This window comes from Salibacterium lacus (assembly GCF_042684865.1).
GTDB classification, from domain to species: Bacteria; Bacillota; Bacilli; order Bacillales; family Marinococcaceae; genus Salibacterium; species Salibacterium lacus.
Genome location: NZ_JBHUML010000002.1, coordinates 1378902 through 1433997 on the forward strand (window position 1 = coordinate 1378902; position 55096 = coordinate 1433997).

Genomic DNA, 55096 nt, shown 5'->3' on the forward strand with positions numbered 1-55096 from the left:
CCGCTTTGCCAACATACTTTGCTTTTACGTATTTGGGGCGTTCAGGTTGGGTGGACGGACATTCGCCGGGAATGTGTCTAAGGCACTTTGGGGGATCATGCAGCCTCTTAAACGTCGCTGGACATGACTCATGATGACGTTTTGAGGGTCCGGCTCCCCTCAAAACGTCGTTATGAATGATTCATAAAGCACTTTAGAGGGGGGTCGTCCCCCGTAAACGTCATCAGGGACGAATCTACGTTGCGTTCAGCGGGACAACGAACGGGACAACGCAGCAAAAAGCCCGTGCCTCGTGCTGTTCGGAGCAGGAGCCAAAGCGTTTTGGATCCGCTGCTATGCGGCTCTTGAACAACGCCGCAGGACATTCGTGTTTTCCTTCGCCTGTTTTATTTTTGCCCCAGACTCTTTTATTGTTTTCGTAACAGCGGCGCACGCGTACCGGGCCTCTGTCATAAGCTGTACTACGAGAAACGGGAGGAGGGCCCGAAACATGAAAAAAGGTATCTACGTTCTACTGTGTACGATGCTGACTGCCGGCAGTGTGCTTGCAGGCTGTTCATCCCAGCAGGATAAGACGACAGTGGAGCTTGCTGAAGTGACCCGTTCTATTTTCTATGCGCCGTTATATGCAGCAATGGAAAAAGGTTTTTTTGAAGAAGAAAACATAAATATAGATCTTACAACAACATGGGGCGGCGACAAAACGATGACGGCTCTGCTCTCAGAAGGAGCCGATATCGCCCTTGTCGGAGCGGAAACCTCCATCTATGTCAATTCCCAGGACCCCGCGGAGCCCATCATTAATTTCGCGATGCTCACCCGGACCGACGGCACCTTTTTAATGGCACGGGACGAACCGGACAATTTTCAGTGGGAGGACCTGAAGGATTCGGTCTTTCTCGGACAACGTAAAGGTGGGATGCCGCAGATGACTGGAGAGTATGTACTCAAGGACAATGGAATCGACCCCCATGAAGATCTGGAACTGATCCAGAACGTGGATTTTGCCAATATCGCGAACTCTTTTGCATCCGGCACCGGCGATTATGTCCAGCTGTTTGAACCGCAGGCCACGACATTTGAACAGGAAGGCATTGCTCATATCGCAGCGTCGTTTGGGGAAGAATCCGGACCCATACCTTACACCGTATTCATGGCTGAACAGAGTTTCTTTGAAAACGAAGAGGACACAGCACTTCGTTTCACCCGCGCACTGTACCGGGCACAGCAGTGGATCTATGAAGCGTCCCCGGAAGAAATAGGTACCGTGCTCGCCCCGTACTTTGATGACACGCCGGAATCCACCATTGCCGATGCCGCTGTCAGATACCGCAACCAGCGTTCTTATGCCGAAACCCCGCTGCTTCCGGAAGAGGCATGGGATAATCTGCAGAATATTATGGAAGAAGCCGGTGAACTGCCTGAACGGTCGGATTATGATAAATATGTAGACACAACGATCGCTGAAACGGTTACGGAAAAGTAAAAGGAGGGCGCCATATGCTTGCCCTGCAGGACATTGAGAAGACTTACTTCACAGATGAACATGCGGTGAGGGCGGTTACTGACATCACCCTTACCGTCAAAAACGGGGAATTTGTTTCTTTTATTGGACCCAGCGGATGTGGTAAAACGACTTTGTTATCTATAATTGCGGGACTGCTCGAGCCCACTTCCGGAACTATTTTTATGAACAACCGGAAGATGGAAGGGTATTCAAAAGAAACCGGATATATGCTGCAGCAGGATTATCTGTTTCCGTGGCTGACCATCCGCCAGAATGTGGAACTCGGCCTTGTCATTACGGGAGTCCACACACCGGAGACCTCATCCAAAACGATGAAACTTCTCGAGCAGCTTGGACTTGGAGACAAAGCAGACGCCTTTCCTTCCGAACTGTCCGGAGGGATGCGGCAACGGGCGGCTTTGGTACGTATGCTTGCCCCTGAGCCGTCTCTGCTCCTTTTGGATGAACCATTTTCTGCGCTTGATTACCAGACGAAGCTAAAACTTGAAGACCTTGTCTCCATCACATTGAAAAACCAGCACAAAACCGCGGTCCTTGTCACCCATGATTTAAGCGAGGCTATCGCCATGTCGGATCGGGTCATTTTATTTAAATCCAATCCCGGCACCATTCATCATACGTTTGACGTACCGGAAATGCTCAGAACCCTGTCCCCTTTTGAGACTAGAAACCATCCCTCGTTTCACTCTTACTTCCAGAAAATATGGGGGGAGTTGGAAAATGTTGAATCACAGTATCAAGACTCAACATAGGCTGTACCTGCAGCAAAAAACAAAAGAAAAACGCCGTGTATTAAGCACCCAGTTGATGCTTGCCGTCACATTCTTTGTTTTATGGGAAACAGCGTCGCGGCTTGCCTGGATTGATCCGCTCATTTTCAGTATGCCGAGTCAAATCGGTCTTCTTTTTCTGGAGAAAGTGGGCGACGGCTCCCTGCTCGTCCATACTTCCATCACCCTGGCCGAAACAGCAGCCGGCTTCCTTCTCGGGAGTGCCGGCGGGGCATTGGCCGCTTTTCTGCTTTGGTGGTCTACCTTTTTTTCCAGGGTGTTCGACCCTTACCTCGTGATTTTGAATGCCATGCCGAAAGTAGCCCTCGGGCCCATTATTATTGTCATTTTCGGACCGGGCATCTTTTCGGTTATTGCGATGGCCACCCTGCTTTCCATTGTGATAACAACCATTGTTGTATATCACGCTTTTCAGCGGGTGGATGACAATTACAAAAAAGTACTGCTTACGTTTGGGGCCACCAAAAAGCAGCTGTTTCAATACGCTGTTCTTCCAGCCTGCTATCCGACCATCATTTCCACTATGAAAGTGAATGTCGGATTGGCCTGGGTAGGGGTGGTTGTAGGAGAGTTTCTGGTAGCCAAACAAGGGCTTGGTTACATGATCATATACGGTTTTCAGGTATTTCAGTTCCGCCAGGTTATGCTCAGTCTGATTGTCATTGCCATACTGGCTGCCGTTATGTACAAAAGCATTGAAGCCCTGGAGCGGTTTTTAATCAGTCGGAGAGGACGGTAAGTTTTCTTTTTTTTATCTGCTGCAGTGCTCTTGGGAGAACGTCGTCTTTCATAATAAAACTGTAGTTCTTATCCGGCTCGCGGGGAAGATATTCAAGCTGAACCGGACCCATCGTTTCCAGGTAATCTTCTCTAATCTGTATTTGCTGCACGTCAGCAAAGTAAACATTCTTCACGATCGTTTCGGCACGGCCTTTCACTTTGTACTGTCCAAGCTGGGTAATACGGTTGACGATGCCGCCCGTTTCTTCCCACACTTCCCGTTTGGCTGCTTCTTCAGGGGCTTCCCCTGCTTCCACCTTACCTCCCGGAAATTCAAGACCTCTTCGTGGATGGCGGGTGAGAAGCCACTGTTTTGCATAGCGGCAGATAACCCAGACGTGTCCCGGCCGGTCGGAAAACGGTTCTTTGCTGAACGACAGCTCTACTTCATTGTTGTAATAATCCCGAAACGTAAAAGTTTTCATTTCAGATCGTCCCTATTCATTTAATTGCCTTCATATACTGCTTGTTTATTTTTCACTGTGGTTACCCGTGGATCCCAGCTGTTCATAGATACGACCGGCGGCCTGTTTGGACCACTTTCCCTGGTCCTGTTTTCGTTCGTAGAATTCTGACAGCATGTCATGACCGGAATATCCTTCTTCAATCAGTCCTTCCAGAATCAAATTGGATACATCATCTTTGCCGGCAGCCATGACAGCATCAAACAAGACACTTATTCGACTTTCAAGCGCTACAATACTTCTCACGCGGCCTGTCATCAGGGCGGGATCATTGTGTGTATCGGTGATAACCACTTCTAGAACCATCTGCATTTTTGCTTCCATTTTCGGACGAAACGTTTCCTCCTCCGACTGCGGGAGAACCGCTTCAATCAACCACGATTTATCACGTTCTTCCCTGTTTATAATCAACCCTTCCTGCAAAGGAACACGATAGGAAACAACATCTTTTTCCCCTTCAAGCAGCAAAGACAGGGAGACGAGACGGAACGTTTTCATTTGTGCGTTCCTCCTTTCAGGGCTTAGTGAAAAAAGCTGTTTTCCAAAAGAGAAACTTTGGAAACAGCTTTTTTGCACTTCCGCTTTATTCAGCTAACTTTCCGTCTTCATCATTAAGGTCTTTTCTATGCCGGCCTTATTTAACTGCTGCTGTCTTTCTGCCATCCAATGAATCATTTCTTTTTCATCGACTGTCAGTGCACGTCCGAGCTTACATTCGAATTCTCTCTGAAGCTCTTTCGCAGCATCATTTTGCATTATGAACGGCCCCTTTTCCTACGCACAGAATGTTGGACGAATCATTCGTATACTTAAGCATTCTATTCGATACAACCTTCCGTCATTCCTGCCGGCAGAAAAAACTTATGCTGAGATTTTCCAGATGAAAAGCAGCTGGAAGGAGGCAGAGAGGAAACCGGTTTGTTACGCCATCAAGCGGTCATAAGCTTCTTTCAGGCGGCGCAGTCCTTCTTCCAGTGTTTCACGCGGGCAGGCTGCGTTCATACGGACGAAACCTCCCCCTTCTTTTCCAAAGTTCGGACCATCGCTGAGCGCGAGTTTCGCATCGCTGCGAAGCCACTGTTCCAGTTCCTTGTTCCCCATATTCAACCCGCGCATATCTATCCAGATTAAATATGTACCTTCCGGCTTTATCACTTTTACTTCCGGCATTGCATGTTCTACGTATTGTTTTACATACTGCACGTTGGCTCTCACATACTCAAGCATCTGTTCGAGCCATTCTTCCCCGTGACGGTACGCAGCTTCAGCAGCAGCACTTGCGAGCGGATTATTAATACCAACGAATTCCTGCTGAAGATGATTTTCGTAGGTTTTTTTGGATTCCCTGTTTTCAAACACCACGTAAGAAAGCTGCAGAGAAGCCAGATTGAACGTTTTACTCGGTGCCAGGCAGGTCATCGTTTCGACATCTTTCCCTGCTGCTGCTTTGGAAAACGGTGTATGTTTACCTTCAAGGATAATATCTGCATGAATTTCGTCGGAAACGACCAGCACACCGTGTTTTTCAGCCAACTCAGCGAGTTTTGTTAATTCCTCTTCCGTCCAGACCCGTCCGATCGGATTGTGTGGACTGCAGAGAATCATCATTTCGGCTTCTTTCATTTTTTCTTCCAGATCCTCAAAGTCCATCGTGAACCCATCTTCTGTTTCCTGGAGAGGGTTACGGAGGAGATTACGCTCATTGTTATTGACAAGCGCATAGAAAGGAAAATATACAGGCGGCTGAATAATAACGCCGTCTCCCTTTTCAGTGAATGTCTGTATTATGTGACTTATCGCTGGCACGACGCCCGGTGTGAAAGCAATCTGTTCCGTGGAAACGCTCCAGTCAAATCTATGTTTCAGCCAGGATGCGGCGGCATCAAACAACGAATTCGGACGGCGGTGGTAGCCGAACACCCCGTGGTCGATAATCTCGTGCATGGCATCCAGCACCGGTTTCGGGGCCTGAAAATCCATATCCGCCACCCACATCGGCCAAAGATCATCAGCTCCATAAACATCCGGGTAAAAGTCCCATTTCATCGAATTCGTCTGCTCTCTATCGATCACGTTCTGAAAATCCATCATACTTCCTCCTTGTCTCTCGGTCGGCTTTCCAACTTTATTGCTCTTTTGTTTAGTGTGCCTTTTTTCGTCTTTTTTTTCAAGCTATCCACACCGAAGAAGAATAAGAAAAGCGGCGGGCGCTTCATCGCTGAACGCAGCCTTCCTTTACCGGTTATTTTTTGATCATTTCAGGGATGGGAACATAAATGACTATCATATATAATACGACTATGGTCTCTTATGAGCATCAGTTACCGTCTGCCCCTGGTTACGCCGGCTTATTCACGCTCCCTGCAGCAGTACCGTTTTAGATCGAGCGATTTAGAAATGGAGGGAAACCCCATGACAGAGAAAAAAGGAATTCAACGACACGAATCATTATATTCTTTGTCCCATCATCACCATGAAGGGTTGTTTTTAGCATTAAACTTAAAACGGGTGGAAACAAAAAAGGCCCGTTACTCCCTGAAACAAGTAGCAGCCGATGTTAAAAATTTCTGGATACCCAGTGGAAAACAGCACTTCCGCGAAGAAGAGGAAATCTTACTGCCGGCTTATGCAGAATATGGCCCGGTGGATCTCCCGGAAATTAAAACGATGCTGGTCGACCATATCCGGATCCGGGCTTTGATGGAATCCATTATCCATAACGACACTCCTTCCCCCGAAACGATGCATGAACTGGGAGAACGACTCGAAACACATATCCGATTGGAAGAACGGGTTATTTTTCCATATATTGAAGAATCACTTCCCGAAAAAAAACTTCAGGAACTGGCCCGCCGCCTTGAAGGGTAAAAAAGCAGAAATGCCCCGCCCCTTCCCAAAATCCCTTCATTCCGGGATTTTCATAAAAATGGAGCTGCCCTCTTTTTGGAGGACAGCTCCTTTTGTTCTTCCGGATTATTTACTGCTGTCGTTGTTGACTTCCTCACTTGCTTCATCAGTGAAGACATCTTCATCAATTTTCCTCTCACGCTGCAGGTCTTCAAGTGCAGCAAATATACGCTGTCTCTCCGTCGGCAGCGAACCTTCACGGAGTTCCTTGCGTAGTGCCTTGATCAGGCAGTACACCATGAGAACCATGATGAGCATAAACGGAAATCCGCCGAGAAATGATGCTGTCTGCAGGGAACTGAGCCCGCCTGCAAGAAGAAGAACAATCGCAAACAGTCCTTCAATGGACCCCCAGGTGATACGGATCGCGATTGGGGGATTCGGGTTCCCTTTTGACGTCAGCATACCGATGACGTACGTACCCGAGTCCGAAGACGTCACAAAGAAGACGGCAACCGAAACCATGGCTACTGAAATTAACAAACCAGAGAGCGGGAAGTTGGACAGAAGCGCAAAAAATCCCTGTGCTTCATCCTGCATCACCGCATCGAGAATATTCATGCCGCCAAAGTGCTGGTTGTAAAGGGCCGCTCCACCGAATACGCTGAGCCAGAACATACTGAGTCCAGTCGGAACGAGAAGAACTCCGATAGCAAAGCTGCGGATGGTGCGTCCTCTGGACACACGGGCAATGAAAGAACCAACAAATGGGGACCATGCTATCCACCAGGCCCAGTAGAAAATCGTCCAGGATTCATACCAAGCATTTCTTGAACCGTCCGTGGCGTCCATACCAAACGACATAAAGATCAGATTCTGAAGATATGAACCTGTGGAATGAGTAAACGCGTTCAGGATAAACAGTGTAGGCCCTATGATAAATATAATCAGCATCAACAGGCCGGCCACACTCAGGTTGATTTGACTCAGCCATTTAATCCCTTTATCAATTCCTGTCGTAGTGGACAAGATAGCAAGAATGGTAACGACAATCACGATGCCGACCCATGTCGCATTATTGTTCGGCAGACCAAAAAGTGTTTCCAGGCCTCCGCCGATCTGCATGACTCCAAGACCAAGAGAGGTCGAAATACCAAGAAGTGTAGCAAGTACACCGATAATGTTGACTGTATTGCCCCAGAATCCATTTAGATTGTCTCTGCCAAGAATCGGTTCCAATGTGGAACTGAGAAGCATCGGCAGGTTTTTACGATAAGAAAAGTATGCCAGCGCACAAGCAACAACAGCATAGACAGCCCATGGATGAAAGCCCCAGTGGAAGAAGGAATACTGGAGTGCTGTATGTATGGCTTCTGCTGTTTCTCCCTGCCCGGAGGGTGGAGAGCTGTAGTGGTTAATCGGTTCGGAAACACCCCAGAACAACAGCCCGATTCCCATTCCGGCACTAAACAGCATGGAGAACCAGGATAGTGTAGAATATTCCGGTTTTTCCCCGTCCTCACCGAGTTTAATTTCACCAAGAGGACTGAAAATAAGATAAATCGTGACAATGACAAAGAAAGTCGCTCCCAGAATGAATCCCCAGCCGAGTGTGCTGGTCATCCAGGCGAAGGCGTTATCCATGTACGTGCCGAAATCAGGTAATAACGTACCAACAAGTACAAAAGCAGCGGCAAGTATAAATGAAGTGATAAATACGGGGTTTTTCAACACCTCACCGGTTGTTTTCAACCCTTTTCCATAATTATTATCCACGTTTCTCCTCCTTTTAAAAGTAATGTGTTATATTCACTATCCCCTATATACTAGGAAAAATGAAGCAAATATACAAACCGTTCATGCAGGCATACAGTTATATATATATGCACATGCCCTCAATAAACGAGACATGTTCTTAATATTTGCATATATATCGTGCTTATTCGTTATATCTCGCAAATGAGTTCATTCATTTCTCTTGATTTTGACATTTAAGTAAAATAAACGACAAATATTATGGGTGAATACCTCCAGCACCATATCAAAACAAATTTATATGATAGTAGGGAAAGGAGGGAATAAGTATGGGAAACCGAAGACGAAAAGAAGAAGAAATGGAAGAAGACGTGCGCATGGAAATCCGGAAAACAAAAGACCACTGTGTATGCGATACACTTTTTCGTATAAAGAAAGCTCAGGACGAAGCAGAAGAGAGAAATAACCCCAACTGCAGAAACAACTGTTACAGCAGCTTGTTAAGCGGTAACAATAATAATAATGGAAGAGATACGGTGCCTTTTCTGCTTCAGGGAAAGGACGGCAATTATTTTCATGCGGCTGGATCCATCGGCAGAAGAGACTGCTTTCAGACCGTCTTCTTCCGGGTGGAAAAAGTGTCAAAAGAGGACTGTTGTGCTGTATTATCCCTTCTGCGTCCAGACTGTCCTCTTGATTTTAATAAATGCTGTACAGACCCATGGTCGCTGTGCGACGTAGATGAACTAACCCGGACGAGAGACTGCATCCATGTCGACTTAAATTGTTTCTGCACGGTGCAGTGTCTTGACCCGGAACTGATCGAAGAATAAAAAATACGAGTCTGGGACAGAAGAACATGAGGCGGTAGATAACACGAATGTTCCGGGTCACTGATCAAAAGCCGTATAGAAGCGGAGCCAACATGCTTTGACTCCTGCTCAGAACAGCACGAGTCACGGGGACCCCGCAGGAAGCGGTTTTCTTCCGAGGGCCCGCAGGATGCGGGTCAGGTCGGCGCCCGCCAGGAGGTGCCGATCTTAGCCGATCTTCCTCCTTTTGAGCCGTGCCCGCGGCATAGAAGACACGATGAGCCCCAGCGAATCGATGTCGCCCTTGTGCTCTGGAGTAAAAGCGAAGCATTTTGGCGCAGCGGCTTGTCTCAGCAACGAAAAATACCGAACGATTTCAAAAAATCGTTCGGTATTTTTCTATCTTATAGAAGTTTTGTCCCAGACTCGCTTTATTAAACAACGATTCTCTCTAGAAATCGTACGCTGCATCCTGTTCTTCCTGGATTTTGACCTGCACATCGATGCGGAATTTCGTGTCTTCTACAAGCCGGTCGATCCGGAAAAGTACATCATCGTCTGTGATCTGCTTTTGATAGAAATTCTTTTCTTCGATAAACACGTACCCCTGCACGATTTCTGCTTTCATGTAACCGAGAATTGGTTTTAACTGCTGCTCGGCAATAAGGTAGTGTTTTGCCGAACCGGCGGTAACAAGCATGCTTACGACTTTTCCGCTGAAAGCGTCGCCGGGAAGCAGATCAAACAGATTTTTCAGTGTGCCTGGTATGGAAGCCTGAAATACAGGCGTTCCAATAATTACCGCATCCGCTTCCATCATGGTGCGCACGACGTATCCGGTATCTCCGTCATAATCGAGATAATGCCGGCCATCGCTGAACTGCACGTCGTATTCCGCGAGATCAAGCAGCGTAACGTCCGCATCCGGCAGCTGTTTCTGCAGCGAGGCTGCGGTGTAATTCATCGCTGTCCGTGTTTTAGAACCTGCTGTCGATCCGGATAATGCCACAATATTCATGTCTCATTCCTCCTCTTATTTTGCCGTATGTTTCCGAACTTCCGGCAGAATCTCGGTCGCAATGATTTCAATATTCTTTCTCAGCTTATCAAACGGCACACCACCGAAATCGATTTGGGCGATGTAGCGCTGATGCCCGTATACTTCATGCTGATAGAGTATTTTTTCGATAATTTCCTGCGGACTGCCGATATTCATCACACTTCGTGTATCAGCCCCTTGCGCAAACATCTGTTTTGCGAAACCACGTCCGTTCGTCCGTTTCATCCCTTCGTTCACGTGGGGGTACATCTCCTGAAGCGCCTGTTGCGTCGTTTCCGCTGCATAGAAAAAACCCGCCGTCGCAACGGGTAGTTCCGCCGGATCAAACCCGCCGGCAGTTGCTGCTTCGCGGTAGGCGTCTACGGTTTGTTTGAATGCATCGACCGGACCGCCAAGATGAGCCATAAACATCGGAACTCCCGCATATCCAGCTTTCATGGCGCTCTGCGGAGTCCCGCCGACCGCCCGCCATATCGGAAGTTTTGCTTTACTTGGTCTTGGCAGCACTTCTGCATTACGCAGGGATGCCCGGTAGTCACCACTCCACGTCACTTTCTCCTGCTCGTTGATCTGACGAAGCAGAGCAAACTTTTCTTCATACAGCGCTTCATAATCACGGATATCATATCCTAGTAAATCAAACAGGCCGATCCGGGAAGCGCGGCCTGCCACGAGTTCGGCCCTTCCTCCTGAAATCAGGTCAACCGTTGAAAAGTTTTCATACACCCGCACCGGATCTGAGGTGCTGATGATCGTGGAAGAACTCCCCAGTTTTATGTTTTCTGTTGCCTGGGCAATGCCTGCAAGCACGACCGCATGCGCCTGCGTGGCAAAGTATTCCTGATGGCTTTCTCCTACACTGAAAAAATCGAGCCCTGCTTCATCGGCAAGTTTGGCGAATTCGATAATTTCGTGTATGCGCTGCTCTGCGGATATTCTTTCTCCTGTATGAGGGTCCGGCAGATGATCCCCTAACGTATATATCCCGAATTCCAGTCCTTTGGTTTTATCTATTCCGTATTGCTGCATCATTTTACCCACCTTTCTTTTGCCATGTTATTATAGAAGATAGAACGTCAAAAAAGAAGTACGCACTTTGAAGTGGTGTGGTATCCTTTATGAAACCAAGGAGGCTGATCCTATGGAAAAAGTACCGGAACAATGCCAGGTTGAAGACGCTCTCAGCATTATCACCGGGAAATGGAAACCTATTATTCTCCTTCACCTGCTTCAGGAAGGCACCCAGCGTTTCAACGAATTGAAACGAAAAATGCCCGGTGTCACCCAGAAAATGCTCACCAAACAGCTTCGTGAACTGGAAGAAGAAGATATTATTGAACGCACGATTTATCCCGAGGTCCCTCCCAGAGTGGAGTATGCAATGACCGATTACGGCCGGAGCCTGGAACCAATTCTTGAAGCCATGCACGAATGGGGGCAGCAGCACACTCTCCATAAGAGGGAAAGACAAAAACAGTCAACGTCTTAAAAAAACGCCGGCGCACTCTGCTGCACCGGCGTTTTTATCATGTACCAGCATGTTCCCGGCCGTCAGCTGGATACGACGTCTTTCAGAATTTCATACGACCGTTTCTGCTTTTCCGGGTCGTAGATGTAGGAAACGGCCATAAGCTCGTCCACATCATACTTTTCCTGAAACCGTGTCAGCTGTTCCCGGATGGACTCCCTGCTTCCAAGAAACGTCATTCTCGACATCGACGCTGATGCCTCTTTTTCACGGGAATTCCATATTTCATCCATGTCATCCACCGGCGGGCTGAGCGGCTGCCCGCTGCCACGGACGACATTCAGGAAAAACTGCTGCATCGTCGTCTGCTCCCGGCGCGCTTCTTCGTCCGTATCTGCTGCAATAACATTCGCACAAACCATCATGTACGGCTCAGCCAAATAGTCAGACGGCTGGAACCGGCTCCTGTAAATCGATATTGCCTCTTCCATATGAGTCGGAGCGAAGTGTGCGGCAAACACGTACGGAAGGCCGAGTTTCGCAGCCAGTATGGCCGAATCAGGCGAAGAACCGAGAATGTAGATTGGAATATTCGTGCCTATTCCAAGGTCCGCTTTCACGTAGCCCTGTTCTTCCTGCGGCCCGAAATACGTAAGCAGCTGCTGCACGTCTTCGGGGAATGAATAAACCGGCTGATCGGTATTGGAACGGCGGAGCGCGGAGGCGGTCAGCATATCTGTCCCAGGCGCGCGCCCCAGACCAAGATCAAGACGATCAGGGTACATTGTCGCCATCGTCCCGAACTGCTCTGCCACAACAAGCGGGGCATGGTTGGGCAGCATGATGCCGCCGGATCCGACCTTTATCTGATCGGTGTGCTCAAGAACATGCTTCATCAGAATAGATGTCGCAGAGCTTACGAGTGTCGATGTGTTATGATGTTCTGCAATCCAGTAGCGCGCGTATCCCATTTTCTCCAGATTCTGTGCCAGATCGACCATGGAATCAATGGCGCCTTTTTTGGATTCTCCCTGCCGCACTGGTGCCAGATTCAAGGCGGACACTGGAATATTTATATCTGCCATATCGCATATCTCCTTTATGATTGAACATTTCCTTACGTATTATAACACCGCGGCTTTCCATTTATGGCAATTCTGCTCACGTCTCTTTAAGGAGGTATCTTTTTTACATCTACACTCTGTAGTTCCTGCTTTGAGATCTTTTTTATAGTGCTTTACCAGCGGTTCCGCAGGTATTACGAGCCTTATCAGGTCATTTACCGTCCAAACCACTGCATTTACCTGCCAACCCGCTCCCGTTACAAGCGCAATCCTACCAATTACCCGCCGAAACCTGCTTTCCGGTATTGAAACAAAATATCAATAAAAAAGGAACTGTCCCTTTTAAGAACAGTTCCCCTCGTGTTTTCAGCAGTGGCTGACTATTGATGCGCTGGCGCTCGCTCCCAGCCGGTCGGCTCCGGCTTCTATCATGGCATCCGCTGTTTCCCGGTCCCGGATGCCTCCTGAAGCTTTTACGCCGATACCCGGTCCTACAGCTTCGCGCATCAAAGCGATATCTGCTGCCTTTGCTCCGCCTCCTGCAAAACCGGTCGACGTTTTCACATAATCGGCTCCAGCATTTACTGCCAGACGGCAGGCTGTTTTCTTTTCGTCATCCGTCAACAGCGCTGTTTCAAGAATCACTTTCACAAGCGCTTTTCCTTTTGCTTCCGTGACCACAGCACGTATGTCGTTTTCCACCGCGGTCTCCTGTCCGTCTTTCAAAAGGCCGATCGACAGCACCATATCGATTTCTTCGGCGCCTTTCTCTATAGCATCTTTTGTTTCAAACGTCTTCGTTTCTGTCGTGGAGGCTCCAAGTGGAAATCCGATGACCGTACACACCTTCACGCCTGTGTCCTGAAGCATCCGGTTCGCTTCTGTTACATAAACGGGATGGATACAGACCGAATAAAATCCATTTTCACCGGCTTCTTCGCAGAGATTTTTAATCTGTTCTCCGCTCGTTTCCGGTTTCAGCATCGTATGATCAATCATTTTTGCTAATTCTGTTTGCATGGATCATCTCTTCCTTCCATTTATTATAATGAGGCCGTAATACTCTGAACAAGGTTTTTGAAAACAGGTTTCGTGCGTGCTGCCACCGCCACCACATCTTCATGCGTTAACGGTTCCAGTTCTTCCCCGATGGCCATATCCGTAATGCAGGATAGTCCGAGAACCTGCATCCCCATCTGATTGGCCGCAATGACTTCCGGCACGGTGGACATGCCGACTGCATCGGCCCCGCATTGACGCAGCATTGTCAGTTCCGCCGGTGTCATGTAAGTCGGACCTGTAATGCCTGCATACACTCCGTGCTGCACGCTGATATCCAGTTCTGCCGCTTTTTCCTCCGCCACCGAACGCAAGGCCGGGGAGTAGGCCCGGCTCATATCAGGAAAGCGCGGTCCCATGTCCGGATCGTTGGGGCCCATTAATGGATTGTCTCCGGTCATATTTAGATGATCGTCAATCACCATAATGTCTCCCGGCGCAAATGCTGGATTCATTCCTCCACAGGCATTTGTAATAAGAAGAGTCTCCACACCGATACCCTTCATCACCCGGACTGGAAACGTCACATCCTGCATGGAGTGCCCTTCATAATAATGAAATCTTCCTTTCATTGCTGCCACATTTTTTCCCTGCCAGGTTCCAACAACCAATGTGCCGGCATGACCTTCCACCGTCGATTCCGGAAAATGCGGAATGTCTTCATAATCGACAACGACGGGATTTTCTATATGGTCCGCCAGTTCTCCAAGACCCGAACCCAATATAAGCCCGATCTCCGGTTTGATATGAATCTTCTGCTCCAGTGCCTGAACAGCTTCTTTCTGCTTTGCTCCTATGTCCTTCATTTGTCTGTTATGCTCCTTTCTCTATTCGTTTCACCCATTCGCGGACCAATGCCAGGAACTGCTTCTGCACCTTTTGAGTCGTCTCGATCACTTCTTCGTGAGAAAGAGGATGGTCGAGAATCCCCGCTGCCATATTGGAAATGCATGAAATGCCCGCTGCATCCATTCCGGCATGACGGGCAGCAATGACTTCCGGTACGGTGGACATGCCCACCGCGTCTCCTCCGAGATGCTGGAGCATTCGGACTTCTGCCGGTGTTTCATAAGAAGGGCCGCTGTTCCATACATACACGCCTTCCCGCAGGGTGAACCCAAGTTCCGCCGCTGCAGCCTTTGCTTCCTCGCGCAGATGAGATGGGTATGCCTCAGACATATCCGGAAAACGAACCCCGAGTTCCGGATTGTTCCTCCCCCGCAGTGGATTGGCCCCGGCATGATTGATATGGTCCCGGATTAACATCAGATCCCCCGGATTCAAAGCAGGATCCACACCCCCGGCAGCATTGGTGGCAATCAATTTCCCAATTCCCAGTTCCTTCATCACCCGGACAGGAAATGTCACATCCTCAAGTTCCCAGCCTTCATAAAAGTGAAAGCGCCCCTGCATCGCAAGGACCGGAACTCCGTGCAGTTCGCCAAGCACGAGCTGCCCCTTATGACCTTCCACCGTGGAAACAGGAAAATGTGGAATGTCTCCATACGGGATGGTTACGGCATCGGTTATTTCATCGGCGAGCACACCAAGTCCGGACCCTAAAATCAATCCTGTTTTCGGCTGTACTTTCTGCAGTTCTTTTATTGTATTGGCTGCTTCTTGAATAGCTTGTTGATTCATCATTGTCCCCCCTGCTTCTGCACATCTTTCAGGAAACTTACACCAAATGAGGGCATCTTAACCTGGAAGTTCTCTGCCACAGCCGCTCCAACATCAGCAAACGTCTCACGGAGCGGAAGCGGCATTCCTTTTTTCACCGCCGGATGATGGACGAGCAGCGGCACATATTCTCTCGTATGGTCCGATCCGTGATGCACCGGATCATTGCCGTGATCGGCCGTGATAATGAGCAGATCGTCGTCCTGCACTTTTTCCAGCACTTCCGGAAGACGTTCATCAAAGGCTTCCAGTGCTTCCCCGTAACCGTCCGGATCGCGGCGGTGGCCGTATTCCGCATCAAAATCCACCAGGTTCAGAAAGCTCAGCCCGGTAAAGTCTGCGTCCATCGTCTCCAGAAGTTTATCCATTCCGTCCATGTTGGAAGTTGTTTTCAACGTAGTTGTTACACCTTCACCGTCATAAATGTCCGTGATTTTACCTATCGCCGTCACTTCAAAATCTTCATCTTTCAGTTCGTTCATCACCGTACGGCCGAATGGTTTCAGTGCATAATCACGACGGTTCGGTGTCCGTTCAAACGAACCCGTTTCTCCGGTGAAGGGCCTTGCAATTACGCGGCCGACCATATACTTTTCATCTTTGGTAAGCTCGCGGGCAGTCTCACATATACGGTACAACTCTTCGACCGACACGATATTCTCGTGGGCGGCAATCTGCAGTACGGAATCAGCGGAGGTATATACAATCAAGTCCCCAGTCCGGAGGTGGTGCTCTCCCAGTTCATCAAGGATACCGGTACCGGAGGCCGGTTTGTTGCCGACGATATTGCGTCCCGATGCTGCTTTGAGTTCTGTGATTAATTCATCCGGAAAGCCGTCTGGAAACGTGCGGAACGGCGCATTGATGCGCAGCCCCATCAGTTCCCAGTGCCCCGTCATGGTGTCTTTGCCGGCGGAAGCTTCCTGCATTTTCGCAAAATGCGCAAGCGGTGTCTCTGCTTCTTCGATTCCCGGGAGCTTCCTGATATTACTCAACCCGAGCCTGCCCATATTCGGCATCTGCAGGGAACCGCGATGTCCGGCAATATGTCCGAGTGTATCCGCGTTTTCATCCCCGTACTGAACAGCGTCCGGAGAAGCACCGATGCCCACAGAATCCATGACAATTAAAAAAATACGTTTAAATGAAGTATTCATCCTTCATTCCCCTTTCTTATCCCAGCGTTTTATAGAACCAGTCCACGATCACTCCGCCAAAATACACCCCTGCAACCCCTATCACCCCGGCAAGAACCGGTGGAGCAGGGAGCGGAAGCCTGAGAAATTTAAACACAATGCCGATGATCGTACCGGCAAGCAGGCTCAGCAGTAATTCTTTCATTTTTTCCCCTCCTGCTCTTTCAATTTGTAGGACGTCCAACCTCTAAATCGGTAAAGAAAGGGCCGTCCATGACGGACCCTTTCCCTTTTCTTGTTTAAAAAATAACATCGTACAAGAGCTGCGGCGGCTTGGTTTGTTGTTTTTCTATCATGTAGGAGGAAACAATTTTCTCTTCGGCTTCGCTGGTATTGTCGGTATTGCAGTGCATGACAGCGAGCACATCCCCTCTTTGCACCGCATCACCGATTTTCTTGTGTAAGACGATGCCGGCAGCAAGATCAATCGAGGACTCTTTTGTCGTACGTCCCGCTCCGAGCATACTGGCGGCGGTTCCGATATCTTCCGCTTCGATGGAGGCAATATAACCGTCCTGCGCTGCTTTTACCTCCTTTTGATAAGAAGCGGACGGGAGATTCTCCAGATCATCTACAACAGCCGGGTTCCCGCCCTGTCCAGAGATAAACGTTTTCATTGTTTCCAGGGCTTTTCCGGAATGCACCGTTTCACGCAGATGTTCTTTTGCTTCTTCTGTTGTTTCCGTCAGGCCGGCTGCTGTCACCATGTGGCTGCCAAGAGCAAGACACAGCTCAAAAATGTCATCCGGACCTTCCCCTTTTAATGTTTCAATCGCCTCTTTCACTTCAAGCGCATTGCCGACGGCGTAACCGAGCGGCTGGTTCATATCTGAAATGACCGCGGTCGTATGCCTGCCGGCGCCATTGCCGATATCGACCATGGCTTCAGCGAGCTCCCGGGCTTGCTCTGTTTCTTTCATGAAGGCGCCCGTTCCTGTTTTCACGTCCAGCACGACAGCGTCTGCGCCGGATGCCAGCTTCTTACTCATGATAGAACTGGCAATAAGTGGAATAGAATCCACCGTCGCGGTTACATCGCGAAGGCCGTACAGTTTTTTGTCCGCCGGCGTTAAATTGCCGCTCTGGCCTGTCACAGCCGCTTTATTCTCATTTACGAGCCTGTTGAACGTATCTCCGTTCAGCTCGACATCGAAACCGTCAATGGCTTCCAGCTTATCAATGGTACCACCGGTATGCCCCAGACCGCGTCCGGACATTTTGGCAACCGGTACTCCAACAGAGGCAGCAAGTGGCGCCAGAATCAGGGTTGTTGTATCCCCAACCCCTCCTGTACTGTGTTTATCCACTTTGACACCTTCAATGCCGGAGAGATCCACCTGATCACCCGAAGCTGCCATGGCCTGCGTGAGATGCACCCTTTCACCCGTAGTCATCCCCTGGAAGTAGACCGCCATGGAAAAGGCTGACATCTGATAATCCGGGATCCCGCCTGCCGTGTACTGCTCGATCATTTCATCTATCTCCGTTTTCGTTAATTCGCCGCCGTTTCGTTTTCTCTCCATCAAATCGACCATTCTCATTTTTATCACCTTTCTTTAAACAAACATGCCTGCAATAGCGGCACTCAGCATCGAAGCAAGAGCTCCCGCAATGACAGCGCGAACGCCGAGCTGCGCAATTTCGGAGCGTCGTTCGGGCGCAAGACTTCCGATACCGCCGAGAAGAATCGCCAGAGAACTGATGTTGGCAAAACCACACAGCGCAAACGTAATAACAGTAATGGCCTTATCCGATAGATCACCAGCTTCAATCTCCGGTGCAAAATTGGCATAAGCCACAAATTCATTCAACACCAGTTTCTGCCCGACAAACGACCCAGCCCGCACAGCTTCCTCCCAAGGTACGCCGACCATAAAGGCAACAGGTGCGAAAATAACACCGAGAATCCGTTCAAGCGTCAATTCTTCTGCGCCGAACCAGGCCCCTACGCCGCTGATGATACCGTTTACCATGGCAATGAGAGCAATAAAAGCAAGAAGCATAGCCCCGACGTTCAACGCCAGACGAAGTCCTGTCGATGCCCCATTGGCAGCTGCATCAATAATATTCTGGGATTCTGCGTCTTTTTCCAGCTTGATATGGTCCGTTGTCTCTGAAACTTCTGTTTCCGGCATGATCATCTTTGCCATAATCAAACCGGCTGGAGCAGCCATAAAGCTTGCAGCAAGCAGATAATTCAGCGGAATCCCTAGTGCCGCATATCCAAACAGAACCGATCCTGCCACCGAAGCAAGTCCTCCGGTCATAACAGCAAACAGTTCAGACTTTGTCATATTGGAAAGAAACGGTTTCACGACAAGCGGTGCTTCGGTCTGCCCAACGAAAATGTTGGCAGCCGCCGACATTGATTCCGCCTTACTCGTTCCAAGAATATAAGAAAGAAAGCCGCCGATAATTTTAATAAACCATTGCATAACGCCAATATAGTATAATATCGCTATCAAAGAAGAGAAGAAAATAATGACGGGAAGCGTCTGCAGCGCAAATACACTTTCTACACTTTCAATCGCAAGCAGATCACCGAATAAGAAATTAATTCCTTCGTCCGTATAACCGATGATGTTGGAAACGTATTCAGTAAACCATTCCAGTGCCTTCCTCCCTAACTCCCACTCCAGCACGATAAAAGCAAAGAATAGCTGTATCGCCAGTCCGCCAAGAATCGTCCTGGGACGAATCGATTTTTTTCTGGCTGATACGAGAAACGCAAGAAACAGCACAAATACAATCCCCATCAATCCCCAAAGAAAATTCATCATAAAACCTCCTGTTTTGTATTTGGTAAGCGCTTTCTAAAAATGGATATAAAATAGGATGTTGTCAGACATCCAACCTCTTCATCTAAAAAAAGAAACCCTTTTCAATTAATGTTGATATCCTCCTCTCTTTCAAAGTGAAGTGATGTGTTTATTGTAAAGGTTAGACGTCCAACAACACAACCCTTTTTTATAAAAGAAAAGTGATCGTCTTCCAAAGATCGGAGCAGCGGGACTGAGCGTTTCTAAAATGGCACCATCCTCTTTTCGTACTATATTTTCGATATCCTTCCCCTGCTTTGCAGCCGCATGACGAAAAAAAGACAGCTTCTACAGCTGCCTTCTTCGGAACACATTGAAACTGATCTGATCGGATTTAAAAAAGTTAATCGAATACAGTACAGGCTCATCCTCCATATCATAATGAACCTGTTTCAATACAAGGAGCGGGGCGCCTTTTTCACATTTCAGGATATCACTGATTTCCTCGTGATACCCCATCGTTTCGATGTTTGCTTTCGCGTAACTAATCGTTACTCCGGCTTTTTTCTCAAGCGAAAGAAGCATCGATTCCTCGTCCAGGTTATAATCGTTCTCCAGCAGTTCACCGGGGATTTTATCAACACAGTAGACGAGCGGTTCTTCGTCCGCAGTCCGGATCCGTTTTATAAGATACACCTGCTCCTGTTCATCCAGCACCAGCTCTTTTTTGTCATCGCCGTGCGGTTCTACAAAGCCGGTAAACAGAATTTCCGTGCCTGGTACTTTGCCTTCCCGTTCAATCATATCTGTAATACTGAACAATTCTTCAATACCACCGGAAAATACCGGCTTTTTGTTCACAAACGTTCCGATGCCGTGTTTGCGGACCATAATGTGCTCTTCTTCCAGAATCCGGAGTGCTTCCCGGAGGGTGTTCCGGGAAACATGGAGCTGCTTTGCGTATTCGTTTTCCGAAGGCAGACGCTCCCCGGGTTCCAGCTCCCCGTTTCTTATTTTCTCTTTTATTTCTTCAATAACCGTCACGTAGCGGGGATGTTGAAATTGATTTGTCATGATAAGCCTCCAGCATTCTTCTATCTATTATAGTATCAGACAACTTCAACACCCGTCTATCAGATATCAGTACGCATTGATGTTTCTTACATTGCATGCTTCACTCCCTTTTTCACGAGCAGCCAGTTGGCCGGGTAACTGGTAAGAAAGCCAAGCATCATCGCGATCTGCATCATAAACCAGAACACAGCGCCTGTTGGTTCCGGAGGCTGGGCAAACAGTAGATAATGAGACACAGCCATCCAGCCGAACATCCCGACTTCAAAAGCAATGAGAGACCATGTATCTGCTCTGATTGCATTTTTCAATTTTTGTCGTGGAGTGCCGCCACCGTGGGCCCCCATACCATAGTACTGAAACGCGATTCCGAAAATATAGGCCAGTACAAATTCCACCGCATATTCTGCAAACAGTGTGCTTCCTGCAATTGTAACCCCAGTGAGCACAACAATCGGCACGCCGATCATATCACCGAGCGAACAGCCACTGCTGCAGTGCGTCGTAGACACGAACACACTTTGCCAGAACGGCTTATTCTGGTGGTCGTGGTGTTCATGATGATGGTCGTGCTCATGGTGATGAGGATGTTTATTCTGTCCCAGCTTCCAGTACGCCCATAAGCCTATTACCGGAAAATAAAGTCCAGTCAGCGGCCAGACGACGTTCATGATCGGCATCATCTGCTGCGGCTTCCGTGCAACATCTATCGTCATGTAGACCGCCTGCAGCATACCCAGAAGAATAAATATCCAGGATATAAATTCCAACGTGTTCATGTTCAAAACTCCTTCGTCATCCGTAGATATAAAATTCTTTGTCCATAGGATACCCGGAGAAGTGGGAAGACAAACAGATTACAGAAAAGGGAGAGTTCTCGTTTCCTGTCCACTTGCTATTGTCTGATTGAATCCCTCATAAAAAAGAGATTTTTGTCACTTGCACTTACAAGCACCTGCAGCATAAGGCCGCATGCGCCCCTTGCTTCCCGGCTGAAAAATATGCAGCCAAAATGAGTTATACCGGATTTTTTTCATACCAATGCTTTGGAATTATATCTTTTTCCAATTCAAGAAGGTCTTCAATAATCTGATCGGCATCGGCAATCGAATGCACAAGCGGATCTGTCAGCATAGCCCTGCGAAGTTTAGCGCGATCGCCTTCCATCACGGCCTCCACCGTCAACTCATGCGTATCGAGCACCTCCTCCTGCATACCGCGGATGCCACGAGGCATATCTCCGACGCGGAAAGGCTGTATGCCGTCCAAGGTGACATCACATAACAACTCGAGGAAGGAATCACCACTCATGTTCGTCACAGCACCCTTATTCCCCGTGTTAAGGTAAAACGGCTTTCCCAGCCCCCTGCCATGTTTTCGATCACATCGGTGGCGTGGTCCGGACCAAAGCTGGTCATAAACTCGCTGATCGGTGTTTCACCGTTTAAGAAACGATCAATCTGATCCCACATCTCCTCGTGGCGTTTATAGCGGTCTTCGGTTTCCCAGATGGACAACGGCGGGATTGTCTCTTCCAGCGTACCAAGGCCCTGCCAGTAAGAAACATATTCTTTGGTATGAGCGGTGCAGGTTGGAACATACCCGAAAATATCATACAGCTGATAACTTATGGAGTCATTATGAAGCGCTTTGGCGCCTGTGTCCCCGCCTGCCGTTTCCGTCTGGGCCGAATGTTTCAATGATTCAGCAATCGAGGGGAGAACATTCTTTCCTTCATACTCCGCTTTTAACAGCCAGGTAAAGTGATTGACTCCGGCAATGCGGAGATCAAAGGCACGATTGATGTCTTCGGTATACTCATCCGGATTCTGAATAATGCCCGCGCGCTCGGCGTACATGATCTTTTTATGAAGCATATGATGCGAATCGCACAAAGCAAATGTCTTTAAATTCGGCGCGTACCTTTCTAAAGCCATGCCGTGAACGGTCGATGGATTAATATAATTGATGACCCAGGCTTCGAAACACATTTCATCCATGTCCTTGACACATTCCATGATCTCAGGAAGTTCACGCATAGCCCGGAAGATGCCTCCCGGACCGATTGTGTCTCCGGAACACATTCTTATCCCGTACTTTTCGGAAATTTCACAATCTATTCCTCTGTATTTCACCGTATCCACAGCAAAACTAAGGACGACGAAATCCCCCTCAAACTAAAAATAACACCGGGCCGAGGAAATCCCTCAAACCGGCGTCATTTACAGAATTATGTATGATGTACTTTTGGAAGTACAACAAAGAGTGTCTGCCGCGGCGTTTTATAACAAAGCAGCATATAAAATGAATTGGTGGAGCATATCGGGACCCGCACCGATGATCTCTTGGATGCCAGCCAAGCACTCTCCCACCGTTATCGGTTACACTGCCCCATTCTTTATTGAAGTTCTCTAATCATTTGTTCTATCAATGGTTTTGTATTCTTAAAATCAACAGTGACGACTTCCCATACAATCTGCTCATCAATGCCAAAGTATTCATGTATAAGAATATTTCTTAAGCCTATTATGTTTTCCAGGGTATGAGCGAATACTTTTGACGAATCTCTGGTGTAACATGTTTAGCGGCTTCCCCTATCACTTCGAGGTTACGAAGCACTGCATCAATTATAAGCTGGTTTTGGTCAAATTCTTCAAAACTTAGGTCTAAGGTGTATTTCTCAATTTTATTAATGCAATCTAATATATCTTCCAGATATAAGGTAACCTTACGCGTCATTTATAAATAACCTCTCTCAAAATTGATTCCTTGAGCTGTGGTTTCAGTGCTTTTACGGTAACAAGATCAACATTTCGATCCAGTTCCTGTTCCAAATACTCCTTCAGAGAAACAAATTCTAATCCAATCGGTTTTGAAAATTCAACCAATATATCGATATCGCTTTCCTCTGTCTGCTCCTCTCTCGCGAAGGATCCGAAATAACCAATCTTACTAACATGGTATTTTTCTTGCAGAACAGGTTTAATACGTTTCAGACGCTGATCCATGTTTTCTTCTATAGCCATACACTTATCACGCCTTTCGTAGAAACTTCTTTCTGTCATTATACATTATTTATCGCATAATTATATCCTTCAATCCGTGAACTTACATAAACGTCTCCATTCCTTATCTATGCCTGGCTTAACATCGTCGGCCGCCATTTCCCACGGCGATGTAGTATACAGCTATCTCGGACTTCTCTGTGAGGGGAAACATGATTTTGACTGGATCGAAGAAGCCTTTTTCAACAATCCCTTGGTCTTCAAGGAGTCCCGTCTCCCCGACATTACGGCAGCGTTTCAATCAGCTGGCGCAGCATCCGGAAACCCTGCCAATAATATGGGAGGAGAACACCCGGTTTTTACAACAACGGTCGTCTTCGCTCATCCCGACGGTTGTATCAATCGATACAACGCAGAAGACGGACGATATGTCTCTTCTTCCTCTTGATGTGGACCATTCTCCCTTTGATAACAGCGGCACCAAAAAAGAAGGTGTTCGTTTCATGTATAAAAAGGTCGAAGGCTATAACCCTGCTTTTGCTTACTTAGGAGAAGAAAGACACCTGGTCTATGCGCAGCTGCATGAAGGGAACGAACATGTGCAGAAAAATATGCCGGAGGTCCTTCAACAGGCCCTGGCTTCTGCCGGACAGATTACATCGGAACAGCTTTGTGTCCGCATGGATGGAGGAAATGACGCCAAAGAAAACTTGAAGCTGTGTGACGACCATGGCGCCGATTTCATTATCAAACGGAACCCGCGCCGGGAATCTCCTGAAGCATGGCTGGCGCATGCTGAACAACGTGGAACAGCTTCACCCCCCGCGAAGGAAAGACCATTTATACCGGCCGTGTTCCGGTCGGCGTCCGGTCTATCAAGTCTACCGATGGTTCAGCATGCACGTGAACAACGTCTTTCCCTGTTTCGCGGCCACCCCTGGAAAGACTGTTTTATCCGTTTATTCCATCGGTATACCCCTGCATAAAAAGACAACGCGCCCTCTTTTGCTTCAACTTGTCCTATCGATTAGCGAACCTATAGAAACCCTGTAGGTTTCTTTGTGTTGCCGCAGAAGCATCCTTTTCTAAAGAGAAGACAATAAAGGCAGGAGAGCGGAAGGCGGCGGAACTTGAAGTTCGTCGAAGCAGCAGTCTAAGATCCTATCAAACGGAGGCGCTTGTGTTGGGAGTCAGATCGGTGCCCGCCAGGACGTTGCCGAACGTAACCGATCTTCCTTCAGGGAAGAAGCTTAAGGCGCTGCCCACGGCATAGAAGACACGGGGAGCCTCAGCGAACCGATGCCCGCCCTTGTGCTTTGTAGTGAAAACGTCCGCCTGCAGCGGATGCCTCTTTACCTCCAGCGTATTCCTAAATTAGAAACGAGTTATAGATATAGAGAGAAACTTCACTCAAACATTAACCCTCTTCATCACGGATTCAGGAATAATTAAAAACACCCTCGGAACCGAGAGTGTTTATGGTAAAATATAACTTGTACGGCAGAACGGCTGTAAGGGCGGTCGGCTAATCTCCCGGAAGGGAGGTGACGCCTATGGACACGTATCAAACATTATCGCTAATGTTGATGTTTGGCACGTTAATCGTGCTAATCATGTCCAATAAACGAAAATAGACCGCCCCCACCAAGGATAACGGTCTATTTCTGACGACCTGACTTGAAGCCGTCCGCTCTTAAAGCGGCTGTTGTACAGGACCGTAGGTGTTGGAAGCACCTGCGGTCTTTTTTAGTTCTATGCTTCTTAGAGCAAAGTATACATGTTTACTTACATTGTAACACAATGACCTCACACTGAAACACTTAATTATATTTTATTGTAAATAGTTCAGTAGTAGTCATCATAAGCTTTTTTAAAAGTCGTTAACATTTCATCCGCGCGCTCGATACCAAAATGAGTCTCCACGCCTTTTCCTCTATCGCTTTCACGGGCTCCTGTAATCCCAAGATATCTTCCTGAAAGTCTTCGGCTCTACAATAAATGTTGGGGGTTTAAAACAATTTCGTGCTTAAAAAAACACGCAAACTCCTTTATCCTTTATACTTGAATTGTCGAGAAACAAGAAAGGATAGGAGTTGCGTGTCTATACATTTTACCATGAATTCACCCGGTTTAGAAGAATTCAACGTGACGAAAACGAAGACGGTAGGCTCTACGTATTATATTTATGTGGAAAAGGAACGAAAAGCGCACAGATGCCCGGCATGCGGGAAAAGGACCAACCGTGTTCATGATCACCTTATACAGAAGATTCAACATCTGAAAATGTTTGAACGGACCTCGTACTTCATGTATCGCAAGCAGCATTATGCCTGTTAAGGAGATACAGATCAAAGGAAGTATCAAGTCCTCATCGCGGACCGCTTTCATTTCTGCTGTTATATCTACTGGGCCCTGGATCTGGCTCGCCGGAACGTCCAGAAAGACTTTCATGACTACGACCGCAGGAATTGCAAACGCATAAAACATATTTTTCACAAATCTCTCGAAACCCTGAGTGAGAAGCAGTACTGGTATTTAGAGCGGTATCTGAACGTATCCCATGAGCTGACCCATGCTTATCAGCTGAAAGAAATGTTCCGCTCCTGGTTTGACCGGACTGAACAGGAAAACGAAAACCTGGGACAAGGCATCAAAGAAGGATTATATGCTTTTTATCAAGAGGTGGAAGCCAGTGGCCTTGCGGAACTGAAAAAGGCAGCCCAAACCCTGAAGAACTGGCAGACGGAGATTTTAAACAGCTTCACCTTTGGTTATACCAACGGTTCTATCGAAGGGAGGAATAACCAAACCAAAGTTATGAAACGAAACCCTTTTGGATTCCAACGATATGATCGATTACGGAGCAAAATTCTATTACGGACGTTCAAGTAGGATAAAGGGGCGGAAGCTGATAGCCTCCACCCCGACAATTGACTTAGAACCGTAAGTTTTGTTTGCAACTGACCTTTTATCATAAAAATAACGCCGGGCCGAGGAAATCCCTCAAACCGGCGTCATTGGCGTAATTATGTATGGTGGAGCATATCGGGCTCGAACCGATGACCTCTTGGCTGCCAGCCAAGCGCTCTCCCGACTGAGCTAATGCCCCGTATCAAAACGACAATTTTCATTATAAGTACATTTGAGAGAACTGTCAATACAAAATCAATATAAAAGAAGCAAATCGAAAACGCCCCATCCGATGGCTCCGACAACACCGACGATAAAGGATTCTCCGATTTTTTCTTTCCGCCATTGTTTTTCTTTGGAATAGTCAAAAAGAAGCCATCCGATAAAAACAGCCAGGCCGAAACTGATCGATTCCAGCAGTATCATGAAGCATCCCCCTCCGGCGCATCTTTTTTCTACAATACCAGACCATGAATGAAACGGCAATAACATGGCTATATTGGTACCAACACGATTTTTTTCGGGGGAGGGGTACGTTCATGCTGCATGCTGCTGTCCGCTTTTACGACCGGATCCCGGTACTGGTCCGTCTGCTTTTCATTATTCTATTGATTCTCACCAGCTTTTCTTTCATTCTGCATGTATTGGAACCGGGAGCATTCCCAACGTTTTTTGATGCGGTCTGGTGGGCCGTTGTCACGTCTACGACTGTCGGATACGGGGATTTTGTTCCGAAAACGATGACAGGCAGGATTTTTGCGATGATTTTAATTCTTTTCGGTATTGGCTTTGTGCTGTTTTTCGTTACGAATCTGGCATCCAGTACCGTAACAGAACAACACCGCTGGCAGAAAGGAACGCTTCCATCAAGCTTTTGCGGCCACTATATCATCGCGAACTGGAATGAACGCAGCCGTCAGTTTATAGAGCAGATCCAGCGCGCGTATCCGAATCGTTCGGTATTACTGATTGATGATCAGCTGGTGGAGTCCCCTTTTCATAACAGCCGGCGTCTTCAGTTCATAAAAGGCAGTCCCACCCTGCAGTCTGTTCTTCGTCATGCCAATATCAGACAGGCCCGGGCGCTTGTGATTACATCGGGACTGGAGGGCACAGAACAGCAGGCGGATGCCCAGACGATTCTTACCCTGCTTACGGCAAAGCATTACAGCGGCGACATTTATACCGCCGCTGAAATTCTGACGTCTGATCAGCTTCCCAATGCCCGTCATGCCGGAGCAGATGAAATTATTGCATCCAACATGATTTCCAGTCTTCTGATGACGGAAAGTCTCGAACAACAGGGTATCGCAGAAACGATTACACTGCTGCTGGACGTGGAGGCTTCCCCTTATCTCCGCTCTATCCCCTGCCCGGAAGAGTGGATCGGTAAAACATTCAAAGAAATCGGCTGTCTTGCCCCTTCCCGGGGGATTCTTCCAATCGGAATCAGCGGTGAAAACAAGACAACCTTACATCCGGACAAAGAAAACGTACTGCAGGAGGATCAGTCGCTTCTCGTGCTGGAATCTTCACGATAGAAGCATGTCCTCAAGTTCTTTGTTCAGCCTCTTTCCCTGCTCCACCCAGGGATCGGTTACTTCCGCATCTTTGTCCTGCGGGGTCTGAAACTGATTCACGACGGCATTGTACGGCTCTTCAATATGATCCGGACCTACCTTGTACTCATGGGACAAGACAAACGGACGTCCGACAGCGACTTTCACCCCTTTTTTGTCCAGTTCTCCATCTACCGCCTCAAACGGCACACGAAAAAAAAGATACTCCCCTTCATCCGACATTTTATAATCAAAACAGCCGTGATCATATTCCCAGCCGCCTCCGATATCATAGCCGAGCGGTTTCAGCTTTTTCTCCAGATCATGAAGAACAAAGCGGTGTCCTTCCACTTTTGAAGGTATTTCGATCATGACATTCCCTGCCTTCTTTTTGTTCTTACTTTTTCCCGCCTTCCCCTTTTCATACAAAAATCCCGGAGAAAATTTCTCCGGGATCCGCACTTACTGATTCAGTCGCTTTTCCAGTTCCTGCTGCTGCTCTTCAAAGCCGGGCTTTCCAAGAAGCGCGAACATGTTCTTTTTATAGGCTTCCACGCCCGGCTGGTCAAACGGATTGACCCCGAGCAGGTAGCCGCTGACGGCGCATGCTTTTTCGAAAAAGTACACAAGATATCCGAAATAATATTCATTCATTTCCGGTATACGAAGTACCAGATTCGGAACATCGCCGTCCGTATGAGCCAGGAGCGTGCCCTGGAACGCTTTTTCGTTGACGAAATCCATAGACTGTCCTGCGAGGTAGTTCAGGCCGTCGAGGTCATCCTCCGTTTCAGGAATCGTGACATCCTCTCCGGCGTTGTCAACCTGAAGCACGGTTTCAAACAAATGGCGGCGTCCTTCCTGCACGTACTGCCCCATGGAATGAAGATCTGTTGAAAAGTTCACTGAAGCCGGAAAAATGCCTTTGTGGTCTTTCCCTTCACTTTCACCGAACAGCTGCTTCCACCATTCGGAAACGTAAGAAAGGCTCGGCTCGTAATTCACGAGCAGCTCAATGGCTTTTCCTTTTTGATAAAGGGCATGGCGGATGGCCGCGTATTGATACGCTTCATTTTTCATGACGTCTGGCTCGGCGTATGTACGGCGGGCGGCATCAGCACCCTGCATCATCTGTTCAATATCCAGTCCGGCCGCTGCAATGGGAAGAAGACCGACAGCGGTGAGAACAGAATAACGGCCGCCGACATCATCCGGCACAGTAAAGGTTTCGTAACCCTGTTCATCGGCGAGCGTCTTCAATGCTCCTTTTTCCTTGTCGGTCGTCGCGTAAATACGTTCCGCCGCTTCTTCTTTCCCGTATTTCTTCTCCAGAAAGTCACGGAAAATCCGGAAGGCAATGGCCGGCTCGGTTGTCGTGCCGGATTTGGAAATGACGTTGATCGAGACGTCTTTGCCTTCCAGTATATCCATCAAGTCACGGATGTAGGACTGGCTGATGTGGTGGCCGGCGAAATAAATTTCCGGACCCCCGCGCTCCTTATCAAACGTGTGGGTGAGGCTTTCAATGGCGGCTTTCGCTCCAAGATACGATCCGCCGATTCCAAGTACAAGCAGAACGTCGGAATCACTTTTGATTTTCGCCGCCGCCTGCTGAATACGGGCGAATTCCTCTTTATCATATTGCTGCGGCAGGTCGACCCAGCCTAGAAAATCACTTCCCGCCCCTGTCTGCTCATGAATAGCCGTATGGGCAGTATGTACCTGGCTCTTCAGCTGTTCCAGTTCCTGTTCATCAAAAAACGGGAGAGCACTACTGTAATCAAATTGAATGTCTTTTGGCATAAAGGTCCCTCCAAGGTGTAAAGTCTCTTCTTCCAATGTATAGAACGATGCCTATAAATTCAAGCTATTTTTATGAGGGACCACCTGACGTACTGAAAGGATTTCTTTTTCATGTATCATGAATAAAGCATGCGCTATTTTCTCATGATAAGTCGTAAGCGCGACACAGGTGAAGGGGGGTGAAGGAGTATGAGCGGCATACAGCGTACTGCTCTTGTTCTGACCATTATAGGTGCTGTAAACTGGGGTCTCATTGGATTTTTTGGATTTGATCTTATTGCGGCGGTTTTTGGAAGCCAGGCAGAAGCGATGTCCCGTGTTATCTATGCCCTGGTGGGGATCGCCGGCCTTTACAGCATCTCGGTTCTGTTCAAACCGGATGAAGAACTGGAACGAAGCCCCGAACCTCAGCGGTAATCCGACATTTCACGTAAAAAAGAAGGGGCGTTTCCCGTTTGTCACGGAATGCCCCTTCTTTTCATTATTTACGGATGCGCTTATTTAAATCAGCCTGAATTTCGTTCGACTGCTTCAACCAGTCTTTAAGCTTATCTTCGAGGGTATTGAACCCTTGATTTTTCTGCTGACTGCCTTTATTGGGTCCGCCTTTGGGACCTCCGCCGCTGTTACTGGGTTTCTTTTCTTCTCTTTCCGGTGCTTCCTGTGTATCACGGATGGAAAGTGAGATCTTGCCGCTGTCCGCATCCACGGACTTGATTTTTACTTTCACTTGGTCACCGACTGCAAGTTCATCATTGATATCCTTTACATACCCATGAGCGACTTCAGAGATATGAACGAGTCCCTGTTTATTTTCATCAAGAGCGACAAAAGCCCCGAATGGTTTAATTCCTGTAACTTTGCCCTCAACGTAACTGCCAACCTCGTATTGCTCTACCGACATTCAAACATCTCCTAAATATTTATTAGCCATCAAATTATATCACATCCCTGCCCTGTTCAGCAATTTATTTATTAAAAATGAATCAGGAAACCATATCAAATTTGATTTTCTTTTTCCTTCAGATAGTTCTCATAAGCTTCTTTTGCCTTATCCTGCTTCGGCGCTGTTTTTTCCAGCCGTTTACTGATGTCATGCAGCAGAGAGAGGGCGCGGAACAGAGAACCTGCAATGATGCCGAAAGCGAGAATACCGCCGATGACATACCCCATCGTGAGCAGGACACAGCCCAGTACTATAGATAATAGAATAGACACGATCACATACAACCTATATCACCTTTTTTCCGCTTCGAATGAAATACTCTTAACTATTAATTTTAACATGCTTTTCCAGAAGCAATGAAAGGAAGAACATACTTTCATGTGTTTCATATAGAATGATGGCAGTGCGCTTGGATCCAGTTCCCGATTTCTTCTGGAAATGTCCCGGTTTTCATTGACAGTACTCCTTGTTTTCCGATATGGTTTTTGAGATGTTTACATCGTTTGATGAAAGGAAGGCGCACGCATGAATAGAGATCAGTGGCATTCTAAATTAGGCTTTATACTGGCTGCAGCCGGGTCGGCCATCGGACTCGGGGCGGTCTGGAAACTTCCATATGTGACCGGAACAAGCGGTGGCGGGGCATTTTTCCTCGTTTTTCTTTTGTTTACGATTCTTCTTGGAACGTCCCTGCTTCTGGCGGAGTTCGTCATCGGCCGCCGAACGCAGAAACCACCAATTGAGGCATACAAAGAACTGGCACCCAGGAGTTCCTGGCACCTGGTTGGGATACTCGGGATTGTCTCCTCCTGTCTGATTCTTTCGTTTTACGCTGTTGTAGGCGGCTGGATTCTTACCTATTTTATCCGCAGTTTAACGGGCGGCCTGACCAACCCTCCCGACGGAGATTACAGCACCTTATTTCAGTCGATTATCTCCAACCACTGGGAAGTCGGCGCTGCTCATCTGGTATTTATTCTTCTTACCATTCTTGTTGTGCAAAAAGGGATACAAAAAGGAATTGAACGGGCAAGCACGATTATGATGCCGGCATTGTTTCTCATCTTTGCCGTTCTCGTCGTACGTTCTGTCACCCTGGAGGGAGCAATGGAAGGCATACGCTTCTTTCTTCAGCCGGACCTTTCCAGTCTGGACGGCGGAACGGTTCTGTTTGCTCTCGGTCAGGCTTTCTTCTCATTGAGCCTTGGTGTTTCCATCATGGTGACCTACAGTTCTTATCTGTCCAAAAAAGAAAGCCTGGTCCGGTCGGCGTTTTCAATCGTCGGTTTAAGCATTCTTATTGCGTTTCTTGCCGGCCTCGCGATTTTTCCAGGCGTGTTTGCATTCGGGCTGGAACCGAGTCAGGGGCCTGGTCTTATTTTCGCCGTCCTTCCGGCTGTGTTCAGTGAAATTGCGTTTGGGTCCGTGTTTTTCTCTTTGTTTTTACTTCTCCTGCTGTTTGCCACGTTAACATCGGCATTTTCCCTGCTTGAAATCGTCGTCTCCTCCGCCTCGTACCAACGTCCGGAGAGGCGCAGAAAAGCAGCATGGCTCGGCGGGGCCTCCATCTTTCTGCTCGGCATTCCGTCGAACCTCTCGTACGGCGTGTTGTCCGACTGGCTGATACTGGGCGATACCTTTTTCAACCAGGTGGATTTTCTCGTCAGCAACATTCTGCTTCCGCTCGGCGCCTTTTTGATTGCGGTTTTTGTTTCGTGGCGCCTGAAACCAAGCATGCTGCAGGATGAACTGCTTCTCGGATCCAGCCTATCCGTCGGGTTCTTCCGGGTATGGCTCTTCTTTCTACGCTACATCACACCAGCTGCCATTCTGGCCGCTTTCCTGGACGTCCTCGGCGTCTGGTAACAACGCATGAGGGGAATAAACAGGCTGTCCCGGTAGATCTTCCGGGGCAGCCCTTTCTGTATCTGTACCTTCTGTTGTTTTAGGAAGAGTGCCTCTCCAGGAAACGCCCCATCCGTTCAATCGCTGTCTCCAGGGATTCCATGGAAGTGGCATAGGAACAGCGGACATGCCCTTCGCCGCCTTCACCGAAGACATTGCCGGGCACAACGGCCACGCGCTCTTCTTTCAACAATCCTTCCGCAAACTGATCGGAACTCATACCGGTGTCCTCTATCGAAGGAAAGGCATAAAATGCCCCGCCCGGAACATGACAGGACAGACCGATTTCGGCAAAAGATTTTACAATGTAATTGCGCCGCTGCTTATAGCTTATTATCATACGATCCACATCATCCCGGCCGCTTCGCAGCGCTTCCAGGGCCCCGAACTGAGCAGGTGTGGAAGCACACATCAGAATGTACTGATGAATTTTCAGCATCGCAGCTGTGATGTCGGCCGGGGCACATACAAACCCGAGGCGCCAGCCTGTCATCGCAAACGCTTTGGAGAACCCTGAAATAAGGATCGTCCGGTCTTTCATCCCCGGGAGAGCGGCGAAACTGCAATGATTGTCATCGTAGCTGAGCTCCGCATAAATTTCATCGGAAAACACAAGCATATCGTTACGTTCGATAACATCGACAAGCGGAGCTAGTTCTTCTTTTGTCATTACGGCTCCTGTGGGGTTATTCGGAAAACTGATCATGACAGCTTTGGTATTGGGGGTAACCGCCGCTTCCAGTTCTTCTTTTGTCAATTTGAATTCATTTTCTTTTCTCGTTCCAATCGAAACCGGAACTCCCCCAGCCAGGGAAACAACCGGCGCGTAGGATACAAAACCGGGCTCGACGATAATGACTTCCTCCCCGGGGTTCACGGTGGAACGGACAGCGATATCTATCGCTTCGCTCGCTCCTGCCGTGACGATGATTTCCTTTTCCGGATCATACGGGGTGGTAAATCGTTCATCGAGATACTTCGAAATTTCCTGCCGGAGTTCGGGGAGGCCGGGATTGGCTGTATAGGCGGTGTAACCTCTTTCCATCGAGTCAATGCTTGCTTCCCTGACATTCCAAGGGGTAACAAAATCCGGTTCTCCGACGCCGAGCGAAATGACATCCTCCATCGTAGACGCCATATCAAAGAAACGCCGGATACCCGATGGCTGGATATGCTGCACCGCCTCCGACAACCGATTGGTTTTTCTTACAAACGGGGTGCTCATGGCGACACCACAATCCTTTTATCATCGTCTTCCCCGTCTTCAAATACCACGCCGTCATGCTTATAGGTTTTCAGACGGAAATGGGTGGTGGTGGAAATAACTGATTCGAGCGTAGACAGTTTTTCTGAAACAAAGCCGGCGATTTCAGACATTGTTTTTCCGTCAATAACGACAGATAAATCGTAAGCACCGGAGACGAGATAAAGCGCTTTGACTTCCGGAAAGCGGTAGATCCGTTCGGCCACTTCATCAAAACCAACCCCGCGCTGCGGCGTTACTTTCACATCAATCATGGCCGTCACGCCTTCCTGCTCTTCCACTTTGCTCCAGTTTACAACGGCAGCATAACTTACGATCACATTTTCTTTTTCCAATTTATCCAATACCGCCTGTACTTCCTTTTCTTCCCGGTCCACCATTTTGGCGATTGCAGGGACACCGAGGCGGCCGTTATCTTCCACAAGTTTCAGTATTTCCAGTTCATGCTTTTCCATCTCTGCCTCTCCTTTCAAACGTACCATGCTACTTTAACTTTTCTCATTACCGTCTATCTTATCATATGAACAACCAGGGTGACATTGTATTTCAGATTTAACATGGAGGGATTGGGGAAAGATGACAAAGAGAGTATTGGAGGGATAAACATGGCAGAAGCAACGCCTCATATCGTAGAGAAATCCTCTACTGCTTTGATCGTACTGGATATGATTAATGACATGGAGTTTGAGGACAGAGATTATCTATTCCCGCATGCGCTTGCTGCGGCGGAAAATATTGCAGCTCTAAAAAAGAGAGTCAAAGCTTACGGGATCCCCGTTCTATACGTGAATGATAATTACGGCCGCTGGCAGAGTGATTTTCAGGAGCTGGTCGCCCACTGCAAACGCGATGATGTAAAAGGAAAACCTGTCACGGAACTGGTTGAACCCGACGATGACGATTATTTTGTACTGAAACCGCAGTTCTCCGGCTTTTTTGCGACACCGCTTGATATTCTGCTTGATTACCTGGAAGTGAAAACATTGATTATCACGGGGGTGGCCGGTAATATGTGTGTCCATTTCACGGCCAACGATGCCTACATGAGACACTATCAACTGTTTGTCCCCGGGGACTGCACGGCCTCCAACAGTTCAGAAGATAATACACTGGCACTGAATTTGATGAATCATGTGCTGAAAGCCGATATTACGAACAGCAGAGACTACAATATAGAAAATCTCATAGACCGCGCCCTCGAGTACGACCAACAAAATTCATAAACCGCTCCAAAAAGAAATGCTCCCGGTTATCAATGTTGATTGATAACCGGGAGCATTTTAATGGTATCCCAGGCTTACAGTTTCCTTAAAACACCTTTTTCAGTTCTTCTTTATCCTGGTTGAGCCAGTAGTTCATCCATTCTTTGGCGTTATCGAGATGATGAAGTTTCGCCTGGCCGCACTGCTCTTCCGTGGCAGCAGGAACCTCTTCATACGTCAGCGAATCCTCCATTGTCTTCTCCAGAATATCAATTAACTCCGCAATTTCCGGTTCACCGTTCATAATGAGATAAAAACCGGTCTGGCACCCCATCGGTGACAAATCAATCACTTCGAAATGGGAGTATTCTTCTGCGTACTTGCGGATATTGATCGCAAGAAGATGTTCCAGCGTGTGAATGACCGGCGGTGTCATGTTTTCTTTGTTAGGCTGGGCGAACCGGATATCGAATTTATTGACGATCCCGTCTGTACCGACCCGCTGAAATCCGGCGTGTCTGACGTACGGTGCTTTTACTTTGGTATGATCCAGTTCAAAACTTTCTACACGTGCCATCTAAAAACACTCCTTTTTGTTACCTTTCTTCCATCATACAACGACAGCGCTTCATTTAGCAATTCAGACCGGTCGTTAAATCATTCGTTCTGCCTCTCCTACGTTATCCGTAAAAACACCGTCTGCCCCGTATGTTTTTAATTTTTTCAGACGTCCCGGGTGATTGACCGTCCAGACATAAACTTTATATCCTTTCTGATGCATCCGTTCAATAAAACAGCGTCCGGCGAGGCGGAAATGCGGACAAACGATATCAGCCTTCGCTTCTTTTAATCTTCTTTCGGGAAAATAATCCCTCCACCATTGAAACGGTCTTCTGCGTTCCTGACTCAGATCAAATCTTCCAATGAGCAGCGCCGTTTGGCAGGAAGGTTCGATCTGTTTGATATATTGAATGATCTTTTCATCAAAGGACGAGAACAAAAGATTGGTATAATCGGGAATTTCACTGAGCACTTGTTTTTCCAGACCTTTTTCTTTTAATTCCAAATTAAATGTATATCCTTCGTGAAACATGGGCAGCAGATCCTGCAGTAATGCCGGCGTCCAGCCCTCTCTTTTTTGTGTCATGGCTCTCCATTCACTGTAGGACATATGTTGAATCGCCTTCCCTCTCCAGGAGCGGTAATGGGCACAGACCAGCTGTCCATCTTTTGTCCGTCGTATATCGGTTTCCATCATATCGGCTCCAAGCGCTGCGGCGCGCTGAAAGGACTTGACCGTATTTTCTTTTGCGCCGGGAGCCGGACTGCCCCGGTGAGCAATTATTGTCATGCTGTCATTACGGACCATAACCGACATCCTCCGAATCATATAGGTTGGTTGTATACTATACAAACACCCCTGCGCTTAGTCAAGTAATACATTGTTAACTTAAAAACAAAATACGTTGACAAATAGCAGCCGGTCCTTTACGCTGGTTACACAGAAGAACGAATGTAAGGGGGATGTAGTATGAATTTTAAACCTTTGGACATTGTTTCGGCAGCTCTTTTCGCTGCATTGATGGGAATCGGGGCCAATATCGCCGCGTTTCTCGTGATTGGCGGGGTGCCTATCACCCTGCAGCCCATCATTGCGATTGCAGCCGGCGCTTTGCTTGGCAGCCGCCTCGGCGCTTTTTCCATGGTAGTGTACATGCTGATCGGTCTGGTGGGAGTGCCGGTATTTTCGGAATTTTCCGGAGGTATACGCGCGCTCCTCAGCCCAACTTTTGGATTTATACTATCTTTTATCGTCATGGCTTTTGTAACAGGAAAAATGGTAGAAATGAAATCAAAACCTGGTCTACCCACATTTTTTACAGGTGCTTTTCTCAGTCTTATCATTAACTACGCATTGGGGACAACGTACATGTATTATGCGTACCTGTGGATCGCAGATGCACCGGATGGGTTCAGTTATGGACTATTATGGACATGGATGGCGTTACCGCTTGTGAAAGATGTCATTCTTACCGCTTTGACCGCAGCAGCCGTACCGAAACTGCACCACCGGCTGGGTCGCTCTGCTGCCTCTCATCCGTCAAAACAATCAGCTTAAATAGAACAAAGGCTGTGGAGTATCTGCCAGCCAGCCATCAAAAAAGCCCGATCAGGCAGCGTTCTGCACCTGATCGGGCTTTTTAGTTAAGATCCAGTAATGTCTTCGATTTCAGATTCCAGCTTATCGAGAATAGCACCTGCTTCCGCGCCTCCGTTTTCCCGGTAAAATTCACGCATCGGGAGAGCGAGTTCGCGGAACGCATCCCGTTGTTCGGACGTTAACTCCGTTATTTCGGTCGGCGTATCTTCGTTATTTTCAATGTCGGAAAGGAGCTCGCTGTTCAGATTATCCTGAAGCTCAAAACCGACGTCCCGCATTTCTTCCACTGTTTCATCGAACATACTCTGGATATCTTCCGGAAGATCGTTGTAGAAAGTTGGATTCACCGTCATCATCGCAACATATGAGTTATGGTTGGAAATGGTCATGTGGTCCTGCACTTCATGATACGAGGAATCGGCGATGAAGAAAATCGGATTTTCCTGTCCGTCCACCGCGCCATTCTGAAGACTGGTATACAGGTCACCGGCACTCATAACGGTTGAATCCGCCCCGTACTGTTCATAAGACTGACGGATCAGCGGAGAATCCTGGGTTCTCATCGTAAACCCTTCAAAATCGGATGGCTCCGCTAATTTCCTGCTCCCTGTCCATTGCATAAAACCTTCCGTAAAAAAGGAAAGCGGCATGATATTTTGTTCTTCATACAAACCCGCAAGATCCTCATTCAGCGCCTCGCTTGATTCCAGCAGTTCATGGACATCTTCCTGGTTGTCCGGAAGCAGGAACTGCAGCGCAAAAACCTGTCCTTCCTCTACCATCGTACCGGTGAATCCAGGTGAAATGATAGCCATTTCCACTGCACCGCTCTGAAGCTGGGCAACCTGGTCCACTTCGGTTCCCAATCCGCCGAATTCAAGTACTTCTATTGAAATCTGCCCATCGGATTTTTCAGCAAGACGATCGGCAAACTCCTGCGCATACTCATACTGCATCTGCCCTTTACTTTCTTCTGTGATGAAGCGCCATTCATAGCTTTCTTCTCCTCCGGCAGCCTCTTCTCCTCCACCGGAATCAGAACTTCCTCCTGACTCTCCACCGCTGTCACCCGTTTCTTCTTGTGTGCCTCCGCCTCCGCAGGCAGCAAGGATGAGTGACGAAGACAACATCGTGCCAAACAGCCATTTCAATCTCCCTTTTTTCATATGTGTTTCCCCCTTCTAGAATAATTAATCTATATTTCAATCTTCTGCTTATTCCGGAAGCAGGAAGAGAGAAATCTCAGGAAATGCAATCAACAAAACACAAACAATCAGCATCATAACAATAAACGGCGGTGTACCACGTATTGTATCAAGATAAGAACGATTGAAGACGGCGCTTGCCGTAAATATATCCACTCCAAACGGCGGCGTCGCCGATCCAAGAGCCGCCTGAAATGTAACAATCACCCCGAGATGCACCGGGTCCACTCCCGCGGCATTTGCCGCCGGCAGGAATATAGGCGTCAGAACCAGAATAACGACGATTGGATCGACGAACATACATCCAACAAAGAAAAAAATCGATACAATAATCAGCACTTCTATCGGTCCCGGACTTCCGGAGAGGAACGTATCTGCAATCATTCCGGGAATACCGGTAATGCTCATGGTAAACGCAAAAGCCTGCCCGCCTGCCACGAGAATAAAAACAGCGGAGGTGACAAGTCCGGTCGAAAGAGCAATGCCCGGCACCTTTTTAATACTGAAGGAACGAAAAACCACCAGTTCCAGCAGCAATGCATACAGTACAGATATGCCGGCTGCTTCGGTCGGGGAGAAAAATCCCTGGTAAATCCCGCCAATGATAATCACCGGAAACATCAGCGGAAACACAGCTTTCCACGTAAACTGGAAACGTTCTTTCCAGGTAGCTTTCACTGCCAGTGGAATCTTAAATATCCTGGCATGAAGCCATGCATACAATGCAAAAAATGCGAAAATCAAAAGTCCCGGCAGAATACCGGCAATAAACAGATCACCGACTGATGTCTGCGATATAAGCCCGTAAATAATCATGCCGATACTCGGCGGCACAAGCAGTGCAACATCACTTGCATTAATAATCAGTGCAATGGCGGTGGAATCTTTGTAACCCACTTTCAGCAGACGCTCCCGCATCGGGGTGCCAATTGCAACGACCGTTCCCTGCGTGGAACCGGAAATGGAACCAAACAATGTGCAGGCTGCTGCCGTGGTGATGGCATAACCGCCACGCAGATGTCCAACGAACGAACCAACAAAATCAAGCAGGCGGTTGGATGTTTTCCCCATAGACATAATGTCAGCTGCAAAAATAAACAGCGGAACGGCCAGCAGTATCGGTTCTGATATGCCGCTCATCATCTGCTGTATCATCAAAAATGGCTGAACCTGCGGCAGGAAAAACAGCACAATCACAAGCGGCGCCAGTATAAGCGGAATCATCATCGGAAAACCCAGTATTAAAAATACGATCATAATGAGCAACAATGTCGTAACCATCTGCCATTCCCCGCTATTCTCTGTAGTTTACGTCGTACTCTGTGGTTGTTCTGCTTCCTCACCGGACTGATAATCCTTGCGTTCCTCCGCCAGGAAAACCTCTTTGTTTCTAACATTCACCCAAAAATTACGGAGGAATTGAATCCCGCCGAGGAGAAAGCCGATTGGCGCCCAGATATTCATCCAGTAATACGGGAGGCGCAGAGCAGAGGTAACACGCCCAGACGTGGACTGAACATATTCATAGGAGAAATAAGCCATGATAAACAGAACAACGGCTGTAACGAAGGGAATCAAAACAGCCAGTGTTTTACGGAAGAGAAAAGGGACATTATCAAAAAGAGCTGACATCGTGATATGCCTTCCTTTTCTTGCTGCATAGCTTATCCCCATAAATGTCGCCGTATAGAGAGCAAGTTCACTGATTTCCGAGGCGAAAGACCAGCTCTGTCCGAAAAAATTCCGGCTGACCGCATTACCGGCAACCATCACGGTAATCGTTAAGATAGAAAGACTTAAAATGCTTTCTTCTATACGGGTTAAAGCTTTATCCATCATTTTCAGTACATTCTTCATCATCAGCACACCTTTATTCATTGCAAATACTTCAAAAAATCAGTATTTTCATTATCTTACCTGTGTTCTTTTATATATTCAAACACCTCCACTAAGCATACAGCGCCGTATACGCCTGTAATCAGGAATAAGCATGGAAAAGGAAACCATATCTGTAATATGACTGAAGCATTCTCGTCTTATCTCCGGAATTGGACAAGAAAACTATGGAACGGTAAAAGGTGTTCCTATGATACAATATTATATGCACGATTTTATGCTGACTTGTTTCTTATAAGAATGAATCGCTGATTTTTAAATGAATAGGTGTGTGGAAAAGGGTGCCGGCCTTGAGCAATCTAAAATATGGCATCCAACCTCCAATCGATCACCGGTATTGAATATCATCATGCCACCTAGTGAAAGGACGTACACTGACTATGGAAATACTGCAGAATTTCCCTCTTTGGGCCGCGCTCTGCTCTATCCTTTTCGCGCAGGTCGTAAAAATTCCCCTGTCGTTTATCGCATCCAGAAAATGGGACGTCACCCTCATAACCAGTACAGGCGGGATGCCGAGCTCCCATTCGGCTGCTGTGACCGCGGTCTCTATGGCTATAGGCTTCGAACACGGTTTTGATTCCGCTTTATTCGCCATATGTATGGTTTTCGGGGTGATTGTGCTGTTTGATGCAACCGGTGTGAGAAGACATGCCGGGTATCACGCAACCGTGTTAAACCAACTCGTAGTGGACTTTAACAAGTTTGTCTCCGAAGCAAAGTCGTGGCAGAAAAAACAGGAAACGGAAAAGCGCGAGGAATTGAAAGAACTTCTCGGACATCAGCCGATTGAAGTCTTTTTCGGCTGTCTCGTCGGACTGGCCTTTGCATGGGCAGGACATTATTACATGCCGATTTGGTAAAAAACATTAAAAAACAGCTCGTCGGTTAAAACGGCTGCTCGTTCTGTTGCACTTATATAGAAGAAGGGACCGGTTTAAACACCGGTAAACTCCCTTCTTTATTTATTGCTTCCATTTCCGGTTCTGTTAAAGAACCGTCTCCTTCTTTCAGCACAAAAACCTGAAGATCACGTTTCCCCCACTCTTCATACACATCTTTCACCGATTCATAATATAAGTCAATTTTTCTTCCTTTAATAGCCGATCCGGTATCAGCAACCATCCCGTACCCGTAACCCGGAATGTACAGGAGAGTTCCTATCGGAAACACAGAAGGATCTGCAGCAACAGTGGATACCCGGTCTCTGCGGGTTTTTACGCCCGAATACGTTATGCCGTACCCCGGGTGCGATTCTGTTTTCCCAGTGGATTCGTATCCGGCGGTATAACCGGTGGCTGTCACCATCTTTGTCAAACCGCCTTCTACGTTAAAAAGGGATTCTGCTTTTGGGATCTGTCTGCCTGCATGTTTGACATCACCTTTTTGCGGAAGCTCTGTACTGCTTTTTTCCATGTTGTTCGTCTGTTGAAAATAATCATAAAAATAGCGCGGCAGTTCCTCGGCTTTTACATTTGTAATATAGGAAATGGTAGTGACCAGTGCAGCAGTAAACAGCGCACCCATAAGTAATCTTCTAAAAATGCTGCGTTGCATGAGACCACTCCTCTCACCAACACAGCATTTCCAGAAATTCATACGTTTATGCATAGAGACGTTGTGAAGCCTTAAAACATCTGATAACCCCGGTTCCGCAGCATTTTAATAACAACGCCGGCTAAGATGGCACCAATCAGACCAAAAATCAGAATCAGGATGTCCACTGACTGCAGGTTTGCAACGTGTCCACCCAACGCACCGAAAGAAGATCCGGGTGAAAATATATAGTCAAAGATCCCGACTTCATCAATAATCAGAATAACAATAATAGGATAGGTTACAGCCATGATCCAAGTGGAACGCAGAATCATGTTCAATAAAAAACCAATCCCGAAAAAAAGCAGTAAAAATAGCATCATGGATATAATGAGCTGAGGCAGACTAGCAATTCCGGTCACTTTCCTTCTCACCTCCAGCAGGACGACATTCAGTTTGTTTATTATACACCATTACTTTGACCATTTTGTGGCCGGGGCCATGTGCATCCCCGCTAAAAATCCTGAATCGGTGCACCTATACAAAGAAAAACCCTGCGGAGCAGTTTCCCGCCGCGCAGGGGTGAAAACATCATTTACAACGGACTTTTTCCTCGTTTCAGCATCAGGCCGGCTCCGCCCAGGATCCAGAGATACCGATTATCAATCATTTTTTTCATAAAGTTCGCCGAGGTACCGTATAATTTCTTATTTCCAACAACACCGATTGCTTCTTTTCCACCAAGCGATGCTACTGTTCCCTTAATATCCGGCTTGAATTCCTTTAGTTCACTGCCTTTGATAAGAGCAAGAAGGTTGTCCGCCACCGTTTCCGCCTGCTGCATGGCAATCTGGGCAGTCGGAGGATAGGGGCGTTCAGTTTCTTCGTTAATGATAAGAGAACAGTCGCCGATAATGAAGATGTTGTCTTCGCCCGGTGCACGGAGATCCCGTTCCACCTTCACACGTCCGCGCATGTTTTCAAAGCCGGCTTGTTCGATGACCGGGTGACCGCGGACACCGGTGGCCCAAACTACTGTCTGGGATTTGATTTCTTCGCCGTCTTTTAGTACAACCCCTTCAGCATTTACCTCGCTGATCGGCTGGTTGATTTTGAATTCCACCCCGCGGTGTTCAAGCAGATTCATCGCATACTCCACCAATTCAGGATCGAATCCGGGAAGCGCTGTCGGCGCTGCTTCAATAACATACATTTTCACTTTATTTTTAGGGACGTCGTAGCTTTGGCAGAGTTCCGGAATCCGTTTGCTCAATTCACCGATGAACTCCATTCCCGTAAACCCGGCTCCTGCTACGACAAATGTCAGATAATCATCGCGTGGTTCCGGCTCATTGTTGTATTTGGCGAACAGATATTCAATATGCTCTTTTATTTCCCGCACACCGTTAACTGTCCATTTACTGAAAGCATGTTCAAACACGCCGCCGACACCGAACGTTTCCGGAACGGCACCGAGAGCGGTAACCAGGTAATCGTATTCCATTTCACCTGATTCTTTCAGTACGACCTTGTTTTCCTCTTTTTTGATTTCGTTCACTTCATCCTGCACAAATTTGATTTTGTTCGTGTTAATGACGGAACTGATCGGCATGCGTGTCCGGTCCGGATCCATTGTTCCGGCTGCCGGTTCATGCAGCCATGTCGTCTGGTAATGATAGTTATGTTTACTGATCAGGGTGACATTCGCATCGTTGGATCCGAACTGCTTCGCAATCTTTGACGCTGTCACCATGCCGCCGTAGCCGGCTCCTAAAATGAGTATAGTTGGTTTAACCGCCATGTTCATCACATCCAATGTTAAATGATTTCGTTATCTCAGGTATGTCCAATCCACTTTATCTTTACATGCTGTATGTGATTTATTTCACGTATACAGTTTAAGAAAAAAACGTCTGGTTCATAAGACGAAAGAATATGAATGACGAAATTATCTTTTCATTATGTTCAAAAAAACATGCAGAGACACAGTTTACACTTAACATGATATGTCTTTTTTTTATGTTTTTCAACCTTTTCCTTTAAAAATCCTGACATAACGTGTCAACATATATCAGCTGGATCCCGGGGAAAGGCATCCAGCTTTTCATAGGAAAGAACATGTAAACACTCTCGGCAGTGGAGGTTTGACTGAAATGCAGATTTTCTGCCAAAGCTCGCGCACAGTCTCAAACAGACCTTTGTGTAAAAAAAGAATCGCTGCAGCAGCGATTCTCAGGTGCAGCCTTCGCATTCGAAATAATTGTCTTTTTCCTCAATGACGCGGTCGAATGTTATAGACTGGATATCTTCCGGTTCCGTAAATTCAATATCGGCAATTGCTTCCCTGATGCCGGCATCGGCTTCTTCCTGGTTGGAAGCGGCGACACCAAATCTGCTTTTCTCATCTGTAGATATAATGTGGTAGGAATAAATGTACTGATTCATTTTTGTCACCTTTCCTGTTTCTTTGTAATCTGCTCTCTTCCGGCTTTGTAAGTAACGACAAAGCCCCCTTTTAACGGAATGTATCATCCGCTGAAAGGAGGCAGAACAGTCACCTTCGTAAATCTGTCTGAATGATCAGCAGTCTTCCGGTGTTCCGGTTCTGGTTGCCGCTTTAAACGAGCTGCCGCAGCCGCAGTTGGCGATGGCGTTCGGGTTATCAATTGTAAAACCGCCGCCCATCATATTTTGTTTATAGTCAATGACCACTCCCTGCAGAACGTCAGCATCTTCACTGTTCACAAGAACATCAAGACCGTTCTGCTCGAGCTTGTGGTCGTTTCCCTCTGCTTCTGTGTCAAAGCCGAGTCCGTAGGAGAGACCGGAACAGCCTCCGCCCTTCACGCTGACACGAAGCTTAAGGTTCGGGTCTTCTTCTTCTTCCTTCATTTTCTTAACCTGCGCTGCAGCGGATTCTGTAATAGTAATCATACCCTGTACCTCCTTATCCTGCACCTGTATATTGACCGCAGGACTTTATCTTAGTATATCGTTTTTCGCCGCAGGAATCAAACAACCTGCCAGTATTTGCGCGTCGGATAAATCGTTGAAGGGAACCTCTTTTCATGATACTGAAGGCCGAGCATACGGTTGTGTTCCTGGTCAACTTCATGACTGTAGTAAAGCACCAACGGATGATGAAAGCCGTGTGTCCGGGCCGTTTCCATCATTTTCATACGGAGAAGTTCCAGATGCTCTTGTTGAAAATCATTGTAACCATACTTATTCCCCATCACACTACCTCCCTTTTTCAAGGTTGCCCTTCTTAAAACGGTGATTGCTTCCATTCTACCTTTTTTTCCATAAAAAAACAATTGTTTTTGCTCAAAATTCGATGTGTATTTCTTCCATCGGCTTTAATTTTCTTACAACCAGTAGTATAATATAGGAAATATAAGGGTGAAGGAGGCGGCTCACATAAAGCTGAAACCGGATCAGATGCAGACTGTTTCCGAAAAAGTTCACGCAGGTAAACGTTTGAGTTTTGAAGATGGTATGTTTCTCATGACGTCCCCCGACCTTCTGAACATCGGTTTTTTGGCCGACAGTGTACGCAGAAAATGGAATGACAATCGTGTGTACTTTATCCAGAACACCCATTTAAACTACACGAATGTCTGTTACCTTGACTGCAAACTTTGTGCCTTTGGTGTTAAACCGGAAAACAGTTCATCCTATTCCCTTAGTCTAAAGCAGCTGGAAGAGAAATTTAAGGAATTCCAGGGAAAAGGGTTCACAGAACTCCACATTGTGGGAGGAGTAAATCCCAGACTTTCTTTCTCCTATTACGAAGAGATGCTGGCACTGGCCAAAAAATATAACCCCGGTATCCATATCCAGGCTTTTACCGCCGTAGAGATTCATTACCTCGCCAAAGTATCAGGAATCGCTGAAGAGGAAGCGATTCAGCGGTTGCAGGCTGCTGGACTTGGTTCTATACTTGGAGGCGGGGCGGAGATTTTCGACCCTGAAATCAGAGGCATTATATCGGGGCATAAGACCGATGCCCGACACTGGTTTGATATTCACAGAACCGCCCATCAGTTGGGAATGCCGTCCAATGCTTCCATTCTTTACGGCCATATCGAGAAATCCGGACATGTCGTAGACCACCTGATCCGGCTCCGGACACTGCAGGATGAAACGAATGGCTTCAACGCCTTTTTCGGATTTGCGTTTCAACCGGAACATACCCGCCTTGCCGGGGAATTCAATATCCATCAGACATCCACCGGGTGGTATGATTTGAAAATACTTGCGGTCGCCCGGCTGATGCTGGATAACTTCCCGCATATCCGCGCCTTCTGGATGCTGATCGGGAAGAAACTGGCACAAATTTCTCTTCAGTTCGGTGTCGATGACCTTGACGGAACAGTGATGGAAGAACAGATTGTTCATGCTGCAGGAAACCAGTCGACCCATATGGTACCGAAACAGTGGTTCATTGATATGATTAAAGAATCCGGGAACATCCCCGCCGAGCGGGATACACTTTATAACATTCTGCAAACTTATTAAACCGTCCACCCGGAAAGGAAGGATAAAATGGCAGTCACCTTAACGAAAGACACCCGCATGGAAGAAATCGCCGCTAAAGTCCAGACCGGAGAAAGGTTATCGATTGAAGACGGCCTTTACCTGTATAACACAACGGACCTGCTTACCATCGGCCAGCTCGCCGATCAGGTCAATAAACAAAAGAGCGGAGACAACGTTTACTTTATTGAAAATATGTACATCAATCCAACAAACGTCTGCGAAGCCAACTGCGGATTCTGCGGGTTTAAACGTAAACCGGGGCAGGAAGGCGCCTATACAATGCATGAAGAAGAACTGCTTGAATACGTGGGAAAACGCTGGAATGACAATATCCAGGAATTCCATATCGTCGGCGGCCACAACGTAGACGTCGGCTTTGAATATTACCTGAATACTGTACGAGCGTTGAAAAAACATTATCCCCAAGCCGCTGTCAAAGCATACACAGCCGCGGAAATTGAGTTTTTTGCACGTATCTCCGGTCTCTCCATGAGGGAAGTGCTGCAGGAATTGATGAATGCAGGACTCGATACACTCCCCGGCGGCGGGGCTGAAATACTTACCGAACGTTACCGCGCCAAAATGAGCCCTGAAAAAGCTTCCACCTACGAATGGCTCGAAGCACATGAAACAGCCCATAACCTTGGTATGAAAACCCATGCTACGATGCTTTATGGTTCCATTGATACATTTGAAGAACGGCTCATTCACATGGATCGTCTGCGTCAGCTGCAGGACAAAACGAACGGATTCATGGTGTTCATTCCACTTGCCATGCAGCCGCGCAAACTGGACGCCGGATGGCACCAGCGCACGTCCCCATATGATGACATGCGCACCGTTGCTATTTCACGTCTGATGCTTGATAACTTCGATCACATTAAAGCGTACTGGATTAATATCGGCGCACAGCTTACCCAGATGGCGCTCACATTCGGTTCCGACGACATTCACGGTACGTTGATTGAAGAGCGGATCTCCCACTCTGTCGGTGCATTAACGTCCCAGGGACTGACGAGAAAAGAACTGATTCACCTCATCAAAGCGGCCAACAAACAGCCGGTAGAGCGAGACACCTTTTATAACAGAATCAAAACATATTAAGTGTGGAAAGATCCCGGGGACGATCCCCAGGGATCTTTTTTACGTGCGTTGCAGGATGATGTGCTGTGGTCACCGTGCAGGCCTGCAGGCGCTGTTCCTGTATAAAGCTGACAGTCAATCGGAGCTGTATTTCTATCTGGAAGTGGTCGATAGACACTCCCTGACGACCACTTCCAGACAGATATCCGGCAAAGTTGGTCGTTACCTGCTTCCAGGGACCACTTCCCTTCTAATTCATTATGCAAATGGCTCTTATAATTATTCTCCCGACCAATTCATCCCGTTGCCACCGATTGAATTGGTCATTATTAACTGGATTACCCGCCGGCTTACAGCTGCAGCACCGGAGGATACTATGCATTTGATACCTTGAACAAAAAAAAGAGATACTCACATCCTGCGTGAGCACCTCTCTCTCTATGAGGAAAAAATATAATCACCGTGACAAATCGTTTCAGCGGGGCCTTTCATCCAGACATGCCCCTCATGATCCCAGGTGATCCGCAGATCTCCGCCTTCCAAATGAACAAGCAGTTCCTCTCCCTGCCTGCTTCTTCCGGTCAAACAGGCGGCTGTCACGGCAGCACAGGCTCCTGTACCGCAGGCCTGGGTTATCCCTGATCCTCTTTCCCACACCCGGAAATTCATTTCGCGCCCGTTCACCATTTCTACAAATTCAATGTTTGCTCTCTCTGGAAACATGGAATGGTTCTCAAGCAGCGGTCCTATTTCGGCAACCGGCGCCTTTTCCAGATCTTCCACAAATAATACAGCATGAGGATTTCCCATCGACAGGGTGGTAAGTAAAAGCGTGCTGCCGCTTATTTCAAATGGCTCTTCCACCGTGTCAGAAGCAGGATCTCCGGCTATTATCATTGGCACGTCCTGTTTCCGGAGATGCGGCCCCCCCATATCCACCGTGACATCAGCCCTTTTTTTGCCTGTGTCTCCTTCATTCAGAACAGCTTTCATGATTCCACCCAATGTTTCTACCTCAATACGGGGGGAGAACACCCGGCCGTTTTCATAAGCAAGCTTCACCGCACACCGAATGCCGTTGCCGCAGTTTTTGGCCTCGGATCCGTCCGCGTTGAATACTCTCATCTTTATGTCTGCTGTGTCAGACGGCCCGATGAGAATCAAACCATCGGAACCAATACCGGTGTTCTTATCCGAAACGTCACGTGCCAGAGCGGAAAGACCAGCTTCTTCCACTACTTCTTCAAACCCATCAACGTACACATAGCTGTTACCGAGCCCGTGCATTTTCGTGAACTTCATTCTCTTCTCCTCCTCACTGCCGCAGCTTTTCTGTCGTCCAGAAATAATCATCATCCGCTTCGATGATCATCATCCGGCCGTGACAGCAGGGCATGACAAGCCTTGTTTTCACGCTGTCTTTTGCCTGCTGCAGATGTTTTTCCTTCATATGTGTCAAAACACTGGTGCTGCCGCAGAAGGGGCATTCTTCAATATAAATGTCCTCTCCCAGTTTTTCATAAGGCCATGACTGATCAAATGGAATAGGTTTCATCCGGCTCCTCCAATCGTGGTACAAACAGGGCTGCTTCCAAACAGCAGTTGGTCTGTTAAGAAGCAGCCCGGTTCTTATTAAAACATCGGATTGTCTTCCAGATGTTGATAAACATTGCTTACAAGCTGATCTGCGTCTTCTCCTTGAACAATCTCGCCGTTTACGAGTGCGTACATGGACATGGCACACTGCGAGCAGTTTCCAAGGCAGTCGTACTCAATGATATCGAGGCTTGGATCTTTTTCCAGTTCCTCCATGGCATCGTGGGCACCGCCGGCCAGGTTGCTCATGCAGAATTCTATAATTGGCAGCATTGGTATTCACCCTTTTTATGATACTCTTATTCATCCTATCTCCGCAGTACCGATTCGTCAACCTGTGTGCTTGAGTGAAATAATTGCGCATTGTATTATTCTGTTATAATCGTTATAATCAAAGTGACCAGGGTCATTTTTTACTTCAACGCGGAGTTGATTCTCCATGACACGTACAGAAAAAAAACAACAGACACGCCGGAAAATACTTGATGCAGCATCAGGTCTCTTTCGAAGTCATGGATTCGATAATACCACTGTACAAGAAATAACCGAAGTTGCTCAAGTCGGCAAAGGAACTTTTTTCAATCACTTTCCCAGCAAACAGTCGATTATGCAGACACTTGCGGAGGACCGCCTGCTGCAGCTGAATGAACACATAGATACATACCGCTTGTGGAAACTGCCCTTTCTTCCGAAGCTGCGTGCTTATTTCAGCTTTTTTCTCGACGAATATGAGAGGAACAGAGAGTTAACCAGGCGCGCCTGGATGAACCTTCTGGAAACGGATTCTTATGTTCTGCAAAAATGGGAAGAACTATTGGAAGAAGGAATCAAAAATCAGGATATTGCGCCTGACATTTCTCTGCAGACCTGGGCTTTTGTGATCAGCAGCCATTTTTATTACACTCTGGCTGTCTGCAGAGAGGAAACAAAAGACGCATTTCTGCATCAATTAATGTCGCTCGTGCATGCAAGTCTGCAAAGTATCTTAACGCAAAGGGGACATCGCATGATGAAAAAGTTAGTTATGGTAGGCGGTGGTTACGGAGGAATGCGGATTCTTCAGAAACTGCTTCCGAACGAACTGCCGGATGACGTGGAGCTCGTTTTGATTGATAAGCTGCCTTATCACTGTATGAAAACCGAATACTACGCACTTGCCGCCGGTACAGAATCCGACCAGGAAGTCCGCGTCCCGTTTCCAAAAGAAGATCGGTTAGTTCTTCGGTTTGGAACCGTAGAGAAGATCGACAGGGAAAACCGCCTGATTCACCTGCTCGGCGAGGAACCTGTTTCCTATGATTACTTGATTATCGGACTTGGCTGCGAGGACAAATACCACGGGGTACCCGGCGCTGACGTTCACACGTACAGCATTCAGAGCATGGAAAAAACGCGCCGTACCAGCGAAGCATTGAACAACCTCCCGCCAAACTCCGTCGTATCGGTTGTTGGTGCGGGCCTCAGCGGAGTGGAACTGTCCAGTGAGCTCCGGGAAAGCCGCGACGATTTGTATATCCGGTTGTTTGACCGGGGTGAGACCATTCTGCCGATGTTCCCGAAAAGACTCAGCAACTATGTGCAGAATTGGTTTGAAAAAAACAATGTGGATGTCATCAGCAACTCCGATATCACCAAAGTAGAGAAGGACGGGCTTTATAACCACAATGAGTTTATGCCTTCTGATGCCATTATCTGGACAGCCGGTGTCCAGCCGAATCAGGTGGTCCGCGATCTCGATGTGGAAAAAGATGATAAAGACCGCATCATCCTTACCAACCACCACCACCTTCCGGACGATGAAAATATTTATGTTGTAGGCGACTGTGCGAGCCTCCCTCACGCGCCAAGCGCCCAGCTTGCCGAAGGTCAGGGAGAACAGATTGCATCCATACTGAAAAAGCGCTGGAAAGGAGAAGAACTCCCGAACCGGCTTCCTCCGATTAAACTGAAAGGAGTCCTCGGCTCCCTCGGTAAAAAACACGGCTTCGGCGTCATGGGAGAAACAGCCCTCACCGGCCGGGTGGCCCGCCTTCTTAAAAGTGGTGTGCTGTGGATGTATAAACACCACTCCGGCGTATAAAGCAAAGCTTCTTCAAAAAAGTAAAAAAGATGCAGAGGTTATCCCGGAACTGTGCTGGTTGCCACTTACGGGTGTTTCATAGTAGAATGTGTAGTAAGCCTTACGATTGGTAAAGGTAGAAGAAAGGAGAGATTGTATCATGCCGCAGACGACTGACAATATGTATGCACAGGTCAATGAAGTTCTTGAAAAACTCCGTCCGTTCCTCCTTCGTGACGGCGGGGATGTTGAATTAGTAGACGTAGAAGACGGCATCGTGAAAGTTCGGCTGATGGGAGCATGCGGTTCCTGCCCGTCCTCCACCATCACCTTGAAAGCCGGTATTGAACGTGCACTGCTCGAAGAAGTACCAGGCGTTGTCGAACTGGAGCAGGTATTTTAAATACAGCATCAACAATAAAAAGCGGGGTCCGGTAAAACCGGATCCCGCTTTTTTGCGGCCGCTGCATGGAAACAGAGGCTACATACTCATCGTACTGTCTCCGCTCATCTGCACGTACTTCGTGCTTGCCCCGAATCCGTCGGGCTGTGCTGTCTGTACATCGAAATCCGGGAAATCCAGTTGCAGCTGTTTCCGTACTGTTTCCCCGCTGCCGCGCGGAGCGAGACACATCACGGTCGGGCCCGCACCGCTAAGGGCAGCGCCGTATGCTCCGTACTCTTTGGCGTGCTCCATGATATCTTCCAGTCCCGGAACAAGTTTCGCCCGGTACGGATGGTGAAATACATCCTGCCCCATCATTTTTCCGGCGAGCTCCCATTCTCCTTTTATAAGCGCCGCAACTAATACATTGCTGACGGAACTTCCGCGGATGGCCTGATGATATTCCACCTGTTCAGGGAGAATACCGCGCGCTTTTTTTGTCATTAATTCTGCCGCAGGGATAACCATGACCAGATCAACCCCCGGCACACCACAATGAACCATATCCGTCGCTTCCTGGGAATGAGCCCCGACAAGCAGTCCGCCGTAAAGGCAGGGTCCCACGTTATCGGGATGACCTTCCCACAGACTCGCAAATCTCATTTTTTCCTTTTTCGAAAGAGAAGCGCCCGTTAATTGATCAGCCAGTTCCACAGCGGCGATGATAGCCGCTGCACTGCTTCCCAGCCCGCGGGCAAGCGGAATGTCACTGGTCATTTTTACGCGGCAGGGGGGCAGCTCCAGCCCCAGCTGCCTGGCCAGTTCCTCCGCTGCCACATAAATGAAGTTCTCTTTTCCCTCCGGAATATCCTGAAGTTCCGCGGAATCAGAAGAGAAATGCCATTCCGGAGCCGGTTCTGCTTCCAGTGTCAGGTAGCGGTCCACAGCAAGACCGATCGAATCAAATCCCGGCCCAAGGTTCGCGGAACTCGCCGGCACGGTAATGACCAGTTTCTCATCTTGCACCTGCGGCACCTCCTTTAATCTTTTCCAGAAAGGCCTCTTCGCTGTTCGGAATAACGGTCGGCTTCACGGTAACCGTGTCGATGGCAGTGCTTGGGTCTTTGAGTCCGTTACCAGTGAGCACACACACCACCTTGGTGCCCTGGGCGATTTCCCCGCTTTCCAGCTGTTTTTTCAGCCCGGCGATGGAAGCGCACGATGCCGGCTCGGCAAAAATACCTTCCTTCTGCGCAAGCAGCTGGTAGGCGTTCAGTATTTCGTCATCGGTAACATACCGGATGGATCCGTTTGATTCCTCCGCTGCTTCGACCGCACTGGACCAGCTTGCCGGATTACCAATACGGATGGCAGTAGCCACGGTTTCCGGATAATCGATTACGCGGTTCTGCACAATCGCAGCGGCCCCTTCCGCTTCAAAACCGCGCATTTGGGGGAGGGCTGTCCCTTTGCTCTCATGATACTCTTTAAACCCTTTCCAGTAAGCGGTAATGTTACCGGCATTACCAACCGGAATAGAAAGCACATCCGGTGCATCGCCAAGTGCATCACAGATTTCAAAGGCCGACGTTTTTTGGCCTTCAATCCGGTAAGGATTGACGGAGTTTACGAGCGTAATGTTTTCTTTTTCGCTGATGGAACGGACAATCTCAAGAGCATGATCGAAATTGCCCTGGATTTCAAATACTTCCGCTCCGTACATCACCGCCTGCGCGAGTTTTCCAAGTGCGATTTTGCCTTCGGGAATGACGACAATGCAGCGGAGACCTGCTCTGGCAGCGTAGGCGGCAGCTGAAGCCGACGTATTGCCGGTGGAAGCGCAGATGACAGCTTTGCTGCCTTCTTCTTTGGCTTTGGCAACCGCCATGACCATCCCCCGGTCTTTAAACGACCCGGTTGGATTCGTTCCTTCGGTTTTTACATATATTTCGGCCCCCCATTGCTCCGACAGATTCTCCAGTCCGATTAACGGGGTGTTTCCTTCATTCAGCGACAGTTTCGGTGTATCTTCTGTCAACGGCAGTAATTCATCATAGGCATGGAGCAAACCTTTCCAGCTGCTCATGAGACTTTTCCTCCCTCTACGCGGTACGTGCTTTTTACTTCAAGCACAACGTCCATATTTTCCAGTTCCTGATAAATGCGTTCATAGGCAGCCCGGTTGGTCAGATGCGTAATGATGACCACTTCCGAGGCCGCTCCGTTCTCTTCTTCAAGCGGCCACTGCTGGAGTTTATCAAATCCGACATTTTCGTTTTTGAATAAAGTGGAAAGATCGTCGAACGTACCTGTCTGGTCTTTCACATGGAGGCGGATGAAGTATTTTGATTCCACTTCCTCATTGTTTTGGAGGGCTTTGGTATGAAGCGGTTTGGAAATCGTACTCCCCTCTGCTCCAAGCATCATATTTTTCACGACAGCAGTCAGATCCGATACAATCGCCGTCGCTGTAGGCAGAGATCCGGCACCGGGTCCGTAAAACATTGTTTCCCCGACAGCTTCCCCGTGAATATATACGGCATTGTATTCATCCTGGACCGAAGCGAGAGGGTGATTGTTTGGAATCAGCATCGGCTGCACAGTCAGCTCAATCCGGTCCTCGGCTCTCTTGGCAAGCCCGATCAGTTTCAGGCTGTAACCAAGCTGGGCGCAGTACTGCATATCTTCTGTCGTGACACCGCGGATACCTTCCACTTCAACATCCTCAAGTTCCACATTCATGGAAAAACCGAGCCTTGCCAGAATCGCAATTTTTCTGGCGGCATCGAGGCCGTCCACATCCGAGGTCGGATCACTTTCTGCAAAGCCGAGATCCTGGGCCTCTGCAAGAACTTCTTCATAGTCTCTTTCATCCTGGAACATTTTCGTTAGAATATAGTTGGTCGTACCATTTATAATTCCCATAATCCGCGAGATCCGATCGGCAGCCAATCCTTCGGTCATCCCTCGTATCACCGGAATACCACCGGCGACACTGGCCTCATACAACAGCCGGCAGCCGTTGTCTTCGGCTGCCTGAAGCAGTTCTGTTCCGTGCAGAGCCATAACATCTTTGTTTGCGGTAATGACGTGTTTTTTACTGCTGAGTGACTGAAGAATGTATTCCCGGGATTCTTCCACTCCTCCCATTACTTCAATAACGATGCGGATCTCCGGGTCTTCCAGAACATCTGCAGCCTTTTCAGTCAACGTCAGACCTTCCACGTTCACATCACGCTGCTTGGAGGCATCCTGAACGAGTATTTTTTTTGCGTATATATCGCACCCGGTCTGGTGCGTCAGTTCCTTCCGGTGATCCTCAAGTATCCGGATCACTCCGCTTCCTACGGTTCCAAGACCTAATATTCCAACCGCCGCTTTCTGGGTCATTTTCTCTCTCCTCCTGCTGCTTCTATCTATTTCTGAATCGATCAATGTGTTTTCACGACAAAAACAAATGTCTTTTTATAATGGACATTATATAAGGTTTTGCGTTATTTTACAAGAGCACGGAACGGACCTTTGCTTTAGCCCGGAAGTCACAGATGCCAATCCGACAATGTGGGTACAGCGTGGGTAGGCAGAACGGGTTTGGAGGAAATTTCATGTGCCGGCGTCACGCCGGTTCCAACATGCAGCGTCGCGATGCCGGCACGGATACCGGCGGTAATATCTGTGTCGTAATTGTCCCCTACAAGAAGCAGC

62 protein-coding genes, 1 tRNA gene and 4 pseudogenes (1 of these 67 running past the window's edge) are annotated in these 55096 nt (G+C 47.9%); 21 read left to right on the forward strand and 46 right to left on the reverse strand.

Annotated features, from left to right (window positions below; genetic code table 11):
- The first annotated feature begins 490 nt into the window (after nucleotides 1-490).
- From ACFSUB_RS07790 to ACFSUB_RS07800, 3 genes are read left to right on the forward strand one after another with little or no spacing between them, the layout of a single operon-like run.
- Entirely contained in the window at nucleotides 491-1486 is a 996-nt protein-coding gene (locus ACFSUB_RS07790; RefSeq protein WP_380712621.1) for an ABC transporter substrate-binding protein, read from the forward strand.
- 14 nt (nucleotides 1487-1500) lie between these two features.
- Entirely contained in the window at nucleotides 1501-2280 is a 780-nt protein-coding gene (locus tag ACFSUB_RS07795; protein WP_380712622.1) for an ABC transporter ATP-binding protein, read from the forward strand.
- The gene (locus ACFSUB_RS07800; protein WP_380712623.1) at nucleotides 2249-3058 is read left to right on the forward strand and encodes an ABC transporter permease; all 810 of its coding nucleotides are present in this window, start codon (nucleotides 2249-2251) and stop codon (nucleotides 3056-3058) included. Before ACFSUB_RS07795 ends, ACFSUB_RS07800 begins: the two co-directional genes overlap by 32 nt.
- Here ACFSUB_RS07800 and ytkD read toward each other — a convergent pair.
- The 4 genes from ytkD to ACFSUB_RS07820 form a co-directional block, all read right to left on the reverse strand.
- Nucleotides 3039-3524, reverse strand: coding sequence for an RNA deprotection pyrophosphohydrolase (gene ytkD / locus ACFSUB_RS07805; protein ID WP_380712624.1), 486 nt, complete (start codon nucleotides 3522-3524; stop codon nucleotides 3039-3041). The two genes, ACFSUB_RS07800 and ytkD, sit on opposite strands and share 20 nt — an antisense overlap.
- Nucleotides 3525-3569: 45 nt before the next feature.
- Entirely contained in the window at nucleotides 3570-4061 is a 492-nt protein-coding gene (locus ACFSUB_RS07810; RefSeq protein ID WP_380712625.1) for a YwpF family protein, read from the reverse strand.
- A 93-nt stretch (nucleotides 4062-4154) separates the two neighbouring features.
- Complete coding sequence (locus tag ACFSUB_RS07815) at nucleotides 4155-4319, reverse strand: hypothetical protein (RefSeq protein WP_380712626.1); 165 nt, start codon at nucleotides 4317-4319, stop codon at nucleotides 4155-4157.
- A gap of 165 nt (nucleotides 4320-4484) precedes the next feature.
- The gene (locus ACFSUB_RS07820) at nucleotides 4485-5654 is read right to left on the reverse strand and encodes a MalY/PatB family protein (RefSeq protein WP_380712627.1); all 1170 of its coding nucleotides are present in this window, start codon (nucleotides 5652-5654) and stop codon (nucleotides 4485-4487) included.
- Between the two features lie 321 nt (nucleotides 5655-5975).
- Here ACFSUB_RS07820 and ACFSUB_RS07825 point away from each other — a divergent pair, with 321 nt between their 5' ends.
- Nucleotides 5976-6431 carry a hemerythrin domain-containing protein gene (locus ACFSUB_RS07825; protein ID WP_380712628.1) on the forward strand — a complete coding sequence of 152 codons (456 nt, stop codon included), beginning with the start codon at nucleotides 5976-5978 and terminating at the stop codon, nucleotides 6429-6431.
- A gap of 105 nt (nucleotides 6432-6536) precedes the next feature.
- Here ACFSUB_RS07825 and ACFSUB_RS07830 read toward each other — a convergent pair whose 3' ends face one another.
- Complete coding sequence (locus tag ACFSUB_RS07830) at nucleotides 6537-8186, reverse strand: BCCT family transporter (RefSeq protein WP_380712629.1); 1650 nt, start codon at nucleotides 8184-8186, stop codon at nucleotides 6537-6539.
- Between the two features lie 308 nt (nucleotides 8187-8494).
- Between ACFSUB_RS07830 and ACFSUB_RS07835 the strand changes: the two genes are divergently transcribed.
- Nucleotides 8495-8998 carry a CotY/CotZ family spore coat protein gene (locus tag ACFSUB_RS07835; protein ID WP_380712630.1) on the forward strand — a complete coding sequence of 168 codons (504 nt, stop codon included), beginning with the start codon at nucleotides 8495-8497 and terminating at the stop codon, nucleotides 8996-8998.
- 430 nt (nucleotides 8999-9428) lie between these two features.
- On the opposite strand, the gene ACFSUB_RS07840 is transcribed toward ACFSUB_RS07835, so the two are convergent.
- Together ACFSUB_RS07840 and ACFSUB_RS07845 are read right to left on the reverse strand one after the other, a co-directional pair.
- Complete coding sequence (locus ACFSUB_RS07840; protein ID WP_380712631.1) at nucleotides 9429-9995, reverse strand: NADPH-dependent FMN reductase; 567 nt, start codon at nucleotides 9993-9995, stop codon at nucleotides 9429-9431.
- A 15-nt stretch (nucleotides 9996-10010) separates the two neighbouring features.
- Entirely contained in the window at nucleotides 10011-11066 is a 1056-nt protein-coding gene (locus ACFSUB_RS07845; RefSeq protein WP_380713209.1) for an LLM class flavin-dependent oxidoreductase, read from the reverse strand.
- A 112-nt stretch (nucleotides 11067-11178) separates the two neighbouring features.
- Between ACFSUB_RS07845 and ACFSUB_RS07850 the strand changes: the two genes are divergently transcribed.
- A complete protein-coding gene (locus ACFSUB_RS07850) occupies nucleotides 11179-11526 on the forward strand; it encodes a winged helix-turn-helix transcriptional regulator (RefSeq protein ID WP_380712632.1) in 348 nt (115 codons plus the stop codon).
- Between the two features lie 62 nt (nucleotides 11527-11588).
- Here the strand turns inward: ACFSUB_RS07850 and ACFSUB_RS07855 are convergent, their stop codons facing one another.
- The 13 genes and pseudogenes from ACFSUB_RS07855 to ACFSUB_RS07915 form a co-directional block, all read right to left on the reverse strand.
- The gene (locus ACFSUB_RS07855; protein WP_380712633.1) at nucleotides 11589-12590 is read right to left on the reverse strand and encodes an LLM class flavin-dependent oxidoreductase; all 1002 of its coding nucleotides are present in this window, start codon (nucleotides 12588-12590) and stop codon (nucleotides 11589-11591) included.
- Between the two features lie 345 nt (nucleotides 12591-12935).
- On the reverse strand, nucleotides 12936-13589 hold the full coding sequence (gene deoC / locus ACFSUB_RS07860) for a deoxyribose-phosphate aldolase (RefSeq protein ID WP_380712634.1): 654 nt from the start codon (nucleotides 13587-13589) through the stop codon (nucleotides 12936-12938).
- Between the two features lie 23 nt (nucleotides 13590-13612).
- Nucleotides 13613-14434: a purine-nucleoside phosphorylase gene (locus ACFSUB_RS07865; RefSeq protein ID WP_380712635.1), complete on the reverse strand. Its 822-nt coding sequence runs from the start codon at nucleotides 14432-14434 to the stop codon at nucleotides 13613-13615.
- A 7-nt stretch (nucleotides 14435-14441) separates the two neighbouring features.
- Nucleotides 14442-15269 (reverse strand): purine-nucleoside phosphorylase, encoded by an 828-nt coding sequence (locus tag ACFSUB_RS07870; RefSeq protein ID WP_380713210.1) that lies wholly within the window; start codon nucleotides 15267-15269, stop codon nucleotides 14442-14444.
- On the reverse strand, nucleotides 15269-16465 hold the full coding sequence (gene deoB / locus ACFSUB_RS07875; protein ID WP_380712636.1) for a phosphopentomutase: 1197 nt from the start codon (nucleotides 16463-16465) through the stop codon (nucleotides 15269-15271). Before deoB ends, ACFSUB_RS07870 begins: the two co-directional genes overlap by 1 nt.
- Nucleotides 16466-16481: 16 nt before the next feature.
- Complete coding sequence (locus ACFSUB_RS07880) at nucleotides 16482-16649, reverse strand: XapX domain-containing protein (RefSeq protein ID WP_380712637.1); 168 nt, start codon at nucleotides 16647-16649, stop codon at nucleotides 16482-16484.
- Nucleotides 16650-16743: 94 nt separating this feature from the next.
- On the reverse strand, nucleotides 16744-18045 hold the full coding sequence (locus ACFSUB_RS07885) for a pyrimidine-nucleoside phosphorylase (RefSeq protein WP_380712638.1): 1302 nt from the start codon (nucleotides 18043-18045) through the stop codon (nucleotides 16744-16746).
- 15 nt (nucleotides 18046-18060) lie between these two features.
- Nucleotides 18061-19281: a NupC/NupG family nucleoside CNT transporter gene (locus ACFSUB_RS07890; protein WP_380713211.1), complete on the reverse strand. Its 1221-nt coding sequence runs from the start codon at nucleotides 19279-19281 to the stop codon at nucleotides 18061-18063.
- A gap of 330 nt (nucleotides 19282-19611) precedes the next feature.
- Entirely contained in the window at nucleotides 19612-20337 is a 726-nt protein-coding gene (locus tag ACFSUB_RS07895) for a GntR family transcriptional regulator (RefSeq protein ID WP_380712639.1), read from the reverse strand.
- A gap of 86 nt (nucleotides 20338-20423) precedes the next feature.
- Complete coding sequence (locus ACFSUB_RS07900; RefSeq protein WP_380712640.1) at nucleotides 20424-21113, reverse strand: DUF4396 domain-containing protein; 690 nt, start codon at nucleotides 21111-21113, stop codon at nucleotides 20424-20426.
- Nucleotides 21114-21351: 238 nt separating this feature from the next.
- Nucleotides 21352-22478, reverse strand: a pseudogene (locus ACFSUB_RS07905) (family 4 glycosyl hydrolase).
- Between the two features lie 254 nt (nucleotides 22479-22732).
- Nucleotides 22733-23073: pseudogene (locus tag ACFSUB_RS07910) on the reverse strand (HepT-like ribonuclease domain-containing protein).
- Nucleotides 23070-23360 (reverse strand): nucleotidyltransferase family protein, encoded by a 291-nt coding sequence (locus ACFSUB_RS07915; RefSeq protein ID WP_380712641.1) that lies wholly within the window; start codon nucleotides 23358-23360, stop codon nucleotides 23070-23072. Before ACFSUB_RS07915 ends, ACFSUB_RS07910 begins: the two are co-directional and overlap by 4 nt.
- 197 nt (nucleotides 23361-23557) lie before the next feature.
- Here ACFSUB_RS07915 and ACFSUB_RS07920 point away from each other — a divergent pair, with 197 nt between their 5' ends.
- The 3 genes and pseudogenes from ACFSUB_RS07920 to ACFSUB_RS07930 all read left to right on the forward strand — a co-directional run bounded on the left by ACFSUB_RS07920 (nucleotide 23558) and on the right by ACFSUB_RS07930 (nucleotide 26231).
- Complete coding sequence (locus ACFSUB_RS07920) at nucleotides 23558-24325, forward strand: transposase (RefSeq protein WP_380712642.1); 768 nt, start codon at nucleotides 23558-23560, stop codon at nucleotides 24323-24325.
- A 567-nt stretch (nucleotides 24326-24892) separates the two neighbouring features.
- Nucleotides 24893-24973 carry a putative holin-like toxin gene (locus ACFSUB_RS07925; protein WP_380713212.1) on the forward strand — a complete coding sequence of 27 codons (81 nt, stop codon included), beginning with the start codon at nucleotides 24893-24895 and terminating at the stop codon, nucleotides 24971-24973.
- 463 nt (nucleotides 24974-25436) lie between these two features.
- Nucleotides 25437-26231: pseudogene (locus ACFSUB_RS07930) on the forward strand (transposase).
- Between the two features lie 141 nt (nucleotides 26232-26372).
- Here ACFSUB_RS07930 and ACFSUB_RS07935 read toward each other — a convergent pair.
- Nucleotides 26373-26448: transfer RNA gene (locus tag ACFSUB_RS07935), tRNA-Ala, on the reverse strand.
- Between the two features lie 56 nt (nucleotides 26449-26504).
- Nucleotides 26505-26675, reverse strand: coding sequence for a hypothetical protein (locus ACFSUB_RS07940; protein WP_380712643.1), 171 nt, complete (start codon nucleotides 26673-26675; stop codon nucleotides 26505-26507).
- 113 nt (nucleotides 26676-26788) lie between these two features.
- Between ACFSUB_RS07940 and ACFSUB_RS07945 the strand changes: the two genes are divergently transcribed.
- Nucleotides 26789-27790 carry a potassium channel family protein gene (locus ACFSUB_RS07945; RefSeq protein ID WP_380712644.1) on the forward strand — a complete coding sequence of 334 codons (1002 nt, stop codon included), beginning with the start codon at nucleotides 26789-26791 and terminating at the stop codon, nucleotides 27788-27790.
- Here ACFSUB_RS07945 and ACFSUB_RS07950 read toward each other — a convergent pair.
- Nucleotides 27782-28180, reverse strand: coding sequence for a YugN family protein (locus ACFSUB_RS07950; protein ID WP_380712645.1), 399 nt, complete (start codon nucleotides 28178-28180; stop codon nucleotides 27782-27784). The genes ACFSUB_RS07945 and ACFSUB_RS07950 overlap by 9 nt on opposite strands.
- 90 nt (nucleotides 28181-28270) lie before the next feature.
- On the reverse strand, nucleotides 28271-29611 hold the full coding sequence (locus ACFSUB_RS07955) for a glucose-6-phosphate isomerase (RefSeq protein WP_380712646.1): 1341 nt from the start codon (nucleotides 29609-29611) through the stop codon (nucleotides 28271-28273).
- A gap of 189 nt (nucleotides 29612-29800) precedes the next feature.
- Here ACFSUB_RS07955 and ACFSUB_RS07960 point away from each other — a divergent pair, with 189 nt between their 5' ends.
- Nucleotides 29801-30028 carry a DUF378 domain-containing protein gene (locus ACFSUB_RS07960; protein ID WP_380712647.1) on the forward strand — a complete coding sequence of 76 codons (228 nt, stop codon included), beginning with the start codon at nucleotides 29801-29803 and terminating at the stop codon, nucleotides 30026-30028.
- 64 nt (nucleotides 30029-30092) lie between these two features.
- Here ACFSUB_RS07960 and yugI read toward each other — a convergent pair whose 3' ends face one another.
- Nucleotides 30093-30515 (reverse strand): S1 domain-containing post-transcriptional regulator GSP13, encoded by a 423-nt coding sequence (yugI, locus tag ACFSUB_RS07965; RefSeq protein ID WP_380712648.1) that lies wholly within the window; start codon nucleotides 30513-30515, stop codon nucleotides 30093-30095.
- A 95-nt stretch (nucleotides 30516-30610) separates the two neighbouring features.
- Nucleotides 30611-30835: a hypothetical protein gene (locus tag ACFSUB_RS07970; RefSeq protein WP_380713213.1), complete on the reverse strand. Its 225-nt coding sequence runs from the start codon at nucleotides 30833-30835 to the stop codon at nucleotides 30611-30613.
- 247 nt (nucleotides 30836-31082) lie between these two features.
- Here ACFSUB_RS07970 and ACFSUB_RS07975 point away from each other — a divergent pair, with 247 nt between their 5' ends.
- Entirely contained in the window at nucleotides 31083-32423 is a 1341-nt protein-coding gene (locus tag ACFSUB_RS07975; RefSeq protein WP_380712649.1) for a sodium-dependent transporter, read from the forward strand.
- A 79-nt stretch (nucleotides 32424-32502) separates the two neighbouring features.
- Here the strand turns inward: ACFSUB_RS07975 and ACFSUB_RS07980 are convergent, their stop codons facing one another.
- Nucleotides 32503-33687 (reverse strand): aminotransferase, encoded by a 1185-nt coding sequence (locus tag ACFSUB_RS07980; protein WP_380712650.1) that lies wholly within the window; start codon nucleotides 33685-33687, stop codon nucleotides 32503-32505.
- Nucleotides 33684-34181, reverse strand: a complete 498-nt coding sequence (locus ACFSUB_RS07985) for an Lrp/AsnC family transcriptional regulator (RefSeq protein WP_380712651.1) — start codon at nucleotides 34179-34181, stop codon at nucleotides 33684-33686. The genes ACFSUB_RS07980 and ACFSUB_RS07985 overlap by 4 nt, the downstream gene beginning before the upstream one ends.
- A gap of 150 nt (nucleotides 34182-34331) precedes the next feature.
- On the opposite strand from ACFSUB_RS07985, the gene ACFSUB_RS07990 reads away from it, so the two are divergent.
- Nucleotides 34332-34949 (forward strand): isochorismatase family cysteine hydrolase, encoded by a 618-nt coding sequence (locus ACFSUB_RS07990; protein ID WP_380712652.1) that lies wholly within the window; start codon nucleotides 34332-34334, stop codon nucleotides 34947-34949.
- A gap of 85 nt (nucleotides 34950-35034) precedes the next feature.
- On the opposite strand, the gene ACFSUB_RS07995 is transcribed toward ACFSUB_RS07990, so the two are convergent.
- Complete coding sequence (locus ACFSUB_RS07995) at nucleotides 35035-35505, reverse strand: S-ribosylhomocysteine lyase (RefSeq protein WP_380712653.1); 471 nt, start codon at nucleotides 35503-35505, stop codon at nucleotides 35035-35037.
- Nucleotides 35506-35580: 75 nt separating this feature from the next.
- Nucleotides 35581-36297, reverse strand: a complete 717-nt coding sequence (locus ACFSUB_RS08000) for a glycerophosphodiester phosphodiesterase (protein WP_380712654.1) — start codon at nucleotides 36295-36297, stop codon at nucleotides 35581-35583.
- Nucleotides 36298-36459: 162 nt separating this feature from the next.
- On the opposite strand from ACFSUB_RS08000, the gene ACFSUB_RS08005 reads away from it, so the two are divergent.
- A complete protein-coding gene (locus ACFSUB_RS08005) occupies nucleotides 36460-37047 on the forward strand; it encodes a biotin transporter BioY (protein ID WP_380712655.1) in 588 nt (195 codons plus the stop codon).
- An 86-nt stretch (nucleotides 37048-37133) separates the two neighbouring features.
- On the opposite strand, the gene dctP is transcribed toward ACFSUB_RS08005, so the two are convergent.
- Genes dctP through ACFSUB_RS08020 form a run of 3 tightly spaced genes read right to left on the reverse strand, consistent with a single transcriptional unit; the run spans nucleotide 37134 to nucleotide 40154 of the window.
- The gene (dctP, locus tag ACFSUB_RS08010; protein ID WP_380712656.1) at nucleotides 37134-38255 is read right to left on the reverse strand and encodes a TRAP transporter substrate-binding protein DctP; all 1122 of its coding nucleotides are present in this window, start codon (nucleotides 38253-38255) and stop codon (nucleotides 37134-37136) included.
- 48 nt (nucleotides 38256-38303) lie between these two features.
- Nucleotides 38304-39575 (reverse strand): TRAP transporter large permease, encoded by a 1272-nt coding sequence (locus ACFSUB_RS08015; protein WP_380712657.1) that lies wholly within the window; start codon nucleotides 39573-39575, stop codon nucleotides 38304-38306.
- A gap of 27 nt (nucleotides 39576-39602) precedes the next feature.
- Nucleotides 39603-40154, reverse strand: coding sequence for a TRAP transporter small permease (locus tag ACFSUB_RS08020; protein WP_380712658.1), 552 nt, complete (start codon nucleotides 40152-40154; stop codon nucleotides 39603-39605).
- A gap of 416 nt (nucleotides 40155-40570) precedes the next feature.
- Between ACFSUB_RS08020 and ACFSUB_RS08025 the strand changes: the two genes are divergently transcribed.
- Nucleotides 40571-41053 (forward strand): divergent PAP2 family protein, encoded by a 483-nt coding sequence (locus ACFSUB_RS08025; protein ID WP_380712659.1) that lies wholly within the window; start codon nucleotides 40571-40573, stop codon nucleotides 41051-41053.
- Between the two features lie 52 nt (nucleotides 41054-41105).
- Here the strand turns inward: ACFSUB_RS08025 and ACFSUB_RS08030 are convergent, their stop codons facing one another.
- The 6 genes from ACFSUB_RS08030 to ACFSUB_RS08055 form a co-directional block, all read right to left on the reverse strand.
- A complete protein-coding gene (locus tag ACFSUB_RS08030; RefSeq protein WP_380712660.1) occupies nucleotides 41106-41747 on the reverse strand; it encodes a 3D domain-containing protein in 642 nt (213 codons plus the stop codon).
- A gap of 71 nt (nucleotides 41748-41818) precedes the next feature.
- Nucleotides 41819-42148, reverse strand: a complete 330-nt coding sequence (locus ACFSUB_RS08035; RefSeq protein ID WP_380712661.1) for a YuiB family protein — start codon at nucleotides 42146-42148, stop codon at nucleotides 41819-41821.
- A gap of 173 nt (nucleotides 42149-42321) precedes the next feature.
- A complete protein-coding gene (locus tag ACFSUB_RS08040; RefSeq protein WP_380712662.1) occupies nucleotides 42322-43527 on the reverse strand; it encodes an NAD(P)/FAD-dependent oxidoreductase in 1206 nt (401 codons plus the stop codon).
- Between the two features lie 431 nt (nucleotides 43528-43958).
- Nucleotides 43959-44171: a hypothetical protein gene (locus ACFSUB_RS08045; RefSeq protein ID WP_380712663.1), complete on the reverse strand. Its 213-nt coding sequence runs from the start codon at nucleotides 44169-44171 to the stop codon at nucleotides 43959-43961.
- A gap of 135 nt (nucleotides 44172-44306) precedes the next feature.
- Nucleotides 44307-44684, reverse strand: coding sequence for an iron-sulfur cluster insertion protein ErpA (erpA, locus tag ACFSUB_RS08050; RefSeq protein WP_380712664.1), 378 nt, complete (start codon nucleotides 44682-44684; stop codon nucleotides 44307-44309).
- Between the two features lie 53 nt (nucleotides 44685-44737).
- On the reverse strand, nucleotides 44738-44962 hold the full coding sequence (locus ACFSUB_RS08055; RefSeq protein WP_380712665.1) for a hypothetical protein: 225 nt from the start codon (nucleotides 44960-44962) through the stop codon (nucleotides 44738-44740).
- 166 nt (nucleotides 44963-45128) lie between these two features.
- Between ACFSUB_RS08055 and mqnE (ACFSUB_RS08060) the strand changes: the two genes are divergently transcribed.
- The 3 genes from mqnE (ACFSUB_RS08060) to ACFSUB_RS08070 are packed head-to-tail and all read left to right on the forward strand — an operon-like array spanning nucleotide 45129 to nucleotide 47745.
- Entirely contained in the window at nucleotides 45129-46247 is a 1119-nt protein-coding gene (mqnE, locus tag ACFSUB_RS08060; protein ID WP_380712666.1) for an aminofutalosine synthase MqnE, read from the forward strand.
- 27 nt (nucleotides 46248-46274) lie between these two features.
- A complete protein-coding gene (gene mqnE / locus ACFSUB_RS08065) occupies nucleotides 46275-47372 on the forward strand; it encodes an aminofutalosine synthase MqnE (protein ID WP_380712667.1) in 1098 nt (365 codons plus the stop codon).
- A gap of 55 nt (nucleotides 47373-47427) precedes the next feature.
- Nucleotides 47428-47745 carry a hypothetical protein gene (locus tag ACFSUB_RS08070; RefSeq protein ID WP_380712668.1) on the forward strand — a complete coding sequence of 106 codons (318 nt, stop codon included), beginning with the start codon at nucleotides 47428-47430 and terminating at the stop codon, nucleotides 47743-47745.
- A gap of 44 nt (nucleotides 47746-47789) precedes the next feature.
- Here the strand turns inward: ACFSUB_RS08070 and dapF are convergent, their stop codons facing one another.
- From dapF to ACFSUB_RS08085, 3 genes are all read right to left on the reverse strand, one after another.
- Entirely contained in the window at nucleotides 47790-48653 is an 864-nt protein-coding gene (dapF, locus tag ACFSUB_RS08075) for a diaminopimelate epimerase (protein WP_380712669.1), read from the reverse strand.
- 13 nt (nucleotides 48654-48666) lie between these two features.
- Nucleotides 48667-48906: a hypothetical protein gene (locus tag ACFSUB_RS08080; protein ID WP_380712670.1), complete on the reverse strand. Its 240-nt coding sequence runs from the start codon at nucleotides 48904-48906 to the stop codon at nucleotides 48667-48669.
- A 77-nt stretch (nucleotides 48907-48983) separates the two neighbouring features.
- Complete coding sequence (locus ACFSUB_RS08085) at nucleotides 48984-49220, reverse strand: YuzB family protein (protein WP_380712671.1); 237 nt, start codon at nucleotides 49218-49220, stop codon at nucleotides 48984-48986.
- 166 nt (nucleotides 49221-49386) lie between these two features.
- Here ACFSUB_RS08085 and ACFSUB_RS08090 point away from each other — a divergent pair.
- The 3 genes and pseudogenes from ACFSUB_RS08090 to ACFSUB_RS08100 all read left to right on the forward strand — a co-directional run.
- Nucleotides 49387-49545: pseudogene (locus tag ACFSUB_RS08090) on the forward strand (TetR/AcrR family transcriptional regulator); the annotation flags it as partial.
- A 411-nt stretch (nucleotides 49546-49956) separates the two neighbouring features.
- Complete coding sequence (locus ACFSUB_RS08095) at nucleotides 49957-51027, forward strand: NAD(P)/FAD-dependent oxidoreductase (protein WP_380713214.1); 1071 nt, start codon at nucleotides 49957-49959, stop codon at nucleotides 51025-51027.
- A 139-nt stretch (nucleotides 51028-51166) separates the two neighbouring features.
- On the forward strand, nucleotides 51167-51409 hold the full coding sequence (locus ACFSUB_RS08100; protein WP_170841014.1) for a NifU family protein: 243 nt from the start codon (nucleotides 51167-51169) through the stop codon (nucleotides 51407-51409).
- Between the two features lie 78 nt (nucleotides 51410-51487).
- Here ACFSUB_RS08100 and thrB read toward each other — a convergent pair whose 3' ends face one another.
- From thrB to ACFSUB_RS08120, 4 genes are all read right to left on the reverse strand, one after another.
- Nucleotides 51488-52417 (reverse strand): homoserine kinase, encoded by a 930-nt coding sequence (gene thrB / locus ACFSUB_RS08105; RefSeq protein WP_380712672.1) that lies wholly within the window; start codon nucleotides 52415-52417, stop codon nucleotides 51488-51490.
- Nucleotides 52407-53477: a threonine synthase gene (gene thrC / locus ACFSUB_RS08110; protein WP_380712673.1), complete on the reverse strand. Its 1071-nt coding sequence runs from the start codon at nucleotides 53475-53477 to the stop codon at nucleotides 52407-52409. The genes thrB and thrC overlap by 11 nt, the downstream gene beginning before the upstream one ends.
- Complete coding sequence (locus ACFSUB_RS08115) at nucleotides 53474-54781, reverse strand: homoserine dehydrogenase (protein ID WP_380712674.1); 1308 nt, start codon at nucleotides 54779-54781, stop codon at nucleotides 53474-53476. Before ACFSUB_RS08115 ends, thrC begins: the two co-directional genes overlap by 4 nt.
- Before the next feature lie 149 nt (nucleotides 54782-54930).
- A protein-coding gene (locus ACFSUB_RS08120; protein WP_380712675.1) for a TIGR01457 family HAD-type hydrolase crosses the window boundary here: on the reverse strand, nucleotides 54931-55096 show its end. 614 nt of this gene lie beyond the right edge of the window; only the last 166 of its 780 coding nucleotides appear in the window; its start codon lies off the right edge, out of view; its stop codon occupies nucleotides 54931-54933.

Excerpts from the sequence above, each read along its gene's own strand:
- ACFSUB_RS07790 (WP_380712621.1), top strand. The coding sequence starts at position 491 with ATGAAAAAAGGTATCTACGTTCTACTGTGTACGATGCTGACTGCCGGC.
- ACFSUB_RS07795 (WP_380712622.1), top strand. The coding sequence starts at position 1,501 with ATGCTTGCCCTGCAGGACATTGAGAAGACTTACTTCACAGATGAACAT.
- ACFSUB_RS07800 (WP_380712623.1), top strand. The coding sequence starts at position 2,249 with ATGTTGAATCACAGTATCAAGACTCAACATAGGCTGTACCTGCAGCAA.
- ytkD (WP_380712624.1), bottom strand. The coding sequence starts at position 3,524 with ATGAAAACTTTTACGTTTCGGGATTATTACAACAATGAAGTAGAGCTG.
- ACFSUB_RS07810 (WP_380712625.1), bottom strand. The coding sequence starts at position 4,061 with ATGAAAACGTTCCGTCTCGTCTCCCTGTCTTTGCTGCTTGAAGGGGAA.
- ACFSUB_RS07815 (WP_380712626.1), bottom strand. The coding sequence starts at position 4,319 with ATGCAAAATGATGCTGCGAAAGAGCTTCAGAGAGAATTCGAATGTAAG.
- ACFSUB_RS07820 (WP_380712627.1), bottom strand. The coding sequence starts at position 5,654 with ATGATGGATTTTCAGAACGTGATCGATAGAGAGCAGACGAATTCGATG.
- ACFSUB_RS07825 (WP_380712628.1), top strand. The coding sequence starts at position 5,976 with ATGACAGAGAAAAAAGGAATTCAACGACACGAATCATTATATTCTTTG.
- ACFSUB_RS07835 (WP_380712630.1), top strand. The coding sequence starts at position 8,495 with ATGGGAAACCGAAGACGAAAAGAAGAAGAAATGGAAGAAGACGTGCGC.
- ACFSUB_RS07840 (WP_380712631.1), bottom strand. The coding sequence starts at position 9,995 with ATGAATATTGTGGCATTATCCGGATCGACAGCAGGTTCTAAAACACGG.
- ACFSUB_RS07845 (WP_380713209.1), bottom strand. The coding sequence starts at position 11,066 with ATGCAGCAATACGGAATAGATAAAACCAAAGGACTGGAATTCGGGATA.
- ACFSUB_RS07850 (WP_380712632.1), top strand. The coding sequence starts at position 11,179 with ATGGAAAAAGTACCGGAACAATGCCAGGTTGAAGACGCTCTCAGCATT.
- ACFSUB_RS07855 (WP_380712633.1), bottom strand. The coding sequence starts at position 12,590 with ATGGCAGATATAAATATTCCAGTGTCCGCCTTGAATCTGGCACCAGTG.
- deoC (WP_380712634.1), bottom strand. The coding sequence starts at position 13,589 with ATGCAAACAGAATTAGCAAAAATGATTGATCATACGATGCTGAAACCG.
- ACFSUB_RS07865 (WP_380712635.1), bottom strand. The coding sequence starts at position 14,434 with ATGAAGGACATAGGAGCAAAGCAGAAAGAAGCTGTTCAGGCACTGGAG.
- ACFSUB_RS07870 (WP_380713210.1), bottom strand. The coding sequence starts at position 15,269 with ATGAATCAACAAGCTATTCAAGAAGCAGCCAATACAATAAAAGAACTG.
- deoB (WP_380712636.1), bottom strand. The coding sequence starts at position 16,465 with ATGAATACTTCATTTAAACGTATTTTTTTAATTGTCATGGATTCTGTG.
- ACFSUB_RS07880 (WP_380712637.1), bottom strand. The coding sequence starts at position 16,649 with ATGAAAGAATTACTGCTGAGCCTGCTTGCCGGTACGATCATCGGCATT.
- ACFSUB_RS07885 (WP_380712638.1), bottom strand. The coding sequence starts at position 18,045 with ATGAGAATGGTCGATTTGATGGAGAGAAAACGAAACGGCGGCGAATTA.
- ACFSUB_RS07890 (WP_380713211.1), bottom strand. The coding sequence starts at position 19,281 with ATGAATTTTCTTTGGGGATTGATGGGGATTGTATTTGTGCTGTTTCTT.
- ACFSUB_RS07895 (WP_380712639.1), bottom strand. The coding sequence starts at position 20,337 with ATGACAAATCAATTTCAACATCCCCGCTACGTGACGGTTATTGAAGAA.
- ACFSUB_RS07900 (WP_380712640.1), bottom strand. The coding sequence starts at position 21,113 with ATGAACACGTTGGAATTTATATCCTGGATATTTATTCTTCTGGGTATG.
- ACFSUB_RS07915 (WP_380712641.1), bottom strand. The coding sequence starts at position 23,360 with ATGGCTATAGAAGAAAACATGGATCAGCGTCTGAAACGTATTAAACCT.
- ACFSUB_RS07925 (WP_380713212.1), top strand. The coding sequence starts at position 24,893 with ATGGACACGTATCAAACATTATCGCTAATGTTGATGTTTGGCACGTTA.
- ACFSUB_RS07940 (WP_380712643.1), bottom strand. The coding sequence starts at position 26,675 with ATGATACTGCTGGAATCGATCAGTTTCGGCCTGGCTGTTTTTATCGGA.
- ACFSUB_RS07945 (WP_380712644.1), top strand. The coding sequence starts at position 26,789 with ATGCTGCATGCTGCTGTCCGCTTTTACGACCGGATCCCGGTACTGGTC.
- ACFSUB_RS07950 (WP_380712645.1), bottom strand. The coding sequence starts at position 28,180 with ATGATCGAAATACCTTCAAAAGTGGAAGGACACCGCTTTGTTCTTCAT.
- ACFSUB_RS07955 (WP_380712646.1), bottom strand. The coding sequence starts at position 29,611 with ATGCCAAAAGACATTCAATTTGATTACAGTAGTGCTCTCCCGTTTTTT.
- ACFSUB_RS07960 (WP_380712647.1), top strand. The coding sequence starts at position 29,801 with ATGAGCGGCATACAGCGTACTGCTCTTGTTCTGACCATTATAGGTGCT.
- yugI (WP_380712648.1), bottom strand. The coding sequence starts at position 30,515 with ATGTCGGTAGAGCAATACGAGGTTGGCAGTTACGTTGAGGGCAAAGTT.
- ACFSUB_RS07975 (WP_380712649.1), top strand. The coding sequence starts at position 31,083 with ATGAATAGAGATCAGTGGCATTCTAAATTAGGCTTTATACTGGCTGCA.
- ACFSUB_RS07980 (WP_380712650.1), bottom strand. The coding sequence starts at position 33,687 with ATGAGCACCCCGTTTGTAAGAAAAACCAATCGGTTGTCGGAGGCGGTG.
- ACFSUB_RS07985 (WP_380712651.1), bottom strand. The coding sequence starts at position 34,181 with ATGGAAAAGCATGAACTGGAAATACTGAAACTTGTGGAAGATAACGGC.
- ACFSUB_RS07990 (WP_380712652.1), top strand. The coding sequence starts at position 34,332 with ATGGCAGAAGCAACGCCTCATATCGTAGAGAAATCCTCTACTGCTTTG.
- ACFSUB_RS07995 (WP_380712653.1), bottom strand. The coding sequence starts at position 35,505 with ATGGCACGTGTAGAAAGTTTTGAACTGGATCATACCAAAGTAAAAGCA.
- ACFSUB_RS08000 (WP_380712654.1), bottom strand. The coding sequence starts at position 36,297 with ATGGTCCGTAATGACAGCATGACAATAATTGCTCACCGGGGCAGTCCG.
- ACFSUB_RS08005 (WP_380712655.1), top strand. The coding sequence starts at position 36,460 with ATGAATTTTAAACCTTTGGACATTGTTTCGGCAGCTCTTTTCGCTGCA.
- dctP (WP_380712656.1), bottom strand. The coding sequence starts at position 38,255 with ATGAAAAAAGGGAGATTGAAATGGCTGTTTGGCACGATGTTGTCTTCG.
- ACFSUB_RS08015 (WP_380712657.1), bottom strand. The coding sequence starts at position 39,575 with ATGGTTACGACATTGTTGCTCATTATGATCGTATTTTTAATACTGGGT.
- ACFSUB_RS08020 (WP_380712658.1), bottom strand. The coding sequence starts at position 40,154 with ATGATGAAGAATGTACTGAAAATGATGGATAAAGCTTTAACCCGTATA.
- ACFSUB_RS08025 (WP_380712659.1), top strand. The coding sequence starts at position 40,571 with ATGGAAATACTGCAGAATTTCCCTCTTTGGGCCGCGCTCTGCTCTATC.
- ACFSUB_RS08030 (WP_380712660.1), bottom strand. The coding sequence starts at position 41,747 with ATGCAACGCAGCATTTTTAGAAGATTACTTATGGGTGCGCTGTTTACT.
- ACFSUB_RS08040 (WP_380712662.1), bottom strand. The coding sequence starts at position 43,527 with ATGGCGGTTAAACCAACTATACTCATTTTAGGAGCCGGCTACGGCGGC.
- ACFSUB_RS08045 (WP_380712663.1), bottom strand. The coding sequence starts at position 44,171 with ATGAATCAGTACATTTATTCCTACCACATTATATCTACAGATGAGAAA.
- ACFSUB_RS08055 (WP_380712665.1), bottom strand. The coding sequence starts at position 44,962 with ATGGGGAATAAGTATGGTTACAATGATTTTCAACAAGAGCATCTGGAA.
- mqnE (WP_380712667.1), top strand. The coding sequence starts at position 46,275 with ATGGCAGTCACCTTAACGAAAGACACCCGCATGGAAGAAATCGCCGCT.
- ACFSUB_RS08070 (WP_380712668.1), top strand. The coding sequence starts at position 47,428 with ATGATGTGCTGTGGTCACCGTGCAGGCCTGCAGGCGCTGTTCCTGTAT.
- dapF (WP_380712669.1), bottom strand. The coding sequence starts at position 48,653 with ATGAAGTTCACGAAAATGCACGGGCTCGGTAACAGCTATGTGTACGTT.
- ACFSUB_RS08080 (WP_380712670.1), bottom strand. The coding sequence starts at position 48,906 with ATGAAACCTATTCCATTTGATCAGTCATGGCCTTATGAAAAACTGGGA.
- ACFSUB_RS08085 (WP_380712671.1), bottom strand. The coding sequence starts at position 49,220 with ATGCTGCCAATTATAGAATTCTGCATGAGCAACCTGGCCGGCGGTGCC.
- ACFSUB_RS08095 (WP_380713214.1), top strand. The coding sequence starts at position 49,957 with ATGAAAAAGTTAGTTATGGTAGGCGGTGGTTACGGAGGAATGCGGATT.
- ACFSUB_RS08100 (WP_170841014.1), top strand. The coding sequence starts at position 51,167 with ATGCCGCAGACGACTGACAATATGTATGCACAGGTCAATGAAGTTCTT.
- thrC (WP_380712673.1), bottom strand. The coding sequence starts at position 53,477 with ATGAGCAGCTGGAAAGGTTTGCTCCATGCCTATGATGAATTACTGCCG.
- ACFSUB_RS08115 (WP_380712674.1), bottom strand. The coding sequence starts at position 54,781 with ATGACCCAGAAAGCGGCGGTTGGAATATTAGGTCTTGGAACCGTAGGA.